Here is a 57,671-nt window from a genome sequence, read left to right on the forward strand (position 1 = left end):
TATCCAAGCATCATCAGGAATGTCGTAGCGTGCCATCATTTTATTCCAGTATTAAAATCAACTGGATGATAATACTACTAATTTATATTAAGGGACACAGCCTAGTACCTATTCCCCCCCTCAATATCCAAACGGAAATCGTCCGCATTTTGGACACCTTTACCGAGCTCACAGCTGAGCTCACAGCTGAGCTTACCGCACGCAAAAAACAATACAACTACTATCGAGACCAGTTGTTGAGTTTTGAAGAAAGTGAAGTGGAGTGGAAGACTTTAGGAGACGTATCCCTTAAATCATACTCTGGTGGAACCCCCACAGCGGGCAATTCAGAATATTACGATGGTGGCACAATTCCTTGGTTAAGAACACAGGAGGTTAAATTTTCTGACATTGAAGGAACAGAAGTTAAGATAACTCCAGCTGCATTAAAAAATTCAGCAGCCAAGTGGATTCCTGAAAATTGCGTTATTGTTGCAATTTCAGGCGCGACCGCAGGACGGTCTGCCATCAATAAAATACCCCTAACGACTAATCAGCACTGTTGTTGCCTAGAAGTTGATCTCGAAAAGGCGTTATACCGATATGTTTTTCATTGGGTAAGTTTTAGCTACGAAAACCTCAAAGGACTTGGACAAGGTGCCAGAGGTGATCTCAACTCAGGAATCATAAAAGGATTCAAAATCCCTATTCCGTATGCTAACAACCCTGAAAAGTCGCTTGCAAAACAAGAGCATATCGTCTCAATCCTAGACAAATTCGACGCTCTAACCAACTCCATCAGTGAAGGTTTGCCCCGTGAAATTGAACTACGTCAAAAGCAATATGAATATTATCGCGATCTGCTATTGAGTTTCCCCAAACCAGTGGTAGAGGTGTGATATGGGCAAAACGCTAACGGAAATAGCACAGCAGCTAAAAGAGGCTAACAAGAAAGTACAGCTGATTTATGCCTTTAATGGCACGGGTAAAACCCGGCTTTCGCGGGAATTTAAACAGCTGATTACGCCAAAAATTGATAATGATGAAAGTACCAACAATAAAGAACTATCATTAACGCGTACTAATTTTTTGTATTACAACGCCTTTACCGAAGACTTGTTCTACTGGGATAACGACTTATCTGAGGATGCCGAGCCTAAACTCAAAATCCAGCCAAATTCATTTACAGATTGGGTACTGAAAGACCAAGGGCAAGACAGGAACATCATTGCTAATTTTCAACGCTATATGGATGAAAAACTTACCCCGCATTTTAGCGAAAGTGGTTCGGAGGTCACGTTTTCTTTCGAACGTGGCCATGAAGCGCGAACTGAAAATGTCAAAATATCAAAAGGCGAAGAAAGCAATTTTATCTGGAGCGTGTTTTACACACTGATTGAGCAAGTCATCAGCGTGCTGAATGTTGCTGAGCCTGATGAGCGGGAAACCGCTCAGTTTAATCAATTGCAATACATATTTATTGATGACCCGGTAAGTTCGTTAGATGAAAACCATCTGATTGAATTGGCAGTCCATCTTGCTCAACTGATTAAATCTAACGAGTCTGGCGTTAAATTTATCATCACGACGCATAATCCTCTTTTCTATAACGTGCTACATAATGAACTAAATAGCGATGATAAAAGCTATAAAAAGAAAGGATTTGAGAAATACAGGCTGACAAAACATGAAGATGGTACGTATCAGCTGGCAATCCAACCGAATGATTCACCATTTTCATATCATCTTTATTTAAAGTCAGAACTTGAAAAAGCCATCGAAAGTGATCAAGTAAACAAGTACCATTTCAACTTCTTAAGAAATATTCTTGAAAAAACCTCGACATTCCTTGGTTATAAGAAATGGGGCGATCTGTTGCCAAAAACTAATGACGGCAGACCCAACCCGTATGAGACTCGAATTATAAATATTTCTAGTCATTCAAAACATGCAGGTGAAGAAGTAGCCGCGCTCACGGATGAGGATAAACGTGTATTACATTATCTGGTTAATGAAATTAACACGATGTACCGCTTCCAACAGGCAGAAGATTCGCGTGAATCGAATTTATAGGTGAAAGTATGCACGAATACAAAACGATTGCTGAATCAAATAATTTTATCGTACTTGATAGATACACTAAGGTATTGCAGCTAAATGAAACCTACCAAAGCGAAGATAATTTAGAACGTGAATTGATCGACGATTTAATCAACCAAGGTTATGAATATGTAACCGGCTTAAATACGCCCCAAAACATGCTGGTTAATGCGCGGAAGCAATTGCAGGCACTGAACAATGTAGAATTTCTGGATAGTGAGTGGCAACGCTTTGTTGAGCAGTACTTAGATAAGCCCAACGATAGCAGCATAGATAAAACGCGTAAAATTCATAACGATTATATCCACGACTTTGTTTTTGATGATGGGCATATTGAGAACATCTATCTGCTCGATAAGAAAAACATTCCCCGTAATAAACTACAAGTCATTAAGCAATTCGAGCAAGCAGGGTCGCAGGCAAACCGATACGATGTGACCATTTTGGTTAATGGTCTGCCATTGGTACAAATTGAGCTTAAAAAGCGCGGAGTTGCTATTCGTGAAGCCTTTAACCAAGTGCATCGTTATAGCAAAGAGAGTTTTAATACAGAAAACTCACTGTTTAAATACTTACAGCTTTTTGTGATTTCAAACGGTACAGATACCCGCTATTTTGCCAATACCACCAAGCGTGATAAAAACAGTTTTGATTTCACCATGAATTGGGCGAAGTCTGATAATAAATTAATTAAAGACTTGAAAGATTTCACGGCGACATTTTTACAGAACAATACCTTGCTGAATGTGTTAATTCATTATTCCGTTTTTGATATTAGCAATACTTTATTAGTGATGCGCCCCTATCAAATAGCGGCAACTGAACGTATTTTGTGGAAAATTAAAAGTGCGTATCAGGCTAAAAATTGGAGTAATACGGAAAGTGGTGGTTTTATTTGGCATACCACAGGTTCGGGAAAGACCTTAACCAGTTTCAAAGCGGCACGTTTAGCGACTGAACTGGATTTTATCGAGAAAGTGTTTTTTGTGGTCGATCGTAAAGATTTGGATTACCAGACCATGAAAGAATATCAACGCTTTTCACCTGATAGTGTTAATGGCTCGGAGAGTACCGCAGGGCTAAAACGGAATATTGAAAAAGATGACAATAAAATTATTGTTACGACCATTCAAAAACTGAATAACTTGATAAAAAGTGAAAACGATTTACCTATTTACACTAAGCAAGTGGTATTTATTTTTGATGAGGCACACCGCAGTCAGTTTGGTGAAGCACAAAAAAACCTAAAGAAAAAATTTAAAAAATATTACCAGTTTGGTTTTACCGGCACGCCCATTTTTCCAGAAAACGCATTGGGAGCTGATACCACCAGTAGTGTGTTTGGGCACCAATTACATTCGTATGTAATTACTGATGCTATTCGTGATGAAAAAGTATTGAAGTTTAAAGTTGATTATAACGATGTCAGACCACAGTTTAAGTCCATTGAAACAGAGTTAGACGAGAAAAAGCTAACCGCGGCAGAAAACAAGCATGCTTTTTTACATCCCGTTCGTATTCGTGAAATTTCCCAGTATATTTTAAATAACTTCAGGCAAAAAACGCATCGTCTTCAGGTCGGTGGCAAAGGTTTTAATGCGATGTTTGCGGTCAGTAGCGTGGATGCTGCCAAAGCTTATTATGAAGCGTTTAAGAACTTGCAAAAAGAGACTGACGAAAATAAAACAAGCAGAAGACCGCTTAATATTGCTACCATCTTCTCTTTCGCCGCCAATGAAGAGCAAGATGCTAAAGGTGAGATTATTGATGAAAGTTTTGAGCTCACCGCGATGGACAGCAGCGCCAAAGAATTTTTAAGCGCAGCCATTGATGATTATAATGCCGCGTTCAAAATGAATTTTGGTGTGGATAGTCAAGGTTTCCAAAATTATTATAAAGACCTCGCTCAGCGAGTCAAAAATCAAGAAGTCGATTTACTGATTGTTGTTGGTATGTTTTTGACGGGATTTGATGCGCCGACACTGAATACGTTATTTGTCGATAAAAATCTGCGTTTCCACGGCTTAATGCAAGCTTTTTCACGCACTAATCGTATTTATGATGCCACAAAAACCTTTGGTAATATCGTCACCTTCCGTGATTTAGAACAGTCTACAGTTGAGGCTATCACTTTATTTGGTGATAGCAATACCAGAAATATTGTGCTGGAGAAAAGTTATCAAGAATACATGGAAGGCTTTACTGATTTAGTCACCGGAGAAGCACGCCGTGGATTTTTAGATGTAGTGACAGAGTTACAAAGACGCTTTCCTAATCCTGATGATATTGTTAAAGAGCAAGATAAAAAGGATTTTGCCAAGCTATTTGGCGAATATTTGCGTGTAGAGAATGTACTGCAAAACTACGATGAATTTGCAGGATTAAAGGCTCTACAGCATATAGATATGGATAATCTGGAAGCTGTTGAAGCATTTAAAGCTAAATACTACCTAGACGATGAAGATATCGCTGCTATGCAAGCGATTGAGATGCCGACTGAGCGTGCTATTCAAGATTATCGCTCGACCTATAATGATACGCGTGATTGGTTACGCCGTGAAAAATCATCTAATGAGAAAGACAAATCGACTATTGACTGGGATGATGTCGTTTTTGAAATAGATTTGCTCAAATCACAGGAAATTAATCTGGATTACATTCTTGAGTTGATTTTTGAAAACAATAAAAAGAATAAGAATAAGGCGGAATTAATTGATGAAGTTCGCCGTTTAATTCGTTCCAGCCTTGGTAATCGAGCAAAAGAAAGTCTACTTGTTGATTTCATTAATCAAACTAATTTGGACGAAATTATCGACAAAGCTAGTATCATTGATGAATTCTTCAAATTTGCTCAAGCTGAACAAAAACGTGAAGCAGAGGAGTTAATCAATTCTGAGAACTTAAATGAAGATGCGGCTAAACGCTATATCACAGCATCATTAAGACGAGAATACGCAAGTGAAAACGGCACAGAACTCAATTCAACTCTACCAAAGTTAAGTCCGCTTAACCCGGAATACAGAACGAAAAAGCAAACTGTTTTCCAGAAAATTGCTGCATTTGTTGAAAAGTTTAAGGGGGTAGGCGGGCAAATATAGGCATAAGCCATACACAACCCCCGATCTGCTATTAACTATCATAAACCACTTATCAGCCATTTAAACGACTTGGTGTTTAGATGGCTGTTATGCTATTTCTCCCTCTTCCATTTGCATCATTATCTCACCTTTCCTCGGTTCACAAATTGATGTGTTTCAATAGCTTTAAGCACCACAACAGATTGTAATTATTGTGCATTTTTATGAGGCTATTTTTAACATCAAACAATAGTTGGCCCTGACAAATCTAATCGATAAGGTATTAACCTATTATTACAAAGATCCATCGCCTGTCAGGATCGCCTTCGGGTGGCGAAACAAAACTCTCGTAGCCTGAAAGAGAGAGCAAGAATTGCGGTACATCTGCCCACCTTTGGAAGCAGATATTGTCAAGACACCTAAACCCTCGTCTGGCAATGAAGGTCTCTTAAACTATAAACTAATAGATAACCCAAAAGGATATCTTTATCTTGTTACTGAAGTGTATTGAACGTAGTTCATACACTGGCGTTTCAAATCAACATAAGTCCTATTTATCTTCAATGAACAACAGCATAGCTTTTGTGCATCCGTTCATACTTTTTCTATCTCTGTTTGAATTATTCAACAGACAATTTTTCTACAGCTAATCCATTCAAATGACTACCGTTTGACATTTAACCTTACGGCGTTTTGCTGTGCCTGTTGGCATTTCAACGTTCGCGCACCTTTTGTTGACCGTTCGCGGAACTCAAGGTGTCACTTTTTGCGGATTTATCGCTGAAAGTGACGCCGCAGCCACAGCATCACTCAACCCTGATAGGCTCTAGCCTGATTAACCACCCAGTGGATCTGACACTGCATTTTTAGATTGAAAAAGGAGAATTTGACGATATCGAGGCTGGCTTTTAGCCGGTGGGGATGACTTGTTAATACAGACGGCAGTACTGAGTACTCAACCGATACCCCGCAATACCTCAACTTGCGTTCACTCTGGCGCACAGATATTCGTCATGGGTAAAGCAGATATTTTCTGTTTTGTCCGAACTGTCGCGCGCCAGAGATTGCATGTTGTCAGGTATTAAATAGAGAAAGCCAATGAGTTGATTGAAGAATTAAAGTTTTCTGCCCGACAGATTGGCGGTAGCCATAAAACCTACCATGACCGTATTCGGAACATTGGCCGTTATGTCGACTGGGTCTATAGTCGTTAAACTTAGTCGTCCAGTTATTCATTCATATAAAACAATAAGTTAAATTTCACTCTCGCCATTAGCAAAATCTAGTGGCCAGGGTTTAGCAGCCTTGAATTAACGTCCACACTGGTAGGAAATTTCTACCAGTGTGCTTGCTATCACCCTTTCAATAGTGGTTCAGGCAGGGAGGGGAGGCTTTGGCCTCGCCGGTTGGACGTTACCGGTACTGTTAACCCTGTCGTGGATTACCACCATCAATATTAGTTAATGGAAGGGATAGCAGGAATGAATAACAACGTTAAAAATGACTGGCATCAAGCCGACATTATTGCAGCATTGCGTAAACGTGGTACAACCTTAGATGAGAGTGGGCTTTGGCTATTTGATAGAAATGATTATTTCCCAATGATTTAATAAACACTATTAAAAAACCACCATCAAATAAATAATATAAATAAATATTTTATCAGTTTTCAATAAAAATTGATATTTGCTAATATTAATATCATAAGTATTTGTTTTTGATATTGATTATATAAGAAAATTCTGTAGAGTCTCAAACCTGTAAAAAACAACAACCAATTATATTTATTTTTCATATTATTAATAGCTATAATTATCACTTTTGAATTTATAAACAAGTGGAAAATCATATGGAAGAGCTAATTGCCATAGCTAAATACCCTATTGGCCTGGACCCGGAAAAGCTTTTTGCCATGCCTAAACTTAACTATGCATTTATACGCATAAATAATATTTGTAATGCACGTTGCGAATTTTGCGATGTATGGCAAACCGCTCAGATTGATGCACACAAACAAATAGACATGATTAGACTCTGGCAAGAGTTAGAGGCTCTCTCACCACAGGAAGTAAATATTCATGGAGGAGAAGCTTTTTTATCAAAAGATTTTCTGGCTATTTTGGATTGTAATAGAAATACACCGATCTCTATTACAACCAATGGAACTGCTTTATCAAAAAAGATTTTCAATCGTGTACAAAACAAGAGCCATCTTGTCAGAAAATTTTATATCTCAATTGACCATGTAGAGCCTGAAAAAAATGGCGAGTCACGAGGCATTCGTTGGTTAACAAATAATCTTTATGCTGCCATGGAATATATTAAGCAGGAAATACCCGGCTCTATTATTATCGTCAATCATGTCGTTACTTCATTAAATTACGATACTATCGATAAGTTTCTGCTTAAAATGGCCGAACTGAGCGTTGATGGTGTTAACCTTATTCCGATTAAAGATTATCCTTTACTGTTTTTAAATAGTGCTCAAATTAAGTTATTTATGCAGAAAATAAATACTCTATTGGAAAGCAAACAGATTTCACGCCATTTATTTATGGATGCCAATTATGAAATTTTCGGCCGCAATGAGGAGGATTATTGCCGTGCTGAAATGGGACATTATAACGCGTCTGGCAAAAAAGCATGTGCCATTCCATTGACAACACTATTTATCGATGCTGTAACAGGAAATGTCTATCCTTGCGATACCACGATGTATCGACCAAACCCTGAGCAATATATTATGGGGAATGTCTTGGAAAGTTCATTACACGATATTTGGCATGGTGATAAATTCTCACTCTTCCGTAAAAAAATGTATCCCGTAATCACTTGTAACTGTATTAAAGGCTGTGATCCTGCCAATAGATTAAGGTAAAACTATGTCTTTAGAAATACATATCAATAATCAGGCTAGTTTTCATCGCGGGAAGCCGACTATTTTCTGTATGCCAGATATCAAAGATAGTGAGCGTTTTGTTCAACTCTGCTATCAATATAATTTAAATCTTATTCTATTGATTAAGAAAAAATGGCTGGATTCAACGGATTGCTCTTTAGCATTGGCATATTTGGTGGTTGATGATCCGCTAGCTAACCACGCCTGTAAAAAAATAATAACAGCACTGAAACAGGTCAAAGGCACACTATCAATTATCACAGCCCCAATTCATATCAATTACTTTATAGCTTTTTCTGAGCTTCATGTTGAATTGATGGCCTCCATCGCAACTCATATTAACCAAGATACCCACGTCATTGATGTAGCCCAATCATTTAGAGATAAATGGATAATGCGCAAGACTGCCAATGAACATGGGCTGTTTTGTCCCAAATTCACTCTGGCATCAGAGATGTTAATCTCACCTGAACATTTCGAGCGCTTTACTGAATCCGTTGAGAATTCTGCCAAACACAAAGGCAACCAGGTTGGTTTTATTATAAAGCCCCGTTCATTTTGGGGATCGATGGGGGTGACCGAGCATTCAGACCGCACTTCCTTATTTTATACATTACAGGAACTTGATACACCTGAAGAGTATCTAGTGGAAGAAAAAATCCAGGGCAGGTTACTGCATGTTGATGCAGCAGTATTCCAGCATAAGATTATCTATCAAAGCATTGGAGCTTATGCCTGTTCATTACTCCCTTCCGATCAAACCAAACCTAGCCATTTTATGTGGCATACCATGTTGCCAGACTCCCCCAATAGCCATAGGCTGTTTGAATTTAATCGACGGGTATTGCAGGCATTCAACCTCGAATACGGTTTCACTCATACTGAAATTTTCATCGAAGAAAATACCGGCAATCTCATACTTTGCGAAACCGCATCACGTCCACCAGGACTCAGGCTATTCGAGCTCCATGCGAAGGCCTATGGTAAGCATGCTTTTGATGTCTTTATTAATGCATTAATTTCCCCTGCTTCGGCTTGCAAAGAGCCTTCTTTTTCCATAAAGAACGATGAGCTTAATTGCATTGGTATGATCATTTTTAACCCACCGATTGGAGAAGTAAAATCCATAACTCCTATAGAAGAAATTATTGATGAGCATGTGATTGAATGGGAGCAAAATGCCAAGATTGGCAGTTATTTTTCCAGCACCCATTACACTGAAAAAATGGGATATGTTATTTGCTCTGCCAAAAATGAACATGAATGCGTGAAATATTTAAACAATTATAATAATAAATTCAATTATACAACCATAAAACAAGATTAATACAATGATAAGATATCTGTTTCTTTTTTCTTTATTTATTAATGGCGTTGGCTCAAGTATTCTTGCCGTCGGATATCCCTATATCTTATTATCTGAGAATACGCCAATGACATACTATTATGCCAATATGGGAGTCATATTCTTATTTACATCCATTGGTGCTTTGTTATGGGGATATAAAATTGACTATTCATCAGATATCTGGAAATTTCGTATTGTTATATTATTGATTGAAATTTTTAGTACATTGTTATTATTAATATTATTACTAAGTGAAATAGCATTTTCCCCTGTTATGTTGCTTTTATTTATTTCATTACTGGAGTTTCTTTTTGCCTATGAAATTCCATGGTCACGTGTTGCCTGGCATGAACTTAATGACTGGATAGAGCAACAAGGTGGTAAACATTTGAATGTCTCGCTCTATATTGTTATTGCAACATCGCTTATTTCAGCTCTTGGCCCTGGATTTGGTGCTCTACTGGGAATTACTCAAGGAATAGATACGATTGTGACTATCAAATTATTCTCTCTGTTACCTTATTTTTATATCTGCTATCTTATGATAAAAATGCAAATAAAACGAACAGCAGAGCATAAATCTCAGTTGTCCGTTGGGTTACGTTCTGTATTTCAACAGAGCTATTATAAGACATTTGCCATTACTATTGTCTTTACAATTCTTGCCAATGCGTTTTTGATGGTGGCACTCCCTGTTGTTGTTATGGAAAGTTTAGCAAATGAAAGTTATGGATTGGTCACCCTGTTCTATTTACTCAGTGCCCTGATACCCATTTTCTGTACAACATTACTCAATAAAACCAGCGTTGATAACCGTATCCAACGTTATCCCATTTCAATATTTATTGGTATGTTTATATTTGGTATTCTGTTTTTTCAGCTAAACATGTTTTATGCAAAATCCTTTTTCTATTTACTCTATAACATTGCAATAATTTATTTCAATGTCTTAATTACCAAGACCATTTATCAAAAGGGATTAGAAATGCAACAAGGTCGTCTGTTTTCTTTATTTCAGATCACAATGAATTTTTCATTCCCAATCGCTGCCATCATCGTATCCATTGCTCCTGACTCCACACAATCTTTTTTACCTGTGGCCGGTTTCTCTATACTTTTACTGGTTGCAATAGCTGTTTATTTAATAATTCAAATGAATAAAGTATCTGCTCCGGTTCATCATTGGCACAGGTGATATTAATAAAAATATTGATTATTAGGATTATAATATGTCATATCTTAGACCTTACCTCGGTAATACCAAGATTGCTGATAATATACAATTCCGTTTGCAAACTGTTCTTGATAATAAAGCGGTGTTTAGATATGCCACAGAGAGCCAATATTGCCGTCAGGCAGAAAGGTTGTTACAAAATATTCTGCATACCCAATTTGCTATTCTACTGACAAATGGTACTGTCGCGCTCAAAGCTGCTTTGCTTGGACTCAGGCCCAAAATAGGGCAATGGGTTCTTATTCCTTCCATCTCATTTATTGCTACTGCCAATGCCGCGCTTAGTTGTGGATTAATTCCTGTTCTCGTTGATGTCGATGACAATGGCATGATGTGTCCAGAGGCATTAAACAAGACGTTAAATCAAATGGATACCAAACCTCTGGCAGTCATTGCCGTTCACCTGGAAGGTACTGCTGCTTCAATTGCTGAAATCGCCCAAATTTGCCAACAACATAATGTGTATCTGATTGAAGACTGTGCACAAGCTATGGGGGTGAAATATCAAAATCAGCCCGTGGGTACATTTGGCGAATATGGCGGTTTCAGTTTTCAGGCCAATAAATTAATCAGTAGCGGTGAAGGGGGGTTATTGATTGCCAAAAATAATTCTTTGTTTATCAATGCCTGCATGATGACTGACCACGGTGCTGAGCGTACAGCAGAGGGTTATCCAGATTGGAGTAATAGTATTGGTTTTGGTGATAATAATAAATTCAATGAAATACAAGCTGCATTGCTGATTAACCAACTGGAAAATATCGAACTGTTCCGCACCTTATTAATAGAGCGTTATCAAGAAATCCTGAAACATTTACCCACAGATTGGATCACTCCACGCCCGAAGGGGACGATACCCGTTTCTGTCTGGTTAAAACGCAGCAAATTGCCCAAAGATCGCTTCAATTCAACACTGCTATATGATTGGCAAGCCTGGGATCTGGCTAACCACCCGATTATAAAAAATCAGCTTTCTCCCTACTCCGACCGTTTCCCTTGGTCTCTGCAAGAAAGTCCACTCTCTGTATCAGCATTAGAGAAACACAAAGTCGTCGTAAGTGACCGTATTTGCCTGCCTGTACCTATTGATGATGCGATTTACGAAAATGTCTTACAGTGGGCTATGGAAGGAAACTTGTCATGATGTTAGACAATAACTTTTTCACTCAGATCAACGGAAATAACCAGCCTGTCCAATATGTGTTGGGAGGCTCTTGCATCTGCTACGCAAAAGGTGTGCCTGCCCGGCTTTCACTACAAGATTTGATCGATTCTGTGCTGCCAACAATTATCGCTTCACAGCACAATGCCTCTGTTTATCTCTATTTTCAATCTCATGAAGCAATCATGATGGCCGACTTGTTACATTTTGATCCGCAACAAGCTAACCACAAAACAATGAGAGAGTGGTTAGAAGCCGGCATTGTTTATACTTTGCAGCAGCTTGACATTCCTTTACCCCCAATCTATTGGGTGGATACCTGCGAAGATAAGATCCGACAGCATATTGATCTGTTGGTTCCCGATATCAAAACGGTGTTACCAACTTCAATGCTATATGGTCTCTACGCCAAAAAACCGGATGCTACTTATCCGCAGGGAACAGATGAAGAACAGATGATGTTGGATGTGTATTACCGCAATATTACCCTCTATACACCCGAATTCCTCAGCACAGTGCTTGAAATTCCTCCAGAACAAGCACTATTTGTGGAAAATACCACGCAACAAAAAGCAATCCAGATTTACTATCATGCGACTGGGCAGAATTGCAATATATTGCTTTATACCCCGGCACCAAATACACAAGGTAAGGAAATGTGTTTGGGCAATAGCAATCATAAAATCGAATTACGCCTCACCGCAAAACAGATTATGCATCGTGCCGCTAAAATTGGTCATGACGATTACTATCAAACCGTCTTTAACCTGCATTCTATTGTAGATATCATGCGAGGCTGGCAATTAAAGGTATTAGGCAATGAAGCATAAAACTGTTGTTGTCATTAGGGGAACACCGGCGAGTGGTAAATCCACAGCGTGCAACTGTCTGAAAGATGCCATGCTGGCGCAGGGGCTAACCGTCTCCTATTTACCCTGGGATACTTTTCATCATTTTGTTGAACCAAGAACATACCTTACGCAAAAAATCATCATGGAAGACACTTTGCGGTTGTTAAAGGTTGCTGATGATTGTCTCGATGCAGGTAGTGACTTGATCATTCTGGATGGCGTATTTATTTATCCTGAAGAAATTGACGCTATCCATTCCCTATTGGCGCGAAAAGGTGCTCGAATTCTGTATTATCGGCTCGTTGCGCAGGAACCAACGCTGATTACCCGTAATCAGGAGCGAGCTATAGAAGATCGTTTACCCGATTCCCGTATCAGAGAAGTCGCCCAGGATAGTTTATGGGATAACCATATCCCTCATGAAACGTTGCTTGATAGCGCGAAATATTCTCCAGCCAATATTGTAGCTCTGATAAGCCAGGCAATTATGCAACAATCTGCACCAGTTGCCCTTTTTAACAATCCAACCACATCTCATTTATGGCGTTTAGGTACAGCATTGCGTTACTCTGAATTCAGACGTTTTGAACATGTTGATCTGGTTTGGCAAGAAGGCCAGCAACAGTGGCAAAGCAATACTTTCTTCGATTTCACTTTTACGGCTCAAGAAGAAAAAGAATTGCTCTCTTTTTTAAAGCAGCAACCTGTTTTATTTAAGTATTTGAACGAAAAATCCCGCGTCTATTCCTGCCTGCGTGATTTAGCGCAACAACACGGCTTACGATGTTATGCAGAAAGCAAATGGTCAGCTCCCATTGTCAACATACCTCCTAAGACAAGAGTGGCTGATTTTTTGATCCAGCACTCAACACGATTAAAACGTAGCCTTAAGAAGGCACACTCTTACCATACCATCACACGTTACAGTACTTCGGCTCAAACTGAACAATTGTGGCAAGATGCTCTGTATGTAGACGCGAAAGGCTGGAAAATCATTCAACAAAGTGATATGCGCAGCCTGAATCGTGAAGATCTCCAATATCTTCCTGGACTGTTATCCAAAAGTAATCAATATCATCTGGCAGTTACTTATGACGATAACGATACGCCTGGAGCTTGGTCTTTGATGATAAACAACGGTGCAGGTCAATGGTATGCCGCTAAATGGGGTTGTAGTTATCAGGGCAGAGAAAAATTAATGGGAATCAATTGCCTGATTAGTCATCTGGAAACGCTCTATTGCCCTTATACTGGCCTTCAACTTGATCTATGGGGCAGAGAAAATGAATTCTATGACCAGTTAGCCAATGAATATATTGAGCGTCTTCATCTCAGGATAACACCATGATATCTCACCATAAGCTACTATCTTTGCAAGGTATACAATCTCAGCAAGATATCATGTCTTTGGACAATATCATGAGCTATGGCTGTTCAGTACGAGGCTTTTTCCGCGCAGATCTACAATCCGTGGCGGCTCAAGGTTATTGCCTGATGCCAGAGTGGATATGTCAAAGCATGGTTGAATCCGTTTACGCAGCCAATTGGCAGCCACTCTTCTATCCTGTTTTACCGCCAAAGCAAGCCAGCATGATTTTGCAAGCGGATTTCCACGCTGTGATGGAAATGCTAAGCCCTCTTCCACAACCATGCGCCATTCTTCTCGCCCATCCTTTAGGTTATATCGATCCAGGATGTATGGAATTTTTGCGAGAAATTCAAAACAACCACGATATCCATGTATTTCTAGATCTTTCTCAGGGATATGGAAGAAAGGATTGTTTACAGGAGCTCCTGCATGTTCATGCCGCTTATTATTCTTTTAACGGCAATAAACTTATCTGTATTGGTGGAGCATTGCGCCTTCGCCTAACAAACAGAGAGCATATTCCCTCTTCTGTCAGAAATATTTTTACTACCTTTTATACCGCAGCCGAAGAAAAATTCGTGGCATTGAGAGAGCATCTACAATCTCACTTTATTGAAGATGAGATTCACAATGTCTCACTGTATGCTTCTTACCAATCAAGCCCCTATCGTACTGTATTAAATTGGGAGAAATGTTCTCCCTCCCTGCAAACATTACTTAAACATCAGGGACTAGTTCAGCCGTTACTTGCTAATCCTCGACAAGAAAAAGGGCATTGCAGCTTAAATTATCATCAATGGTGTGAGAAAGTTATGTTGATGTTTAGTTTACCGAGAGTTGAATGGAGTCAGTAAAATGTTAGAACTCAAACAAGTTACCCCTCAATCTCCCTTGTGGAATTCATTTCTTCATCTTTATGGAGAATATTTTCAACGCCATTGGCCAGAAGTTTTTGGGGATCAGTCAGAAGAGGCTATTGCAAAGGAAAACCATACTATCCTTGAACAACGCATCCTACAAGGTGACAGAGGGCTGTTTTTGTTGCTAAAGGCCGGGCAATTGGCGGGATTAGCCAATGTATATCTTGAACGGGAAGAAAAAGTGACCCTGAATATTGCTGAGTTTTATATCAGGGATGAATACCAACGCCAGAAACTGGGTTATGGATTATGGCATGCCATGTTGCAATGGGGACGTCGCCACGGTGCTACACATGTCCATCTGGAGACAGATGCAGGCAAAAATGCCAACTTTTTTTGGCAATCTCATGGGCTTGCAAGCCATCAAGTAGATGAACGCATACACTACAATGGCCCTATAATCCCCCTAAAGATACTATGGATCAGACACGGGCAAATTATCCCGCTTGATCATTTAGATTACTGCCCTGAAGATCATTTGATCGCCCTTGATGTCACTTCAATCAAACAGGCTGAAGAAATTGGCAGACGAATATTGGGGAAATTTCCTTGGCAAAATATTTATACCTCACCTCAACGTCGGGCACTTGAAACAGCCAAAGCACTCAGCTCAGCATATCAATCTTGTTCAATACAAGAAACTGATGCACTTTGTGAATTTTTTCCAGAAGAGCTTATTGGCATGAAACTGGCAGATATTCCGCATCGCTATGGTGAAGATTATGCTTATCGGTTACTACATACCCCCCTCAATTCACCTTTCAAAGATTCAGAACAGGTAATGGATGCGGCTGATAGAATCTATCGTTTTATTACGCAAATTGGCGATGAACTCTCAATGTCTTCTATGCGGATTATTATCTCCCATCAAAATTTGCACAATATTTTCTTAGCCCATTTAATGACAAATGATCTCAATCTTTCTGGACGATTGCATCTTAACAATCTCCATGGCAGTACTTTTTTATATTGTCCTTATACAAAACAATTTGATATAGAAAATGTAAATATTCCTTTGTGAGATAGCAATATGTTTAAAAAAACTCCATATATTATTTTTGACGCAGAACCATTCTGTTTTGGCCCAATATCCACCACATTAAATGTGGTGGAGAAATTAAAGCGTCGAAATAAATTAATACCGGACATCCAATTTATTTTATTAGGCACACTTACCTCTTCTCAATTAGGTGAAAAGTCTGGTCTTTTTGATGCAATTTATGAATGTGATACCACTTCGGTTACAGAGCTTTCAAGCTATTCTGAACTTATTTCAGGTGCAAGTTTGTATATCATTAACACCAACATTAACTCGATTGATTTTATCTCAAAGTTTAATATACCAATTATCTATATCGACACACTATTTTGGATGTGGAATAATCTTCATGTCGATCTGCACAAAACTGAAAAAACATTTATTCAGGATTTTCATGGAATAGAACACAACATTGAACGATTTCATGATAAGCTTGGTAATTATCAAGTTATTCCACCAATTCTTCACAGTTCTCTGCAACAATGCATGGTGGATGACCATCCTCCAGAAGGTATATTAATTACTCTTGGTGGCATTGATACAGTCTATGCCGACACAACAAATTTTTATTATCATTTTCTCGAAGAGTTATTATCTATTCCCTATATGCAAAATGAAACTAATATTACTATTGCAGGCGGGGGAAAGACCATCACAAATCTGGCAGAAATGTTTGCCAAAACGCATCCCCATATTCATATTGGCTGTTTTGCCAGGCATGATTTTTTGCAAAAATTACACCGTGCTCGTAAGGTATTAGCCAATCCGGGGTTAACAACATTTTATGAATGTATCTCTCTCAATAAAGATGTTTTTTTCTTACCGCCACAAAACTATAGTCAACAATTACAATTAGATGTGTATCTGCAAAACTATTATAGTGATGAGTATGGTTTCTTATGGCAACCGGAATATGGTTATCCTGATATTCCCCCATACCTACCAGAGAAAGATGGATTAGCATTAATTAAAAAATGTAATAACTTATTTATCAATAACCCTACAGAAAGAAAACGTGCCATGAATAAGATAAATCAATTTCTTGAAAAAGAGAAAAGCAACACTCATTCTTATCATAATATTTTCCAAAACGATTCAGATGATATCATTGCCGATTATATTGAAAATAGGATGTCTAATAAAAATCGGCAATAAAACTATAATTTAAATATAATACAGTAATGGAAAATATAATTTATTCAAAACATAATTATTTGATATCTGTATAAAGAAATAATTTATTATCATCTATGCATAAATATTAAAGCTTATTTCGGTAAGAGGCGACCCTATGTCTATGATATTTTCTGATGTTAAAGTATTTGTTGGTGGTCCTATTCAACACGCATTGAAATTAAGGGTGTTAGACAATAATTTACAAGTTCACATTAAATCCGCTATTCACCATCTGGAATCATTAGGTGCAGAAGTTTTTTCAGCTCATCGTACAGAGCAATTTGGCGGAACAACACACTTATTTACTCCAGAGGAAGTTTCTCAGCGGGATCGCCAATGGATGGAACAATGCGACATTTTTGTTGCCATTTTACCTGTCTGCCCACAACAGAAACAACTAATAAGAACAGATGGTACTCATATTGAGTTGGGTTGGGCTTCCGCCTTAAAACGTCCTATCATATTAGTTACCGAAAAACCCTTTGATAACTCTGCCAGCCATCTACTAAAAGGCCTGTCTGCTATTGCTCAAGTTTATCATGTCCCTCTGAATGATTTTGAACATGAACCGGCTATATTAAGCCATACTATTCAGTCTATAGTAGAAAAGAAAGTTACCCCAAAAACCTCAGCCGTCGCATGAAATTAGGAGATAGTAGGGAAGATGGGCACTGATGGATTGGTAAAGCAATAAAAAAGATTATTTTTGTTAATACCGTATTAATATATTGTTATTGATGGGTGGCTTATATGATAAACCCGCAGAAAGCTGCGGGTTAAGTATTGAGATTATTTATTTCCTTTCTTCGAGAGGAGAATAACGTGACTCTATTTTAACGTTGACATAAAAGTCACCGGAGTTATCTTCATAATGGGTATCAAAAAATAAAAGAATTAATTCACCATCTGTGGGAACTGTCCTGTGGAGTACACCATTGCCAATTTCATAGGTCTTATCGCCAATTTTTGCAATTAAAGCACCACCTGGACGATTAGGAGGACTCCCTTGAGGTGCAGACCACGGATTCGGACGGTTGTCATTGGCAAATTTCACTCATCCTGAAGCAATGATAGATATTACATCTCCTTTTTGGAGTACAAGCCCTGTCGGTTGACCTTGCGCCAGTTTGCCGGGAACCGTTCCAGACCAATCGTACATAGTATTACCTCCAAATTATATTTTGAAATTGATTATTTTGTAGAGTTCTAAAAAAATTATAGTGACAAAGTTTCGAGTGATGGCATGTTAAAATGATTTTTGTCTATCAATACCCCACAGCAATATAGGTTGCAGCAGGTTTCCATGTTGGCATATATAGAGTATGAATTAGTAACGATGCTCCTTCTCTCTTTGGATGTATTACCTGTGCAATAGCAACCCATTGTTTTTCTGTTCCTCCATCGATTAAAGAACAAGCTAAAGAGACACATTTATTGGGAAACTGAATGGGAAATTCAATGCCACTTGATGATTGTACCCAGCCATCATGTGCATACTGCGGTATATCCCCATATGCTGTCCCCCACTGAATAATTAGCCCACTAGGGAGTTTCTGATAGCCAGATTCATCAAGTTTTGATTCAAAATTGTTCATATCCGGTATTTGATTAGGTTCATGTCCTATAGTCCGATAAACCAGTTCTGATAAACCAAGATTCCTCACAAATTCTGCTTTATCAGGAATATCTGCCCCATTCCGCTTTTTTTCCAAACAGAGATTGGAGTTATTGTTGAGGGCATTTTGGTTGGCTGTATTAGCGAGGTCATATGCTTTTTTAACAGCTTTAGAGGTTGCGACTGTTATCTCACTGCCACTATCCGTCTTATTACTTAGTGTAACAAATCCCGGTTCTACCTGAGTTGCATATGGGTGATTACGGCTTGCAGCGTGTTCTTCAATTGCTCTTTTGACATCTTCCATTGTTGGAACTACTACGGGGCTATTACTGTCTTGAGTACTCATATTTATTCCCTCATTTAATCAACAATATACATTGCCAAATAACATGAAGGCGGTGGGAGACTTCTCCGCCTGTGAACATCAGTAAGCTGGTTCATCAATACTGGAGAGTGTTTCTTGGATTAGGGTGACACAGAATGGCTGATAGGACATCAACAAAATCCATTCCTATTGGTGATAAAATTTGGCAAAGATGCTTCCTTTTCATCTTTTAACTTATTGATTTATTTTACTCAATTGTCCATTTTTACTCACTAAATTTTTATGTGTATACCAATCTAACTTCAAGATACGTGTGATTTCTCCCCGCTTCGCGGGGAGAAATCAGGTTTCATATAGTGTTGTAAATTGCAACTTGAAGTTTAATGCGTATATAGCTTTATTTTTATAATTAATATTTTATTTTAAAATCAATATAATAATTGCATAGTTCGATTCTCAGTTGCAAATTCAGTTTATGAGTAATTATTTGTGATGGTTCAATGTATGCTTGGGTGGATAAGCGGAAATAAGGCACTACTATAATCCAAATAATAATGAAATAAACTCAATTCCCTCTTATTTTATTCAATTCTCTGGCTTAAATAAAAAATATCAATCGAAGATGAAAAACTCATCTTTATCCTTTATCACACCAAGCTTTATCAGTCATCATATAAATTCTATTGATTTCCTATTTATTATTTTATGCCATCCTGCCGTCAAAACATGCAACTCACAAAATATTAATCAATGGAATTTAGTCAAGTAGTACTTTCCAGTATTAATGAATCAATTTTATTGATGTTCACAGGTGGGGAAGTCTCCCACTGCCCCATATTGCCAAAGGTATTTGTAATAAACTTCTTTGGCTTAATCAGTAGCCTACGTTGTTAATAAATGAGGAAATAAATATGAGTACTCCAGATAAAAATCCTGAAATAAAAACATTAGAAAATAATTTCGTAATTGTGCCGACTCGCGAATATGTGCAAAACGCAATCGAAGAACACGCCCGGAGCCGTAATCACCCTTACGCAACATTGAAAGACAGAGGGTTTGTCATTCTAAGTAATGAGGTCGATAGCGATAGTGAAATGACCGCGGCAACATCAAAGGCAGTGAAAGCGGCATATGATTTAGCCAATACCGCCAATCAAAATGCTCTCAACAATAATTCCAATCTCTGTTTGGAAAAAAAGCGGAATGGGGCAGATATTCCTGATAAAGCAGAATTTGTGAGGAATCTTGGTTTATCAGAATTGGTTTATAGAACTGTAGGAAATAATCCAAACCAGATACCGGATATGAACAGTTTTGAATCAAAACTTGATGAATCTGGCTATCAGAAGCTCCCTGGTGGACTAATTATTCAATGGGGAGTGGTAAGAGGTGGAATAAATTCAACGGACCTGCGAAGATTTCCAATTCCATTTAAAAACAAGTGCTTTGTTGTAACAGGTAGTTATGTTAAAGATGCGTGGGGTCAAGGTATCTCTGTTGAAATTAGATCAAAAGAAGAGTTTTTAATTGTTGTCCACGACTCGGCTGGACACTGGTCATATGCACCAGCACAATATATAGCTATCGGATATTAATCCTGATTCATAGTCAATAATGGTTTGAAATTGATAAGAAAGATTAGATTACCAATGTTTTGCCAAAGCACCAGCAGGGAAATAGTGGACTGCGGGAGAGAGTAGGTGTCTATAATAGATTTAAGGATAATCCCCCGGATCACGGGGGATTATCTTGTTAAAACTGACAAACAAGGGCTGTATCAAGGCAATTTCGTTGATAATCATCCCAAAAACCTGGGGGATAATTATCAATATCGCTTTTTGACAACATAGGTTTTTGCCATATAAATTGTTTGAACCCCGCCTTTTGGATCGCGGTTTGATATTGTTCACGACTCCAACGATATGCCGTACAAGGGCTAGGTGGTGTGGTAAGAAATTCACATCTCAGTAGAGTTGTATCTTTCACGGGCTCTTCACTCAGAATTTTTATACAATAATTTTCATAATTCCCTTTTTCTAATCGATAATCGGGTTCAACGGTATAAGCAATCAATTTACCGGAAGGCTTGAGATGAGTGGCAACAACACGGAACATCGTTTCAAGGTCTTCAATAGATTCTGCATGGCAAAATAACCAGGCTGCATTAACTATGTCAAATTTACCAAATGATTCCATCTTGCAGACATCTCTTATATGAAACTCGATATTGTCACCGTATTGTTGTGATTTGCTTTTCGCAATTGCTATCATGTTATCTGATATATCGACCCCAATGACTTTTGAAGCACCACGATTCTTGTATTCTCGACTAAATAGACCATATCCACAGGCTAAATCTAACACTGATTTCCCTTGTATATCTCCTGCCAGATTAAAAATGGTTCTGATTTTTACTTTGATATGGGCAGCAGAATTTGAAAAACTTTCGTAAAGATGGGCAATAGGGTCATATAAAATGTCATCTTTCATGTTTTTTATCCTTAGCTAAAAGCAAAAGTATTTATTTGTTAGAGAGATATATTATTTAGTATAAATTTAATAATCATTGAAAGTATTTTTGCTATTATATATTAATATATCAGTGATGAGTTAGATATGATTTTTTATGTTGTTTACACCTGTGAGAAAAGGGGCCTCCATCACGTTACTATATTCACTCTTAGTTTTCCTACATTTTTTGATAAACCAGCTATATTTATTAATGTACTATCTCAAGTATATGTTCACTTTATGTTTTGATTGAGCTTTATTCAGGCTCAAGATAGCAAATAGAACAATCTGAAGAGATAGGGGCTAAGTTTGGTTAATTTAAAATAAGGTAGTAATATGAAATATCGTCATTTCTTTTTTTTTGTCGTGTTGCTATTTCCATCTTTACCAGTTATGGCTAATGAAAAATATTGGTATTATGGGTGTCCTAAGTATTCAGAAAAAGGAATAGAAGAGATAATGCAAAAAATAAAAAATACCCCTTTTAGAATAATTAGTGAATTGCAAGGGTATAGCAAGGGTGAAGCTGAAATGTATATAAAAAAAACAAAATGTGATTTGCGGAATTTGGATGAGTACGCTCAGGAATTAAAAAAACGAATAAAAGAAGGTAAAAAATCTATAGATCGTTGAAAGACATTTTTGACAGCGTGTTTTACAGTTTTGTGTAATTGCCATTTTATTAAATGTGACCGTTTAGGCGGTCACTTAAAGAATTATAAAGCAAATCTTAATTTTCAGATTTTAAACGATTTTTTAAGTGGACTAAAACCTCTATAACCTGATTTTCTACATTTTTTTCACCATCAACAATCAGGTCCGCATGTTTTTTTAATTCATCATCAAAGAACAGACTACGAGAATCCGACAGATAGAAACACATTTCTTCCATTAACTCTTCTTTAGTTGTTTCTTTGTTCTGGAAATCACGAAGTAATCGACGACAAAGAGCGATGTCCATTGGTGTGTTGAGATGAATAGCTATATCTATAAATTGTCCTGTTTGCATATGAAGCCTGCCTAAAGGAGCATCAAAGATAATGAATTCAGTAGGATAAATAATCTGGTGATTTGTAGCGTGTTGAGTGATTTTATTAGATTTTAGGGCGTTTAAATTTTTTGCTAAGTCTGGATAATCCCACTGGGAGTAGTCTTTCCCTGCTTTTTCCCATAAAACATAATCATCAGGATATTTTGATATAGGGTCGAAGTCATCCCAAGATAGTATGGCAGCATTTAGCAGAGTTGATAGCTGTTTTGATAAAGTTGTTTTGCCTGAACCTGATATGCCTGTAATGGCAATGATTTTGTTCATATCTACCTATATCCTTCGTTTTTCAAGTTGCTTCTTTGTTGGCTGTGTTCGCTCACTCCGGTCACGTAGTCTCTATTAAAATTTTATTTATCAATCTATTGGATATTTGTAGCTTATTATAAATTATCCAGCCAGCCCCTAAGAAATATCATAAAAGGTGTAGCAGATTCGCTGGCTGGTGGTTTTTTATGGCAACTGAGCTACTTTGGCCTCTACAACGACACCCAGAATATGAATTTTATCACTGAGCGGTATCATATTATATTGGGAATTCAGTGGCTTAAGATAAGCATCATACCCTTCCGTAATCAATTGTTTGAAGGTCAGCTCCTTTTCTCCTTCGAGCTTTGCAACAACCAAATTATTGGTGATGGGTTTTATCTCTGGATCGACCAAAATAATCATTCCTTGCGGTATGCTCAAGCCATTCGGTGAATTCATTGAATCATCTTTTACTTCCAGCCAAAAAGCACGGTATGAACATTCAACAGAAGTGTCGTACTGTTTAATATTGTTTCTATGGTATGGCGATGTAGGTTCTTCACACCAATTTCCAGCATCAGCCCAGTTGAGTAACGGGTATTGTCTGTAACAGGTTACATTGTCAATCAAGGTCATATTATCGCCATAGACTGCGGTCAGCAGTTTCCTTGCTTGTTTGTCTAGTGATGGACTGAAATCATTAATGGTAACCCCTAATCTGTTGGCAAAATCGGCAGCTATCTCCAAATTAAGGGCATTTGTGCCATTAAGATAGTGTGAAATAGCCCCCTGACTTTTGCCAAGTTCGTCCGCGAATTTTTCCTGAGAGATGCCTAATTGTTTTTTCTTTGACTCATATATGTCTTTCAAACGCTTGGCATCTGCGAGTTGTTCTGTTGTAAGTTTCTTTTTCATGCACGCATTTTAATACCAATGCTATTGAATTGATAAATACTAAAAGTATTGAAATATTTAATACTTTGGATATTATTTGGGAAATACAGGAGGAAATTATGGAAAAAATACCATTATCAGAATATGTGAAACAGAATGGACAAGCTAAAACAGCAAGTTTAGTTGGTGTTCATCAAACAGCTATCAGTAAGGCATTACGGGCTGGTCGTAAAATATTTTTGATTCGTCAGGAGGATGGTAGTTATAAAGCGGAAGAGTGTCGGCCATTTCCCAGTCAGAAACAGATTGTATAGCGAAGAGAAAGAACATTAGGGGAATTAGGCAGCATTAATTACTGATTAACTTTAATTATTTCATTGATTTTATTCTTATACATTTTGTGTATATTGTCTCGGAGAAAATATGGAGTATCACTTTCGTCATTATATTAGTGCAATGGGGAGTATTTTAGATATTATGCCCGCAAATGATTACCAAAGAGTTTTGGACAATGAACAAGATTTAAAAAATCAAATTGGTTCTGATTGTTTGGGGCCTCTTCCTCCTCCTGATGTTTTGAAGGACTATGAGTCGATTCTTTCTGGTAGTACAGAGAGAATATTATCGTTCAGAGAAAAAGAGCAAAAATTTCAGTATGATAATCAAAAGCTGGCACTGGATGGCATGATAAAAAAGGAGAAAAGAGGGCAGTGGATGGGTTTTTCTATTGCAATGTTTATTTTGATTATCGCTACGTTTTTTGCACTCAGAGGTGAAATGGTGTTTGCAGGAACACTAATTACAATTGATTTAATTGGATTAGCGGCAGTATTTGTTATAGGAAGGAAGTTAGGTGCTAAGTGATTTTGTCATGTCAGTAATGAATAGAACATTTAAAAGTGAGTTTTTTACTTAGTGTTTTTATGACTTGTTATTTTTAGTATTATTGTCCCATATTAAGATATTGCGTAATTTATATCGATAAATATAAAAAGGTTTTGTATTATATTTATTGGCTATAAATGTAATTTATTAATGTACTATGGATAACTAATATGGATATAAAAACTTTATGTAAGCTTTATCAGTCAGAAAAAAATATTAAATATCTTTTTTTCTGGGGGCATAAAACTAAAAATTCTGATTTTGTCACAAAATCCATCATCTCTTCCAATGATGAAATTGTTTCTCCTCAATCATCCTACGCCCTTGCCAATTCGTTACAAACTGAAATCATTAATATTGAAAATGCAGGCCATTTTCTTGATAGAGACGGTTTTACCCGTTTGCTTCCTGTTTATGATGTACTGAAAACTATCGTATCAGGATAAATACTAAGAACTCAATCTTGGTCATGTTTTTAGCATAGTGGGCGATATTCGCTCACTATATCTCTCTTTAGCTCATTATCCCTTTACTGTCTCACCTGAATTATCAGCAAATAAAACAAATGTTTTGTGAAACAAGTTTATGTATTTTTAAGCTTCTTATTGCGTTGTTTGATGTATTAGTCATGGGCAATATGATTAACCAGAACAATACTATTGCCGTCCACTCCATTTTGGGTAGAGGTACAGACATGATTATTTCCGCTTCAACTGATTATCGGGCTGCTGCACAGGCTAAATTACCCCCTTTCCTGTTCCACTATATTGACGGGGGAGCTTATGCAGAGCATACCCTTAAACGCAATACCGAAGATTTATCTCACATTGAACTGCGTCAGCGTGTACTAAAAGACATGTCTGAATTGAATCTGGAAACCCGTTTATTTGGGGAAAAAATGACAATGCCAGTGGCATTAGCTCCCGTTGGATTAAGTGGGATGTACGCTCGTCGGGGGGAAGTACAGGCTGCACGGGCTGCTGCTAAAAAAGGTATTCCATTTACATTATCGACGGTGTCAATATGTCCGATTGAAGAAGTTGCTTCTGCAATTGAACGTCCAATATGGTTTCAGCTTTATGTACTGAAAGATCGTGGTTTTATGCGTAATGTTCTGGAAAGAGCAGAGGCGGCCGGCGTTAAAAATCTGGTATTTACTGTTGATATGCCTGTACCTGGTGCTCGTTATCGTGATGCACATTCAGGTATGAGTGGCCCGAATGCTTCTTTACGGCGTTTTTTGCAGGCGATAACGCATCCACAGTGGGCATGGAGTGTTGGCTTGATGGGTAAGCCCCATGATCTCGGTAACATATCTAAATATCGTGGTGTACCCACCAAATTGGGGGATTATATTGGTTGGTTGGGAAGCAATTTTGATCCATCCATATCGTGGAAAGATTTAGAGTGGATCCGCGATTGCTGGAAAGGGCCAATGATTATTAAAGGTATTCTCGATCCTGACGATGCTAAGGATGCTGTCCGTTTTGGTGCGGATGGTATTGTGGTTTCTAATCACGGAGGGCGCCAGTTGGATGGTGTTCTTTCAACCGTCAGAGCTTTACCAGCTATTGCCGATGCTGTCAAAAATGACCTCACTATTCTGACTGACTCCGGTATTCGTACCGGGTTGGATGTAGTACGAATGATCGCATTGGGGGCTGATAGTGTTTTATTGGGGCGTGCTTTTGCTTATGCATTGGCAGCAGCCGGAGAAGCAGGAGTTTCTAATTTATTGGATCTGATTGAAAAAGAAATACGGGTTGCAATGACATTGACGGGAGCAAAGTCCATTGCAGAAATTAATTCAGATTTGCTGGTCGATAATTGAACGTAAAATTAGCGACTTCAGGCAATTGTATGTTCTGATTGATAGTCAGCAGAAACTGAATTGTTTTGCTGACTATTTTTCATCAGATCCCGATAGGGCGGTATCCTTGCCATTCTGGTTTATCTGGCTGACCGTGAGGGTTTTCAGTCAGATGAACATGGTAGTCGCTGATTTGTCCCAAAAGCAGGCAGTCATCAACGTCTTTTAGGTTGTCTTTATGTAGCTGATCATAACCAGTGAGCAAATATTTTTTAGCTTTTTCTTTTGCATCTTCTACGCTATGAGCAACGAAAAATCCAAATTCGTGTGCTTCTGCCAGAGAGTCATTTTGGTAACCTCCCATGTTTACGAAATAGAGGTTCATCTCCCCGTGGTATTCGTTATCGCTGAGGGAAATATCATAACCGTCGGCCCATGTGACAGGCATATAACCATCCAGATGAAGTTTATCTTTATCACCAAACCAGACATCACGTAATACAGGGTATGCTTCTTCAATCTTATTCACTGCAACAAACTGGACATCATGAACTTCGATATTGGATTTTCCAGCGTTTCCACCAAGATAAAACATATATAGTTGAATCATATCTTTCCTTAGTACTTGAATACTTTTGAGCTGCTACTTTTCAAAGCAAGAAATTTATTGATTTAATACACTATTTTCCCATAAGAAAATAATTTTGCTTTTCCTGTCAGATAAACACGTTTTCCTTGTATTTCGCATAATATATCGCCACCCCTCTCTGATAACTGACGGGCACGAAGTACCGACTTATTGAGCCTTGTTCCCCAGAAAGGTGCCAGAACACAATGAGCTGAACCTGTGACAGGGTCTTCATTAATGCCTTTTGCTGGAGCAAAATAGCGCGAAACAAAGTCGGTAGATGAATCGCCAGAAGCAGTAATGGCAAGCCCCGGCAGCGGAAGGGCGGCTATTTTATCAAAGTGTGGTCGGGCATGAAGAACCTTATCGGCAGAATCCAGTACACAGATATAACGATCATGGGAAGCCAATACCTCGTTGATCTCTTGCCCTACAGCCTCTTGCATGATGGGAAGAAGTGTTTTCTCTTCTTGGTAACCAGCGGCAGGAAAGTCTAATGTAAAAACGCCATCCTGATGGGTGACACTAAGTTCTCCAGAACGGGTTTTGAATGTAATTGGATTATTTTGATAAGAATGTTGTTCAACGAGAACAAAAGCTGTCGCCAGTGTTGCATGCCCACATAAATTGACTTCCACTCTGGGAGTAAACCAGCGTAGGTGATCACCAACTAAAAAAGCAGTTTCTGAGAGGTTGATCTCAGCAGCAATGGCGGTCAATGTTTCATCTGATAACCATTCGTCCAGTAAGACAACAGCAGCGGGATTACCGGAGAAGTTTTTTTCTGTAAAAGCATCGACATGATAAATAGGGTATGAACGCATCAGAAACTCACTTTGTTTTTAAAAAAATGTGACCTAGCATGTTGAAATTACTATTGTTTGTAAAGGGGTATTTGTTTTGATTTTGGAACTACCCATTACTGGTAGTTGATCTAAGGTGGTAATGATTATTAAATAATAATACTTGTAATAGTTACATTAGGGGATTTATGAAAATAAAAGGAATACATAGTCTGTTTTTTCTTACGGTAATTGGCTGTTCTCAGGCAGCAGCGTACGATTTCAGCTATAAAAGTGATATACCCGCTGATAACAAACCTTCAGGAGAATATCTGAAAAAAAGGGAAGAACTGGACACCAATTATTGGAACATTAATAAGTTAGCACAAGACAATGCCCTGGCTGAAAAACGAGAAGAAGAGTTGAAGGAATACACCAAAAGACACGATTCGAAAACGTATACCGGGCTTCCTTCCGACTGGAATTATGCCAAAGAAAGGTATTTTATGAACGGATTGCCCCCCCCATACAACGAGTCTGTTGGATTCAAAAAACTGGGATTTTCTTATCAAATAAGGGAAAGGAATTTTTTCAACGAAATGACCCATCGTTCAGTTCGACGCAAATGTTATCGTGAAACCAGACAGAAATTGGAGAAAGAACGAGGGAATCTCTATTCCGAGATGGAGATCTCCGATGCTTGTGGGAGATAGTGATGGTTATTTTATGATTTAATCGATAACTTTCGTTTGCCAGAACTCAGGCAGCCACGTAAAAAATGGCTGCCTTAGCGTTTTCTAATGATGACTGGCTAATGAATATTATCACTATATAAAGATGGCATATCTTTAGGACGTGTTTTAAAACGGCGGTGTAACCACATGTATTGCTCCGGAGCTTGCATAATTTCCTGCTCGATCACTTTATTCATAAAGGTTGCTGCTTCGACTTCATCTTTTTCAGGGAAATTTTCTACAGCAGGTTGAATAATCAGCTCATAACCTTTTCCATCAGGTAATCTGCGTGGTGTAAAAGGTAATAAAGCGGGATTGGATAATCTAACCAGAATTGAAGTTCCGGTTGTTGTTGCGGCATGTTCAACAGCAAATAACGGGGCGAATACGCTTTTACGTGGACCATAATCATGATCTGGTGCGTACCAAACGATTTCACCATTTTTCAGGCAACGGATCATGCCTTTAACATCTTTTCTGTCCAACATGTATTTGTTGGAACGTAAACGCCCCCAGGTTTGTAACCAATCGATAACCGGATTATCGTTCGGGCGATAAACCCCGATGCCCGGATTGAGCATACCAAAAATACGGGCTCCCAGCTCCAGTGTCAGAAAATGGATCCCAATTACGATGATCCCCTGACCTGTGGCTTGCACCTTTTGGATATTCTCTCGTCCTGTAATTTTGAACCAGCGTTTAACTCTCCAGTCAGGCCAGAACCAAGCCATACCGGTTTCAAATAACCCCATACCAACAGATTCAAAGTTTTTGACCAGCCATTTATTCCGTTCCTCCGGTGGCATATTAGGGAAACAGAGAGCCAGATTGCGTTCAGCGATTTTGGCCCGTTTTTTTAAAAAACGTTGTGATAACCGACCAAGCCGGGTTCCTAGCCAGTAAATTACAGGGTAAGGAAGTAAGACCAGCAGATAGAGTATGCCGATACCTAGCCACGTCAGCCAGTAGCGGGGATGTAAAAGTGAACAACGAAAAGAGGGTGCTTGTATCATGTGTTTTCAGTGTATTAAAGATAATAATCTAACTATAAAAAAAACTATATTATAAGGTCTTAAGAGTAATACAGGGGGTATTGTGACACTTTTTAGTAGAATATCGAAATACCGGGGCACTAAATGACTCATCAACTAATAACAACTAGAAGCTTCCCCTATGCCCTGGCCGTGCTGTGTTAGGATACGATTATGATATTCCTCAGTATCATATTCAAATAATTGTTTTATTCCGGTAGAAATTGCTCAAAGTAATACTGTGATAAGTAAGCTAGTTCGGGGATTAAGCTGATTCAGGACAGGGATTGATAGATCTGGGTCACAGAAAAAAGTAATATTGCAGGGAATAAAAACCTCAAGTGTAGCGTGTGGGGTTTCTGGTTAAAATTGTCGATAATGATCTAGTGTAGACACGCTGTGAACACAGACGGACATAAATGTATAAATATCAACAAACTATAAGGGTATTTTGAACACCATGCCAGTGTTACATAACCGTATTTCTAATAAAGAGTTGAAAGAGCGCATGTTGGCTGAAGTAGAGCCACGCACAACTATTTCTTTTTATAAGTATTTTACTATTTCTGAACCACAAGTCTTTCGTGATAGTTTATATCAAAAATTTACTGAATTATCAGTCTTTGGGCGGGTTTATATCGCCAAAGAGGGTATCAATGCGCAAATCAGCATACCTTCCAAAAATGTTGATGCTCTGAAAGTATTATTGGATGCAACTGATCCTGCTTTGTATAACCTGCGACTCAATATTGCGCTGGAAGATGATGGCAAGTCATTTTGGGTATTACGTATGAAAGTGCGTGAACGCATTGTTGCTGATGGTATTGATGATGAAACTTTTAATCCGTCAAAAACGGGTGAGTACCTGAAAGCCGCTCAGGTCAACCAAATGCTGGATGATCCTAATACTGTGTTTGTCGATATGCGTAACCATTATGAATATGAAGTTGGGCATTTTGAAAACGCAATTGAGATCCCATCAGATACATTTCGTGAACAATTGCCGATGGCAGTAGAAATGTTGAAAGATGATAAAGATAAAAATATCGTTATGTATTGTACTGGCGGGATCCGTTGTGAAAAAGCGAGTGCCTACATGCTCCACAATGGTTTTAACAACGTTTACCATGTAGAAGGTGGCATTATTGAGTATGCCCGCAAAGTAAAAGAGCAAGGTTTACCTGTTCGCTTTATTGGTAAAAATTTTGTTTTTGATGAGCGTATGGGAGAGCGTATTTCTGAGGACGTTATCGCTCATTGTCATCAGTGTGGTGAAATTTGTGATAGCCACACTAACTGTAAAAATGATGGATGCCATTTGCTATTTATTCAATGTCCAGCCTGTGCTGAGCAGTTTGAGGGATGTTGTAGCGATGTTTGTCGGGAGGAAATGTCACTCCCTGAAGATGAGCAACGTGCTCGCAGGGCAGGAAGAGAAAATGGGGCTAAGATTTTTAATAAATCTCGTTATCGGTTGAGTGACGGTCTAAATATTACCTCATTACAATCCAATAAGTAATAAATTTATCTTAAGTATCTTCTCTCAGGCAGATACAAAAATTGGCGTAATAATTTAAGTATTATTACGCCAATTTAGTTATTTTTGTAGTGTTAGCAGAGATATTTAAAAATATTATAAACGAAAAGTAGCTCTATTTTGTTGGTTACTCCTATTTTTTCTATGATATGCCGTTTATGTGAATAAACTGTACTGCTACTTATATTTAGTAATTTGGCAATTTTATAGGTATCTAATTCCAGCATCCAATAATAGATGATCCTGTTTTCTTGTTGACTAAAAATAGAACTTTTTATGTTGAAGTTGGCAAAATAACGTTGAATATCATGTGATGCCATCTCTTTTAGCCGTGCTAACAACAAGGACAGATTCCTTTTTGGTAAAATAAAATCCTTATTAGTCAATTGGATATGATTTTCTATCCATGGGTATGGTTTATCAAGATAGATATATATACGGGTATCACGAACTAATGAAATCAATAACTTCATTTGTTCACAATATGAACTGTGATGACCATAATGTGTCAGGTTCATCAAAACAATATCAGGCGAAAATATTGACAGAATATTTATCGCTCCCGGAATTGAATGAGCTTCTGTTGGAAAGATATCTGTATTTTCTTTTAGAAATTCAATGATCCCAAGACGTGTATAATGACACTCATCAATGATTAATAATTTCATTAATTGAACATCCTTGTTCTATAGCGGTTATTATTAAATGAATTAGGTTGCTTGATATTTTAGAATCAAGCGAACGGACATAGTTGTATGATACAGTATTGTACAGAATAATAAACTATATAAATGATTTTATCGGCTGAAATTTGTTTTGATACTCATGCTGGACACTCAGTGTATTGAGTGTCCAGTTGTGTTTGAATTTTCAAGTTTGTTGTTAATGTTTCGTATAGTCAAGTTGAGTGTATTCCGATGATTCAAGCTTCTCGATTCCAGCCTGCAAGATTAGGATCAGTTGTTTTGCAACCCCTGTCGTCAACCACAATGTTTTGTCAATACTAACATTATCTGTGGCTTGATCTTGGGAGGATAAGTAATGAAGACGAATCATCATGGCGTCGTAAGTATCCACGATACTGATGTCCCAACCTACAACTGGGTGGGTTTGGATTATTTCATTTTTTTGTCCCATATAACCTCCTAATCAGACTACAGCATCTTGATTGATATAATTGACTAAGAGCAGTGGAACTCATCTAAGGATGAGCAGTTGCAGTATAAACCTTTTTATCAATCTAATACTACAACCAGTTGTAGAAACCAGATATTGGTCATTTTATCTGATAATAAGAAACTAAAACTTTTGTGATTTAAACTTGCTTAAGAATGAACTACTGTTACTTCCCATCCTGAATCTTCTCCAGCCAGGAATGGAATCAGTTTTTCACCAGCATATTCGATATATTCGGTAACTGGTGTAGGCTTGCGTATAAGTTCAATAAATCCTTCATTAACGGGTAAATCATAAAATTTCGGGCCATTTAGAGAGCAGAATGCTTCAAAGTGATCCATTGCATCCATTTCTTCAAAAACAGTGGCGTAGGCAGCCAAGGCAGTAGGCGCATTGAAAACACCCGCACAACCACAGGAAGATTCTTTGCGGTGCAACAAATGAGGGGCGGAGTCTGTTCCTAAGAAGAAACGGTCACAACCACTGGCGATGGCTGAACGTAACGCTTCTTGATGAATATTACGTTTTAATACAGGCAGGCAATAAAGATGAGGACGGATACCCCCGACCAACATATGATTACGGTTAAACATCAAGTGTTGTGGTGTTAGTGTCGCTCCTAATTTATCGTTGCCTTCAAGAACGTACTCGGCAGCTTCTTTAGTCGTAATATGCTCAAAAACAACTTTCAGATCAGGGAACTGCTTACGTAAGGGTTCCATCACTTGTTCGATGAAGCGGGCTTCCCTATCAAAAATATCAATATGAGCTGCGGTAACTTCACCATGAATTAATAGAGGCATGCCCAAGTTTTCCATTGTTTCCAATAAAGGATATATCTTTTGTACGTCAGAAACACCATGGCTGGAATTAGTTGTTGCATTTGCGGGGTAGAGTTTACAGGCCGTGAAAGTGCCCTCTTTATAACCGATTTCAATTTGTGAGCTGTCTGTTGAATCCGTGAGATAGCATGTCATCAGTGGTTCGAATGAATGTTCTGACGGAATGGCTGCCATGATCCTCTCTTTATAGGCTCTGGCGCTGGAAATATCTACTACGGGAGGAACAAGGTTGGGCATGACAATAGCTCGGCCAAAAAAGCGGCTGGTATGGGGGACAATGGTTTTCAATATATCACCATCGCGAAAATGAACATGCCAGTCGTCAGGGCGGCGGATTTTAATAGTATAAGATTCAGTAGTCATGGAACCGGCTCCAGAATATAGATGAAAAATGACGGATGCTGATTCAGCATTCCTTAAGCCGGAGGAAGATGATAAAGAGAAAATAGTTAAATAGCTATTATTAAATGATGAAATTCTACATTTTTGCAGAATCAAGTCTTTAATTTCATGTAAGTTAGGGTATTCAGAGGAAATTAATCGTATCAAAAAAGGAAAAATAGAAGTAACAAAACGAGGGTGAATTGAAGCTGGCTCCTCCAACTGGACTCGAACCAGTGACATACGGATTAACAGTCCGCCGTTCTACCGACTGAACTATGGAGGAACTCCTTCAAGACGGGGCGAATATTAACGGCTCTCTTTCTATTTGTCAAAGAAGAAAATCATAATAATGGTTTGTTTGTTGTTAATATGTACTTTATGCGCTTTTTTTCAGCTTTTTCTTGTTTTTTCAGGAAGATAATCAAAATTTTACAGAAAAAATTGATAAACAGGGCATAAGTGGTGAACATGATCATCGGAAAGCAAAAAGCCCGACTAGCAGAGCTAAAATCGGGCTTTTTAAAATTTGGCTCCTCCAACTGGACTCGAACCAGTGACATACGGATTAACAGTCCGCCGTTCTACCGACTGAACTATGGAGGAATTGCCGTGTTCCTGAGAACGAGGCGAATAATAGGGGAATGGAGAAGGGTTGTAAAGCAGAAATAATGAAAAATAAGTTCAAGTGGTTGATGGTTATTCAAGGTGATGATGTTTTATCATTTTTTATGACGAAATATCACCAATACTATAATTTTTTATATCTTGTATATGAAATTAAGATCTCATTGTATTCTCTGAAATGAGATCGCAGAGAAAATTACAGGTAGAACTAATTACATAGAACTAACAGGAAAGATAGTAGCGAAAAACATCGCCAATTTTTTATCTGTATAATAGGAATATAAGTAATGATTAGAGAGTTGGGGGGAAATGTGATTGGGCCAGGTAGATGTGGTTATTAGCATTATTACCAGTGATAAAAAGTAAAAAGCCCGACTAGCAAAGCTAAAATCGGGCTTTTTAGAATTTGGCTCCTCCAACTGGACTCGAACCAGTGACATACGGATTAACAGTCCGCCGTTCTACCGACTGAACTATGGAGGAATTGCTGCGTTCCTGAGAACGAGGCGAATAATAGGGGAATACAGAAGAGTTGTAAAGAGAAAAAATAAAAAATAAATTCAATTGGTTAAGTAGTGTTCAGTGTGGCGATAGAAAACGTATCTGAGCAAGATAGAAAATTGTTCGTTAGAGTCAGAGATAACCCACAAAGGGATAGATAGCAAAAAACCCGACCAGCAGAGCTAAAATCGGGCTTTTTAGAATTTGGCTCCTCCAACTGGACTCGAACCAGTGACATACGGATTAACAGTCCGCCGTTCTACCGACTGAACTATGGAGGAATTGTTGTGTTCCTGAGAATGAGGCGAATAGTAACGATGAACTCAGAGAGTGTCAACGCAAAAATTCTATTTTTCTATTGGTTGCTCATCATATGAGCGCATTGTGCTATGAATATACTACTTTGCTGAAATTACATATTTTTGTTCAACCTTAGAAGATTGAAAATAAGGCGATTGTTCTGAACAGGCAATCATAAATACATCATAAAAACAAATTCCGTCTTTTCGCCTGATGATTCGTTTGATTTCATTCTTTATTTCGTTAGATACATTTGGATGAGCAAGTATTGTGTTGACAGCATCCTGAGATACTTTTTCATCAACGAACCACTCACCGTTGTAGCAGACGCGTAAATCTAGTACATCAATGTCTTCAAAATGATAAACCGGTTTGATATCAAACAGCAGAACGGCAGCCATGGCGAAAAAAAGCATGGTAAATAGGATAAGTGACCAAACGCCAAAATAGGGGGCATACCACATCAGTACAGCGAGGAAAACATAAGCAACGATCATCGCCAAAAACAGGTATGGATGCTGGTGAATAAAGATGCTATTAAAATGCACCTTACCATCTCGATGCTCTGCGAGATTGATCCGCTCAAGATCCTGAATCAATATCTGTTTGATGATATCCATAATACTAGCCCGATTATTGTAGAAATCTGTTATCGAATTAAAAGTGTTAACATTTTTAAGGTTATCATGCCCAGAGCATCCACCTGTATAGCAATTACTTTTTTTTATTTGCAAAACTGTTATTGTCTGGAAAGAACACGAGGATTTTTTATTAAGATAAAATTTGAATAAATCAAATAAAATCATAAATTCATCTATTTATTCGGTTAATCTGTTCTAATATTGAGCGTATAAATTTTTTTTAGATCGATAATACATAAAAAGGTTGCTATTCCTGTGCGGTCATGCGTTAATGCGTCTGGCCTGATAAACAGACCTACTTTATGTACGACATCTTGAGTTAATGCGTTATGTGTAAAAGTGCTATCCTAAGTAGCCTTTGTAGACCGTTTCCTTCTTAGTGCCTCCATAAGTAATAGCTGATACTGGCCAACACATGCCCGAGGTGGCGAGTTTTTTTTGATATATAGGAAAGTCACATGAAAATGACAGGTCAAGTGAAGTGGTTCAACGAGTCCAAAGGTTTTGGTTTCATTACTCCAACCGATGGTAGCAAAGACGTATTCGTTCACTTCTCTGCCATTCAAGGTAACGGTTTCAAAACTCTGGCTGAAGGCCAGAACGTAGAGTTCACCATTGAAGATGGTGCCAAAGGCCCAGCAGCAGCAAACGTAACTGCTATCTAATTTAGCCTTCATGCCTTATTAAGCTCGCCATGCTAAAATGCCTTGGCGGGCTTTTTGTTTATAGAATATTTTTTAATAAAAAATAACATTTATATATTATAAACTGCGGTAATTTTTTATTGAACAGAGGCTAAAGATAGTATTTTTTTAGTTCATTTATTAATTAGAGTCTTTACTTATCCATTTTACCTGATTATACTCCCGGCAAAATTCTATCGGAGTGCTGATAATTGAACAGTCAAAGTTTTAGGTTTAATAAAAAATGATTCGGTAAGCTGTTCATTTACATTCAATTTACTGCTTACCTGAAATGGTGTGCAGTACTACTTAATTTCCACAAGTTGTACTCTCCCGAAAAATCACGCAATGCTGTAGAGCTGCTATTTTAAATCTTTTAAATATAGTATCAACAGATATGTCGGGGTATCTATAATGCAACTTTATACTCATTCCTTGTTCCCTCCGGGGACATATCAATAACCAGATCGAATTTCTATATTCGGTCCTGTTCCTATTGTACAAAATAAAGAAATTATTTCTTTAGGCTACCCGTTGAACCTTAGCTCAATTCAAAAAAATGAATAGCGATTAGAGATAGTACCTGCAAAGCGTAAGATCATTTTAATTGCAGGCTTGAGATTATCTGAAAACTCTAAGCCAATTAAGTACTCAGCTATAAAAATCCTGAATCAAGCCTGGATACTATACCTAATAGATTTTGGATTGCAGCGTAGGGACTGTAAATGAACGGTTGGCAAATGAGCTAAGCCAATGAATAAGTAACCTGGCAGATAAAAGGAATATATTTATCCATTTTAATATTATTGGGAGAGTGTTATGTTTCTAACCTCTATTGCTATTCATTTACTATCAGCTATGTGTTTCGGGGCATTAATTGGTGCAGAACGTCAGTGGCGTCAACGTATGGCAGGATTGAGAACCAATGCCTTAGTTGCCACTGGCGCTGCGGTTTTTATTCTTTGTTCAATATCAACTTCGACTGATAGCCCTGGACGTATTGCTGCGCAGATTGTATCTGGTATTGGTTTTCTAGGTGCTGGTGTGATCATGAGAGAAGGAATGAATATTCGTGGCTTAAATACAGCGGCAACTTTATGGTGTTCGGCAGGTATTGGGGTTTTGTGTGGGTTAGGGCAATATTGGTCAGCGAGTATTGCGACTGCAATAATTCTATCCGCAAATATTTTATTGAGAGAAGCGGCTCAGAGAATTAATGCTCATCCTCAACAACTAGCTTTAGATTTAGAGCAGCGTTATAAGATCCAAATTATCTGTGATATCAGTGATGAAATATTAATCAGGACGCTGATCCTGCAAGCAATTAATGGATTAAACATTCGGCTACAATCATTAAGTAGTACTGATACCCTACAACCAAATAGACTTGAGGTGTGTGCAGAAATATTGGCAACACCTGCGAAGCAAAAAGAGATCGAATCGATTGTTTGTCGAGTGAGTTTAGAAAAAAGTGTTAGTTCAGTTAACTGGAAAATTGCTGCTGAGTTACCCGATTAGAATGATTTTATATAAGTAATCTAATTATTTTATAAGGAGCTTGTGTGGACGATCCTCCTTCATTTCTTAGTATAAATAAGGTGTTGCCCATGAAATAGCGTCATTACATTGATAACATAGAATGTTATTGATTATAAATACTTTCATTAATGATAATGAACATTATTCTCAGTTAGGCAGCACCAAAAACTTTATTATCAGATATGGAAGTCAAAGAAAGTGGAGATTCGTTTTCTTCACGGCTACAGAAAAATTGATGAGTTACCTTTTAGTTGTGTTAGTTGGAAGTTATCAATTTTTGTGTAGGAATCACAGAAAAACTACCAATTGATTCTTAAAGGCATAGCAGAAAGGATGTGATCTGTTTACTGCCATGTGTAGAAAAAGGAGTCGCTATTCCTCTCACTGAAGAAAGTCGTAACAATATCATGTAATTGGTTAGCTGCCATAACGAACAAGGTTTCAGGGTGTTAATCTTAGCAATACGTGAATTAAATCTTGATGAAGTGAAACATCTACTTTCTGTTAATAACGAAAAAGAGTGAGTATTTCGATTAAGGTGTTTGCCGAAGATAATTCTGTCATTATCGTTAAAATTTTTCATGATATGGAGTTAGATATTGAGAATATTCTTAGTTGCCTTGATATTGAATGTATGAGTGATGAAAACCTTTCAAAAGAAGTGGAATTAAGATCTGTTTTTTTAACTTAATCCTTCGGAAAAAATCATGCACTTTAAAGACACTACAAAATAATAAGCCTGCAATAGATCTTTCTGATGATGGAATAAATGATGTACTGATATTGCAGTATGTTGAAGTAGTTATGTGGATATTGAGATGGATATCACAAAAGAATTTGCAGGGGTCATTTTGCTTGGTAAAAATCAGATGGTATTAGAAGAAGGCGTCAAAAGATAAGGAAAACGTTTGGTAATATTATGTGGTATTTAAATATGATGGTCAGATAGAATTTTGGAAAGTATTTTCTGTACTGTTACCAGTGCATTTATTCTATTTTTACCTGTGTTAACCATTTATTAACTTGTACAAAACCTAATGTACGATATTTCACATTAAGTCTTTGTGGGGGGATTAAAATGGATAAAAGGTTCTTGAGAAAATCTCTCAAATAGGATGTGAAAAATATCGGGTATTTTATGCTCTGACACCTTTTGTTTTCTATATTACAACATATTTTATGTGGTATTTATCTGAACTAATAGTGTATAACATTAAGCCGTATTCCAATCTGGAGAGTAGTGAAAGAGGTGTTATCACAAAAATCAGATGTACATATGTTGCGCAAAAAACTGATTGTATAAAGTACCATCGTTTTACCTGTATTATTGATGATATTAATAACAATGCCATTAGGTAGTTACATATCATGATCATCATTTACTACTTTCATAAGAGTTAAACTTGTTACCTGGGGAATATTTTCCTTGAGTAATTGAGGAAGCTTATAATCTACTGTATTGTCATTCATGTGATAAAACGATTTTATATTCATAGTATTGGTGAATGATTGTGAGTAATTCCCATTAATTAATATCTTATTCTATCTTGATTAAGAAAATAGCCATCGCAATTTTCGTATCAATAACTCTGGCTATTAATGATTTTTAGCAGATATTTTGAATAGGTATTGATGTTATTCTTTAACTACGAACCCGCTATCATAATAATTATGAATTTAACGGAGTAATAGAATTATTTTTGTATACTATTTTTTTTATTTGAATTGTTTTATTACATGTCTTGTTATTATTTATATTTCAAATTAAGAAAAATAAGATACTATTTGTTTTTATTCTATCTATTGTTTTTCTGCATTCTACTTAAACTGTAAATTACTTTTTAAATTTAGTTTTGCGGTGTATAATAATTTGCTGGTTAATTTGCCTTTTGGAATTATTTTGTTTCTGAATTTATCCTATTTTAGGAAATTAATATTAGGACAATAGGTTATTTTGTACTTTATATGTCAGTTTATAAACTGATCAGATGAGTGACATAACCATCGATTATTCTTAACATTTATGAGGCTGTGAAGGATACATATTATAATTTTTTCTTATGATTTTGGCTTGTGGAGTGCTCTTTGGCTGTGAATAACCGCCAATGCGGTTTTTGTTAAAATAATGTCAAAGGCTGTCATTCTGCGTGTCAATTTTAATAAATAAAATTTATCAATTGTGATGGTTTGGTAAAGTGGAACTGGCATTGCTATGTGGTGGTATTTGTTGGGGTATCGGAGATGTGTTGATTACTATTGCTTTGGGGTAAAGATGCAGATGTTTTTTTATTTCAACATCATACTGTATTTTATCTTATTTTTGTGATCTGTGCGATACTTGTACTCTAAGTGAGGTCGATATTGCCTCAGTCATTGTGTGAAAATGGTACAATCGTAAATTAAAAATGATCAGAGTGGTATCTTTTTAATAACTAGTATTCACATATGATTAATAAATTTGGCATAACTATGATCTAAAACAACTAATAGTGGAAGATGAGTACCTACCCACATTATCAGGAAACAATTTTTAATAATATTTTGATAATTTAGCTAAAGAAAGGATTTTTTATCGTTATTTTAAATTTATAAGTTTAATAGATCGTATAAAACAAAAAATGGTATCTAATATTTTTATTTAAATAATTTAACTTATTAATTATAGACTATTTTTGTTTTCTTTTGCTTGAATAGTTAATGAGCTAGAATCATAATAAAAAAAGGTAGTTTTGTGATGTATGTCACATAGTATTTAAAATGACATATATTCTCCGTTGTATAAATTGATGATTCAGGAGTAAAGTTAATTAGTATTAAGAATATTCTTAATCAATTGTGGCAAGTTCATTATCCAGATGACGCAATAATACTTTTACAATCCATTACCGAAATATTTTAGAAATTGGGCGATCCCAAGAGTAATACAAAGGACAGTTACTGCTCTGGCTAAAGATGTATATTTCAGTTATGTCGGAGATTATTGAATCTCATGCTACTGGTAATTTTGTCGTGAGTGATTCTTTGATCACTTAATTGATTTTTTCATGTAATCGGACGGGATATATAGAAATGAGTACGGTTGAATTGCTCAAACATATTTATGACATAAATTTATCGTATTTGCTTTTAGCACAACGGCTAATTAACCATGAGAAAGCGTCTGCGATGTTCCGTTTAGGTATTAGTGAATCTATGGCTGATACGTTGGCCGAGCTGACATTGCCTCAGTTAGTAAAATTAGCTGAAACAAACCAACTGATTTGCCATTTTCGGTTTGAAGATCACGAAACTGTACAGCAGTTGACGAAGGAATCACGGGTGGATGATTTGCAACAAATCCATACAGGGATCTTGCTATCTACCCATCTTTTTCAACAGTTATCCACGCAGGATGACGCTTCAATCAAGAAAAGAGCATAAAGATGGTTGAGAAAAGTATTGTCCAGGAAGCTAAAGATATTCAGTTGGCAATGGAGCTCATCACTTTAGGCGCACGGTTGCAGATGCTTGAAAGTGAAACGCAATTAAGCCGGGGAAGGTTGATCAAACTGTATAAAGAATTGCGGGGAAGCCCTCCGCCTAAAGGGATGCTCCCCTTTTCGACGGATTGGTTTATGACTTGGGAACAGAATATTCATTCTTCTATGTTCTACAATGCTTACCGTTTCCTGTTGAAAAGTGGACATTGTGCTGGTGTTGAAGCTGTAGTAAAGGCTTATAGGTTATATCTTGAGCAATGCCCTCCGGCGAGTGAAGATGGGCCAGTTTTGGCTCTAACCAGAGCCTGGACTCTCATTCGTTTTGTCGATAGTGGGATGTTACAGCCAACCGAGTGTCGATGCTGTGGTGGAACTTTTATCACACACGCTCACCAACCGGTAAATAGTTTTGTTTGTAGTCTTTGCCAGCCGCCTTCAAGAGCAGTAAAAAAACGTAAACTTTCCACGCAACCTGCCGATACTAATTCACAACTGCTGGATGGATTTGCTCAGCAAGCTATGTGAATTTAAATGGGAAAGTGAAAACTAGATTACAGGTTTTGGTTACTCTGGCCTGTAATCTACAACTATCCTCTTCCTCATTGACTAAATTGCCCTGTTCAAATCCCATCTGCTCACCAACTTAGCTAAAGGATATCGCGTGTTAGTACTTTTAGGATATATCATGGTTTTTGGTGCGGTAATTGGTGGCTATCTGCTTGTCGGTGGTCACATGGGCGCACTTTATCAGCCAGCGGAATTTTTGATTATTACAGGTGCGGGCATTGGTGCTTTTATCGTGGGCAACAATGGCAAGGCGATAAAGGCTACATTGCGTGTTTTACCAAAAGTATTGCGTAGATCAAAATACAATAAAGCGATGTACATGGATCTGATGGCTTTACAGTTCCGTCTGCTATCTAAATCCCGCCAACATGGGCTTTTGGCTCTGGAGCGTGATATTGAGAATCCGCAACAGAGTGATATCTTCACACAATATCCCCGCTTACTGAAAGATCCTTATCTGATGAACTTCATCACGGATTATATGCGTTTGATCATCAGCGGTAATATGAATCCACATGAAATCGAAGCCCTGATGGATGAAGAAATTGAGACTTATGAGCAGGAAAGTGAAGTTCCTGCAACCAGTCTGACAATGGTGGGAGATTCATTACCCGCATTTGGGATTGTTGCGGCCGTGATGGGCGTAGTTCATGCGTTAGGTTCGGCAGATCGGCCAGCAGGAGAACTCGGAGTATTGATTGCTCACGCAATGGTAGGAACATTTCTGGGGATCTTACTGGCTTACGGTTTTGTTTCTCCTTTAGCGACTTTGTTGCGTCAGCGCAGTAGTGAGCAGGTAAAAATGATGCAATGTATTAAAGTTACTCTGCTTTCCAGCATGAATGGTTATGCCCCACAAATTGCGGTTGAATTTGGTCGTAAAACATTATTTCTCACAGATCGTCCTTCATTTACAGAACTTGAAGAGCATGTTCGTAGGGTTAAGGTCCCCGTACAACAAGAAGCTGAAGACTAATTATGAGAGCGAATAATGTTTCTGTTATCAGAATAAAAAAGCGAAAAAAACATGGTCATAGTCATAGTGGCGGCTCATGGAAAATTGCATATGCCGACTTCATGACTGCAATGATGGCTTTTTTTCTGGTTATGTGGCTGGTATCTATCGCCAGTCCACAGGAATTGACCAGTATTGCAGAATATTTCCGTACCCCTTTGCAGGTTGCAATCAATAAGGGGAAACAGAGTAGTGATAATACAAACCCGATCCCTGGAGGGGGGGATGACGTTTTCCAGCAGGATGGAGAAGTTTTCCGTCAGAACAAGCAAGTTGAAACTAGTGAGGAGACTCGTCGTTTGGATCGGTTGCGTCAACAACTTGATCAACTGATCATCACTGATCCTCTTCTCAAAGAATTGCGTCCGCACTTATTGATTGACATGATGGATGAAGGCTTACGCATTCAAATCATCGACAGGGAAAATCGTCCGATGTTTATGATTGGTAGTGCAAAAGTTGAAAACTATATGAGCAATATCTTGCGGGCAATTGCACCAATCCTGAATACCATTCCAAATAAGATCAGCCTGTCTGGGCACACTGATAATTTGCAATATATCAATGGACAACGCGGTTACAGTAACTGGGAGCTCTCTTCAGACCGTGCAAATGCATCAAGACGAGAGTTGTTAATTGGTGGCTTGGATGAATCCAAAGTCCTGCGGGTTGTTGGCATGGCATCCACCGTCAGTATGCAGAAAGATATTGCTCCCGATGCTCCGGTTAATCGCCGTATCAGCATTATTGTTTTGAATAAGGAAGCAGAAAAACGGATTGAGCAGGAAAACAGCGGCGGTAACGCCATGACTGCTAGCAGTAGTATGGACATACAAGACGTCATCAGAATGGATTCGAATGAGGGAACGCCTTCTCAGCAGCCCACCAGACAATCCAATGAAATCACAACGCCCGGACAGCCAAAAGTAGAATCGGCAAGTGATACTAATAAGGTGACAGAGTAAGTAACGATGGATATTACCGCGTTTTATCAGACTTTTTTTGATGAAGCAGATGAACTATTGGCGGATATGGAGCAACATTTATTGTTGCTCAATGCCGATGAACCTGATCATGAACAGCTAAATGCCATTTTTCGCAGTGCCCACTCCATTAAGGGGGGCGCTGCGACATTTGGTTTTACCAAGCTACAACAAACTACACATGTATTGGAGAATCTGCTGGATAGTGCCAGACGTGACGAAATACGCCTGACAACTGACATTATCAACCTGTTTTTAGAAGCGAAAGATATTATGCAGCAACAATTGGATGCCTATAAAAGTTCTCAGGAGCCAGATGAAGATACATTCAATTATATCTGCGAGACATTGCGTCAGCTTGCATTAGAGTTACAAGAAGATAAGCAGCAGGAAGAGCAGCAAAATATGGAAGTTTTTACTGCAATATCTGAAGCTGAGCCTGTAATGGAAGAGACTATCCAACATGAGACAGAAAGTCAGGAAGAGAAGGGAGTACAAGCAGTAACAACAGATCAACCTGGCCAATCAGAAGAAAAAAGCGCTCCGGCTGTGGCAATAGATCAGGGCAGGATCCGTGTTCATTTGTCTGGGTTGAAAGAGCGTGAAGTTGCTTTGATGAAAGATGAACTCGGACATCTTGGCGAAGTTTATGACGTTGAACAAACCACAGATAGCCTTGAGGCCTCATTAATCACATCTGCAACAGAAGATGATATTACTGCGGTATTGTGTTTTGTGGTTGAACCTGAGCAGATAACTTTTTTGTCTGTATCGGATCCCCAACCGGCAGAATCAAAAACTGAAGAAAATACGACATCATCCGATACTACAACGCCAAATACTGTCATAAATAATGTGGCCTCTGCCACTGTAGATATACCACAGTCTGTTAATGCGAATAATGTAAATAGTACAAATAGCGCGAAGAAAAAAGCAGATTTACATGAAGTTGGTCGTCCGGCACCGCCTCCGGTAGCAGGATCACCGCGTCAACGTGTGGAATCTTCCAGCATTCGTGTGGCTGTTGAGAAAGTGGATCAACTCATCAATCTGGTAGGTGAGCTGGTGATCACTCAATCTATGCTGGCGCAGCATTGTGATGCTTTAGAGCCGACAAAACACAGTGAATTGTTGAGTTGTATGGCTCAATTGCAGCGCAATTCTCGTGACTTACAAGAGTCTGTCATGTCGATCCGCATGATGCCGATGGAATATGTTTTTAGCCGTTATCCACGTTTAGTGCGGGATTTGGCAGGAAAATTGAATAAAAAAGTAGAACTGACATTGATCGGCAGCTCAACAGAGTTGGATAAGAGTTTGATTGAGCGAATTATCGATCCGCTTACGCACTTAGTTCGCAATAGTCTTGACCACGGTATCGAAATCCCGGAAAAACGTCTTGCAGCAGGTAAACCGGAAACGGGTAATTTAACTCTTGCTGCGGAGCATCAGGGCGGCAATATCTGTATTGAAGTGATTGATGATGGTGCAGGGCTGAATCGAGAGAAGATCTTAGCAAAAGCTCAGTCTCAGGGGCTGACGGTGAGTGAAAACATGAGCAATGAAGAAGTGGCTATGTTGATTTTTGCTCCCGGATTTTCTACCGCGGAAGTGGTCACAGATGTTTCCGGCCGTGGAGTGGGGATGGATGTGGTTAAACGTAACATCCAGGATATGGGAGGACAGATCCAGATCAACTTCCAAGAAGGGAAGGGGACAGTCATTCGTATTTTATTGCCGCTGACATTGGCAATATTGGATGGTATGTCTGTCAAAGTTAACGATGAAGTCTTCATTTTACCGTTGAGTGCTGTTGTCAGCTCTTTACAACCACAAGAAGCAGATATTTATCCATTGGCGGGAGAGGAAAAACTGTTGCAGGTACGTGGTGAATATCTGCCATTGCTTGAACTGTACCGGATATTCGACATTCCAAATACAGAAACCGATCCAACGAAAGGTATTGCTGTGATCGTACAAAGTGCGGGACGTCGTTATGCACTGTTGGTAGATAAACTGGTAGGGCAGCATCAGGTTGTTGTTAAAAATATTGAAAGCAACTACCGCAAAGTACCGGGCATTTCGGCTGCCACTATTATGGGGGATGGCAGTGTTGCCTTAATTATTGATATTCCTGCTTTGCAGAAACTTAATCATGAGCAGTTGGCCGAGCGTAAGGCTGAACTTGCGAACAAAAATAATCAGTTAAGTTAGACCCAATTTCAAGTCATAGTAAAAGGTAACATCATGCCAGCCATAGACGAATTTAGTAAATTATCAGGGGAAACAGCCGGAAAGGAATATCTGGTTTTCACCTTGGGTGACGAAGAGTATGGAATTGAAATCCTGAAGGTACAAGAAATACGTGGTTATGATCAGGTTACCCGGATTGCCAACACTCCAGCTTTTATAAAAGGTATAACTAACCTGCGTGGAGTGATTGTTCCCATTATTGACCTGCGGATCAAATTTTCACAAGAAGATGTCACTTACAACGATAACACCGTGGTCATCATTTTGAATCTGCTTAATCGCATAGTGGGGATTGTGGTTGATGGTGTATCTGATGTGTTGTCTCTAAAAGAAGAGCAAATTTGTCCTGCACCAGAATTTGCCGTCACTTTGTCAACTGAATATCTGACCGGGCTTGGTTCCATTGAAGAGCGTATGCTGATTCTGGTAGACATTGAAAAATTGCTCAACAGTGAGGAAATGGCATTGGTAGATTCTGTCGCCAGAGATTGATATTCCAGGGCTGCCATAATTCTCGCTCTTTTTGCCAAGAGGTTGGTGCAAAGCAGAAATAGGCAAAAGGCAGCCCGGTTTGTTTTAGATCAAAAAAACACAGTAAAAACTCAATTTTTTGTATTACGCGTAAAGTTCCCTTTAAGGATGCCGATAACACAGGCATAGCAATTTATTACACAAGGGAAGTCATGTTTAACCGAATGAAAATAGTGACGGGACTTATCTCGGTCATCATATTATTTGGTGCTCTGCAATTTGTCTCAGGAGGATTGTTCTTTAAGGCATTAAAGAATGATACCAAAGCCTTTGATACATTAGATGAAATGCGGCAGCGTCAGAAATTATTGGATGAAAGTTGGATCAACCTGCTACAAGCGCGTAATAACCTGAATCGTATTGGCATCATCTACATCCTGAAAGAGCATGGTGGAGAGAGCGAATACAAAATTGAGGATGTTTTAGCAGAAGCTAAGGTTAACTTAGCGCGTGCAGAGCGTCGTTTCCAGCAATTTGAACAATTGCCAAGCCTAGTTATACGCGAGCCAGAGCGTATGCAGAGCTTAAGACAAACCCACCAAGACTATCTCAATGCACTGAAAGAACTAGATGTGTTGCTGGTAAAAAAACAGTTTAAAGAATTTTTTGCCCAACCAACCACGACATATCAAAACGCATTTGATGCTGAATACACTTTTTACTTGGATCAAAATGAAAAACTGTATCAGCAGTTGTCAGATGAAGCTGATGCCGCCTACCACAATATTATCATTAGCCTGATTTTTGTGTTTGTATTGCTGATTGCCGTTATGGCAGCAAGTTGGGTTGGTTTGCGTAAGTCATTGATCGATCCGCTGCACAAACTGTTGGATGCCATTAAAGCTTTCTCGAAAGGTGATTTGACTAAGACTGTTGATGTCTCTGGCAACAATGAAATGGGAATGTTGGCGGTTGGTCTGAAAAATATGCAAGACGAGCTGATCCATACCGTCAGAAGTGTGCATCACAGTACTGAAACCATTTATACCGGCACCAGCGAAATCGCTGCGGGTAACAATGATCTCTCTACCCGTACTGAGCAGCAAGTGGCTTCATTGGAGGAAACTGCGGCCAGTATGGAACAGTTGACGGCAACGGTAAAACAAAATGCCGACAACGCTCGCCAAGCCAGTAATCTGGCGGATAACGCCTCAGATATCGCCCGTCAGGGGGGCAAAGTGGTAGCAAATGTAGTGCAAACTATGCACGAAATTGCTGATAGTTCACGCAAAATTTCAGATATCACGGGTGTTATTGATGCCATCGCTTTCCAGACAAATATCCTGGCTCTTAATGCTGCGGTAGAAGCGGCTCGTGCAGGTGAACACGGTCGTGGTTTTGCTGTCGTTGCCGGTGAAGTCCGCAATCTGGCACAGCGCAGTGCAGAAGCAGCGAAAGAGATTAAATCACTGATTGAAGACTCCGTCAGCCGTACTGACACAGGCTCTGTGTTGGTGGAAAGTGCTGGTGAAACAATGAACCAAATTGTCGATTCTGTTACCCGTGTGACTGATATCATGGGAGAAATAGCATCAGCTTCTGATGAACAAAGTCGGGGAATTACACAAGTTGGTGTTGCTATCTCTGAAATGGATAGGGTTACACAACAGAATGCATCATTGGTTGAACAGTCTGCGGCCGCAGCAGCAGCGTTGGAAGAGCAGGCCATGATCTTGACCAAAGCAGTATCATTATTTCAGTTACCGGAGCAGGCAGAAAGGAAGCAGCCTGAGAAAAGAAAACATGAAGTTTTAACGACGATAAAATCGCCGACTCCTCCAGCTAATAAAACAAATCCTCCCGTGCTGAAAAAAAGCAGCGATGTGGAAGACCCATCTAATTGGGAAACATTCTAAAAAAATAATAGCGATAACTACGGCTGCATTATGCAGCCGTTAAACGAGGTGATTACATGTTAGGCAGGTTTCGCATATCAACCAGTTTGTATCTATTACTGATGATGTTTTGTGTTATGCAGATTATTTCCAGTGGCTTATCTTTGGGGATAATTCATACAGACCAGTCATATATAGAAAGAATTGATTTGGGAACTCAACGGAGAGATACCCTTGGGTTGAGTTGGGCGGCGTTGCTGCAAACGCGTAACACCTTGAATAAGATCGCGATTGCTCATAAAGTCGGGCAACCGAGAGAGCAAGTAGATGAAATGGAAGCATTACTCAAAAGTTCACTGAATGAAGCGGAAAGGAGTTTCGCACATTTTAGTGCATTACCTCTGATAGAGCAGAGTGATAATGGCGCCGAATTATTGTCGGCTGTTGAGCATTCATATCAAGAATACATTAATGCATTGAAGGAATTGAAAACCTTCCTTTACGAAGGGCACTTTCAGGAATTCCTCGATCAACCAACAGAGAGTTACCAGAGTAAATTAGAGGTTGCATACAATAACTATATGCATTATCTCGGTGCTCATATCAGTAAAGCCGTTTCTGATGGCGCATTTTATTATAAAGTCTCCATTGCCATGTTCTTTGGCGCTATCCTGATGGTGTTTGTTGTTTCCCTGTCAGCTCACTGGTGGCTGAAACGTAACCTTCTCAAACCTTTTGCCAATATGAGAGCTTGTTTTCAGGATGTGGCTGAAGGGCGGCTAAATAAAGAAGTGGCAGTCACCACCGATGACGAAATTGGTAATATATTCAGAAAACTGCGTGATATGCAGAATTCACTGATCAAATCCATTTCTTCGGTGCGGGATAATACCAACCAGATGTATGCCGGTATCCAGGAAATCACGCAAGGTAATACTGATTTATCCTCACGTACTGAGGAACAGGCGGCATCACTGGAAGAAACTGCGGCCAGTATGGAGCAGTTAACGGTTACTGTTAAGCAAAACGCAGAACATGCTCGTCAGGCCAGCGCACTTGCGGTAGCCGCTTCTCAAACAGCAATGAAAGGCGGCGAACAGACCAGCAGTGTTGTTGCGACGATGGACGAAATTGCCAATAGTTCGAAGAAAATCAGCGCGATTATCAGCGTGATTGATGGTATCGCCTTCCAGACCAACATCCTGGCCTTGAATGCAGCGGTTGAAGCTGCTCGTGCTGGTGAGCAGGGCCGAGGATTTTCTGTCGTTGCCGGAGAAGTTCGTGATCTGGCGCAACGCAGTGCTGATGCTGCAAAAGAAATCAAAATGTTGATCGATGAGTCCGTCCATCGTGTTAACCAGGGCTCTGATTTGGTAAATAATGCCGGAAGAACAATGGATGAATTGGTCAAATCAGTAAACCAGGTCACTGATCTTATGTCTGAAATTGCTGCGGCTTCTGATGAACAAAGCCGTGGTATTCATCAGATAGCCCAAGCTGTCAGTCAGATGGATCAAGTCACACAGCAAAATGCGGCATTGGTGGAACAGTCCGCCGCCGCCGCTGCCGCGCTTGAAGATAAGGCAGATATATTGGTGAAAACGGTTGCTCAATTTGAATTACCGACAGGTTTGGAACATGAGCATGATCATGACTATCAGGGATATCCTGCGTCAAAAATGACCGATGAGTATGTTGTAAATCAAGTACGCTGAGGTCAGATGAAATCCAATTTAACAGCTTCAGATGCTGAAGCTACTGCACCGCTGAACTTTATGTTTCAGCGGCATACGTTGTCGGATGCGCAATTTCAGCGCATCTGCCAGTTTATTTACCAACGAGCTGGCATTGTCTTGGCAAAAAATAAACGCGAGATGGTCTATAACCGCCTGGTCAGGCGCTTGCGTGCTTTGGGGCTCAATGATTTTGGTCAATATCTGTCGATTCTGGAGCAGGATAGTTATAGCAAAGAGTGGGAACTATTTATCAATGCATTAACGACCAATCTCACCGCATTTTTTAGGGAAGCCCATCATTTTCCTATTCTGGCAGCCCATGCCGGCAGAAAAAACGGGGGAACTTACCGTGTCTGGAGTGCGGCCGCCTCAACGGGAGAAGAGCCGTATTCCATTGCGATGACACTGTATGACACTTTATGTGGTAATGATGTATTGGGACACCGTTCAAACCGGATAAAAATCATTGGCAGTGATATTGATACTCAGGTGTTGGAAAAAGCTCGCCAGGGTGTTTATCGATTGGATGAATTACAACATCTGAGTGAAAGCCAAAAGAAAAAATATTTTTTCAAAGGCGTTGGTTACTTTGAAGGGTATGCCAGAGTTCGACCGGTGCTTACTGAGCTGGTTAGCTTTCAGCACCTGAATTTACTTGATTCTGAGTGGGCACTGGAAGGTAAATTTGATGCGATTTTTTGTCGTAATGTCATGATTTATTTTGATAAAAAAACGCAGGAAAGAATTTTGCGTCGCTTTGTCAATTTCTTAAAACCAGATGGTCTGCTCTTTGCGGGGCATTCCGAAAACGTCACTCAAATTAGCCGAGAGTTCTACTTGCAAGGACAAACCGTTTACGGTGTAGGCCGGGCAGGGAGGGGTCATGAATAAAATAACCGTTCTTTGTGTGGATGATTCGGCGCTGATGCGTCAAATCATGCGGGAAATCATCAATAGCCACCCAGACATGGAAGTGGTGGATTGTGCGCCTGATCCATATGTTGCCCGCGATTTAATCAAAAAATATAACCCGCAGGTATTGACATTGGATGTTGAGATGCCACGGATGGATGGTATTGATTTTCTTGAAAAATTAATGCGTTTACGACCTATGCCTGTTGTGATGGTTTCGTCTCTGACGGCAAAAGGTTCAGAAATTACATTGAAAGCACTGGAATTGGGCGCTGTAGACTTTGTAACCAAGCCACAATTAGGTATTCGTGAAGGTATGCTGGCTTATAGTGAGCTGATTGCGGAGAAAATTCGTGCGGCGGCACAGGCAAAAATCAGCACAGTAAGACCAACACAAGAAATTGCGGCTCCGCTGAATTTTAAGCCACTTTTATCCAGTGAAAAATTGATCGCGGTTGGGGCTTCAACCGGAGGAACTGAGGCAATCAAGAATCTGTTACAACCTTTACCTGTTACCAGCCCGGCGTTACTTATTACACAACACATGCCAGCCGGCTTTACCCGCTCATTTGCAGAACGACTAAATAAATTGAGCCAGATTACTGTCAAAGAAGCAGAAGATGGTGAGCGTGTCTTACCGGGACATGCCTATATCGCACCGGGAGATCGCCATATGGAACTGTGCCGTAGCGGAGCTAACTACCAACTTATGACCAGCAGTGCTCCACCGGTTAATCGTCACCGTCCTTCTGTCGATGTTCTGTTTCGTTCTGTTGCTAAATATGCAGGGCGTAACGCGGTAGGCGTCATATTAACGGGTATGGGTAGTGATGGTGCGGCGGGTTTATTGGAAATGAAACAAGCGGGAGCCTACACATTGGCACAAAGTGAAGCAAGTTGTGTGGTCTTTGGTATGCCGCGAGCCGCGATCCAGTTGGGTGCTGTCGATGAAGTGATGGATCTGCAAAAGCTGAGTAAAACTATGCTGGCTAAAATCAGTACCGGGCAATCGATTCGGATTTAGTCGTTGTTATACCCGATATATTTCAAGTTGCAGCACAGTCAGCAAAGCCGCACCTTGAAAGATAAAGGGAATATTGTGGTTAACTTTTACAGCACGATGCTGCTGGATGAATAAAATTTCAAGGAGTTTTTATGGCAAGTAAGGATCTAAAATTTCTGGTGGTTGATGACTTTTCAACCATGCGTCGAATAGTGCGTAATTTGCTGAAAGAACTGGGTTTTAACAATGTTGATGAAGCACTGGATGGAGCAGAAGCGTTGGCAAAACTTCGTGCAGCCGAATTTGATTTTGTTATTTCTGACTGGAACATGCCTAACATTGATGGTCTCGAATTGTTAAAAACAATTCGCAGTGACGAAAAATTGGCTGCTTTGCCAGTTCTGATGGTGACGGCAGAGGCAAAAAAAGAAAACATCATTGCCGCAGCACAGGCTGGAGCCAGTGGTTATGTTGTGAAACCATTTACTGCGGCAATTTTGGAAGAAAAGCTCAATAAGATATTTGAAAAATTGGGGCTTTAAGGAGACAAAATGAGTGAAAATCCAGTCATGCCGAGAGATGAGGCGGTTACAACCAGTGAAATAATCAGTCGAATCGGGCAGTTAACAAGAATGCTGCGCGATAGTCTGCGTGAACTGGGATTGGATCGAACCATTGCTCAGGCGGCTGAGGCGATCCCTGATGCGAGGGAGCGATTGAATTACGTTGTCCAGATGACAGCACAGGCGGCTGAAAGAGTGCTGAACTGCGTTGAAGTAGCTCAACCTCGCCAGAATGAATTGGAAACCTCTGCAAAATCCTTAACCCTGCGTTGGGATGAATGGTTTGCGAACCCAACTAATTTAGAGCTGGCTGATGCTCGCTCTTTGGTAACGGATACGAGAGATTATCTCAAACTCGTGCCAGAACATGCTGCCTTCACCAATGCTCAATTGCTTGAGATCATGATGGCTCAAGATTTTCAGGATCTCACCGGGCAGGTCATTAAACGGATGATGGAAGTCATTCAGGAACTGGAAAAACAACTGGTCATGGTATTAATGGAAAATATGCCTGCTGATCAGGTGGCCAAAACTAAAAAAGAGAACGAAAGTCTTCTTAATGGCCCTCAGGTTAACCAGAATGGGGTTGGCGTCATTGCCAACCAGGAACAGGTTGATGATTTACTGGATAGTTTAGGTTTTTGATAACGAGTGATAATACTTTAACGAACAACATTTATTCTTAAATATATTTGATGTTTGGGCGAGTCAGGCGGCTGCCCAAACGTTATTTTCAAAGTTTCCAATTATGCAAAATTGCTGGATTTTCGGTTAGAGCACAGTGTTACTGGTTGATTTGATGTATAAAACAACTTCATCATTCAGATCCTATAAAAGGAAAACACAGTGCAGTCGATTGAAAAAGTCATCTATTTGGCAGATTCATTTGTTTCTTACCGTAAAGATTTTAATGAAAATCACCAAAATCCGGTGATGTTTCTCCATGGTACGAATAGCAATGGCAATAGTAGCTTTGGAGGGATAAGAACGGCATTTAATGGTGACCGGACAGTTATTATTCCTGATTATGCCGGGTGTGGGAATTCTGGGTTGCCATCAGAGATATTGACTGTCGAGTACCTTGTGGAACAGGTAGCAGCAGCTATTAATGACAGCAGTGATACCCCTGTTGATTTAGTGGGTATATCTTTAGGCGCGGTTGTTGCCTCAGTGGTTGCAGCGACTTATCCTCAGTTGGTGAATAGACTGGTATTAACGGCGCCGTGGGCTACAAATGATGATCCTTATTTCCAGTTGATGTTTACGACCTGGTTAAAATTGGAAAACAGCGATCAAACTTTAGCAACTGCTTTTGGACTTTCCCATGTTCTCAGCCCTGAATTTATTTCATCTTTGGGGAAGGAAACGCTCCATCAAATTTGTACCAGACCGTCAGAAAGAGGGGCAAACAGACGGATAGCTTTAGGATTATCGATAAACATCAAAAATTACCTTTCCCGGATAAATAAAGACACATTAATTATTGGATTAAGTCACGATACACTAATTCCGCCCTATCTGGCACGTGAAGTCCATAAAAGTATAAAAAACAGCTTGTACACGGAAGTGAAGAGTGGTCATGCGGTACAGATGGAAAATCCGGCAGAGTGGGTAAAGGTTATCAAAGATTTTTTGCAAAAATAGATAATTGGGAACAGCATCCTACTCTGAAGAGGCAAGGCTAACGGTTAAATTCGCAGGTAAATATTTATAAATGGTTGACAGCGACACATTATAAATAATTGAAAGTTGTTTTCTGCTGTGGCCTTTACTTAGCAATCTGGCGGCTTGTTGCTGGTCTTCTGCGGTAAATCTGACAGGCCGCCCACCAATTCGTCCCTGTTCCCGTGCTGCGGCTAAACCTGCGTTAGTTCTTTCAACAATCAATTCACGTTCCATTTCCGCCAATGCACTCATTACATGAAAGAAAAACCTTCCCATAGCTGTGCTGGTATCGATACTGTCAGTCAGACTTTGAAAATGAATTCCTCGTTCATGCAATTCTGAAATGAGTGTCACCAGATTTTTTACACTGCGCCCCAAACGATCCAGCTTCCATACAACGAGCGTATCACCAGATTTAAGATGCTTTAACGCACGTTTTAATCCTGGGCGATTGGCGGTTTTCCCACTGATTTTGTCTTCAAAAATCATTTCGCAGTTAATGCTGATCAATGCATTTCTTTGTAAATCACTATTTTGGTCATTTGTTGACACTCGGATATAACCAATTCTTGCCATGGATAATCCTTTAATTACATTAGAAACTATTTGTTAGGGAATAATACCTATTTTTTTGTTATAAAAAACCCAAAATTTGCCAGATTACGCGATAAAAATTTGCTTAATGGTCTTTATTTTTTAGTTTTTTAATTTATGAAGATTTGCTGTAAACAAAACTATTAAGATATTACTAGAGTTAGTGATCATACTCACAGTATTAAGTTTTCTTACCAACAAGTCCTAATTAGTTCTCGCTTATTTCCTCAAAATCATCTTTTATTTAATTGAAACATTTTTGTTACCAGTTTGTTACGTATGATTCCGAGGATATATATGGAACTGATCACACAATGGTTAGGTGCAATGAACGGGGTTGTATGGGGAGTACCAATGCTTATTGGCCTTCTGGGTATAGGTATTTTCATGCAGATCCGCCTGTCTTTCTTGCCGATACGCAAGCTAGGTACAGGGTTCAAATTACTCTTTCAAAAAAATACACAACGTGGTGAAGGGCAAATTTCCCCTTTTAATGCATTAATGACCGCACTGTCCGCAACGATAGGCACAGGAAATATAGCAGGGGTCGCAACGGCGATTGTTATGGGGGGACCGGGTGCATTGTTCTGGATGTGGATGACTGCATTGGTGGGAATGGCAACTAAATATTCCGAAGCTGTGCTGGCAGTACGTTATCGTGAAACAGATAAGAACGGTAACTATGTTGGTGGCCCCATGTACTATATTAAAAATGGATTAGGGAAAAAATGGGTATGGTTGGGAACATTATTTGCTTTCTTCGGCAGTATAGCTGGCTTTGGCATTGGTAATACGGTACAAGCCAACTCAGTTTCTGAAGTACTGCAAAGTAGCTTCGGTGTTGATAAAACCATAACGGCTGCGGCACTGGTTCTTCTGGTTGGTGCGGTATTAATTGGTGGTATCAAACGGATTTCTGATGTTGCAGGTAAACTGGTGCCTGTTATGACTGTAGGTTATCTGGGCGCAGGTATGGTCGTTTTAGGACTCAATGTGAGTGCTATTCCAGATGCGTTTGCCTTGATTATCAAATCTGCTTTCACTCCTGTTGCAGCGCAAGGGGGATTTGCTGGAGCAGCAGTCTGGGCTGCAATTCGTTTTGGTATTGCCAGAGGTGTATTTTCTAACGAAGCAGGGATGGGAAGTGCTCCTATTGCTCACGCCACAGCGAAAACCCAAAATCCGATCCGTCAGGGCTTAATTGCCATGTTGGGGACGTTCATTGACACCATTGTGGTATGTTCTATTACCGGGTTGACCATTGTTATTACTGGCGGTTGGTTAACAGGTCAGACAGGAGCAACATTAACAGCAACGGCTTTCTCGTCAGTTATTCCGGGAGGTCACTACGTTGTTGCAATCGCACTGGCAATCTTTGCTTTTACGACCATCTTAGGCTGGAGCTTCTATGGTGAAAAATGTATTCAGTATTTACTGGGAACAAAAGCCATTATTCCTTTCCGTATTATTTGGATCATTGCGTTACCGATTGGTGCGACCCAATCACTGAACTTTGTCTGGTTACTGGCAGATACACTCAATGCCATGATGGCTATCCCTAACTTAATTGCGATTGCGCTGTTAAGTCCGGTTGTGTATCGCCTGACGAAAGACCATATTCATGATGTTAATGCGGATAGCATTGAGATTAAGGCAAGTCGTGTTGAGATTAATACCGCAATGAAAACAGATTAATAATTATTAAGCCAATATAATTGGGAATAGTTTCCATATCTCAAGCGGGGCGTTATCAGCCTGAACGCACGGATTGTTGGATTACGCGAAGACGGCATTATACCTCCGGTAAAGCATAAATCTCATATACCCGTTGTTTTCACGTTGCGGTATCTTGAAAACCATCGGGTATAATGCCGCAAATATCCCCGCAAATTTTGCCGTGTTCCTGCCATTGAATTTCCTGGCTTTTGTCATGCTTAGCACAATTTTATTTGCTCTTTGCTAAGGCGCTAAGGCTTGTTGAGGGCAAATTTCCTGCATGTAATAACGAATGCTCACCAAGGAAAACCGTGGCTGAAGATAGCGATCTCGAAAAAACCGAAGAACCCACGCCTCATAAACGGGAAAAAGCACGTAAAGAGGGGCAGATAGCACGTTCAAAGGAACTCACTTCTATCCTGATGTTAGCAGGAGGTGTTAGTCTGCTTTGGATGAGCGGACAGTCGATCACGCATGAGCTTTCATTGATGGTATTCGAGGGATTCAACTTTGACCATAACATGGTCAGTAATGATAAGCAGATGGTACAGCAGGTTGGCCGTTTATTAAAACAGGCAGTCTGGGCACTGTTACCTGTGTTTGTTGGCCTGATCCTGATTGCCTTAAGTGCGCCAGCATTGATGGGAGGGCTGATATTCAGCTCAAAATCCATCAAATTTGATCTGACCAAACTGGATCCAGTTGCTGGTCTGAAGAAAATTTTCTCCATGAACGCATTGGCGGAACTGTTCAAGGCTATCTTGAAAGCATCAATGGTAGGAGGGGGAGCCGCCCTGTTTATCTGGGCAAATTGGCCTGCCATGCTGAATCTGACGACCCAAACACCTTTGGTGGCATTAAGTGATGCCATGCTGATGTTGATTTTTGCAGGCTACGTTGTCTTGTTTATGTTAATACCGATG

General features: G+C 39.2%; 53 protein-coding genes, 4 tRNA genes and 1 pseudogene (1 of these 58 running past the window's edge). 41 read left to right on the plus strand and 17 right to left on the minus strand.

The window, feature by feature from the left end; all coding sequences use genetic code 11:
• The 15 genes from ABLA85_RS14150 to ABLA85_RS14220 all read left to right on the plus strand — a co-directional run.
• On the plus strand, nucleotides 1-878 hold an 878-nt coding region (locus tag ABLA85_RS14150), incomplete at its 5' end, for a restriction endonuclease subunit S (RefSeq protein ID WP_367965052.1).
• A gap of 1 nt (nucleotide 879) precedes the next feature.
• On the plus strand, nucleotides 880-2,052 hold the full coding sequence (locus ABLA85_RS14155; protein WP_367965053.1) for an AAA family ATPase: 1,173 nt from the start codon (nucleotides 880-882) through the stop codon (nucleotides 2,050-2,052).
• An 8-nt stretch (nucleotides 2,053-2,060) separates the two neighbouring features.
• Nucleotides 2,061-5,177: a type I restriction endonuclease subunit R gene (locus ABLA85_RS14160; RefSeq protein ID WP_367965054.1), complete on the plus strand. Its 3,117-nt coding sequence runs from the start codon at nucleotides 2,061-2,063 to the stop codon at nucleotides 5,175-5,177.
• Nucleotides 5,178-6,259: 1,082 nt separating this feature from the next.
• The gene (locus ABLA85_RS14165; RefSeq protein WP_367965055.1) at nucleotides 6,260-6,370 is read left to right on the plus strand and encodes a phage integrase N-terminal domain-containing protein; all 111 of its coding nucleotides are present in this window, start codon (nucleotides 6,260-6,262) and stop codon (nucleotides 6,368-6,370) included.
• 267 nt (nucleotides 6,371-6,637) lie between these two features.
• Complete coding sequence (locus tag ABLA85_RS14170; protein ID WP_367965056.1) at nucleotides 6,638-6,766, plus strand: helix-turn-helix domain-containing protein; 129 nt, start codon at nucleotides 6,638-6,640, stop codon at nucleotides 6,764-6,766.
• Between the two features lie 239 nt (nucleotides 6,767-7,005).
• Entirely contained in the window at nucleotides 7,006-8,034 is a 1,029-nt protein-coding gene (locus tag ABLA85_RS14175) for a radical SAM protein (RefSeq protein WP_367965057.1), read from the plus strand.
• Nucleotides 8,035-8,038: 4 nt separating this feature from the next.
• A complete protein-coding gene (locus tag ABLA85_RS14180) occupies nucleotides 8,039-9,382 on the plus strand; it encodes an acetyl-CoA carboxylase biotin carboxylase subunit family protein (RefSeq protein WP_367965058.1) in 1,344 nt (447 codons plus the stop codon).
• A 4-nt stretch (nucleotides 9,383-9,386) separates the two neighbouring features.
• Nucleotides 9,387-10,598 carry a hypothetical protein gene (locus ABLA85_RS14185; protein WP_367965059.1) on the plus strand — a complete coding sequence of 404 codons (1,212 nt, stop codon included), beginning with the start codon at nucleotides 9,387-9,389 and terminating at the stop codon, nucleotides 10,596-10,598.
• 34 nt (nucleotides 10,599-10,632) lie between these two features.
• Nucleotides 10,633-11,781 (plus strand): DegT/DnrJ/EryC1/StrS family aminotransferase, encoded by a 1,149-nt coding sequence (locus ABLA85_RS14190; protein ID WP_367965060.1) that lies wholly within the window; start codon nucleotides 10,633-10,635, stop codon nucleotides 11,779-11,781.
• A complete protein-coding gene (locus ABLA85_RS14195; protein ID WP_367965061.1) occupies nucleotides 11,778-12,629 on the plus strand; it encodes a hypothetical protein in 852 nt (283 codons plus the stop codon). Before ABLA85_RS14190 ends, ABLA85_RS14195 begins: the two co-directional genes overlap by 4 nt.
• Nucleotides 12,619-13,998, plus strand: coding sequence for an AAA family ATPase (locus ABLA85_RS14200; RefSeq protein ID WP_367965062.1), 1,380 nt, complete (start codon nucleotides 12,619-12,621; stop codon nucleotides 13,996-13,998). The genes ABLA85_RS14195 and ABLA85_RS14200 overlap by 11 nt, the downstream gene beginning before the upstream one ends.
• Nucleotides 13,995-14,873, plus strand: a complete 879-nt coding sequence (locus ABLA85_RS14205; RefSeq protein ID WP_367965063.1) for a hypothetical protein — start codon at nucleotides 13,995-13,997, stop codon at nucleotides 14,871-14,873. Before ABLA85_RS14200 ends, ABLA85_RS14205 begins: the two co-directional genes overlap by 4 nt.
• A gap of 1 nt (nucleotide 14,874) precedes the next feature.
• The gene (locus ABLA85_RS14210; RefSeq protein WP_367965064.1) at nucleotides 14,875-15,960 is read left to right on the plus strand and encodes a GNAT family N-acetyltransferase; all 1,086 of its coding nucleotides are present in this window, start codon (nucleotides 14,875-14,877) and stop codon (nucleotides 15,958-15,960) included.
• 9 nt (nucleotides 15,961-15,969) lie between these two features.
• Nucleotides 15,970-17,133, plus strand: a complete 1,164-nt coding sequence (locus ABLA85_RS14215) for a hypothetical protein (protein WP_367965065.1) — start codon at nucleotides 15,970-15,972, stop codon at nucleotides 17,131-17,133.
• 136 nt (nucleotides 17,134-17,269) lie between these two features.
• Entirely contained in the window at nucleotides 17,270-17,797 is a 528-nt protein-coding gene (locus ABLA85_RS14220; protein ID WP_367965066.1) for a nucleoside 2-deoxyribosyltransferase, read from the plus strand.
• Nucleotides 17,798-17,947: 150 nt separating this feature from the next.
• Here the strand turns inward: ABLA85_RS14220 and ABLA85_RS14225 are convergent.
• Together ABLA85_RS14225 and ABLA85_RS14230 are read right to left on the minus strand one after the other, a co-directional pair.
• Nucleotides 17,948-18,313 (minus strand): annotated as a pseudogene (locus ABLA85_RS14225) (LecA/PA-IL family lectin).
• Between the two features lie 106 nt (nucleotides 18,314-18,419).
• Nucleotides 18,420-19,118 (minus strand): tail fiber protein, encoded by a 699-nt coding sequence (locus ABLA85_RS14230; protein ID WP_367965067.1) that lies wholly within the window; start codon nucleotides 19,116-19,118, stop codon nucleotides 18,420-18,422.
• Nucleotides 19,119-20,008: 890 nt separating this feature from the next.
• Between ABLA85_RS14230 and ABLA85_RS14235 the strand changes: the two genes are divergently transcribed.
• Nucleotides 20,009-20,692 (plus strand): tail fiber protein, encoded by a 684-nt coding sequence (locus tag ABLA85_RS14235; RefSeq protein ID WP_367965068.1) that lies wholly within the window; start codon nucleotides 20,009-20,011, stop codon nucleotides 20,690-20,692.
• 157 nt (nucleotides 20,693-20,849) lie between these two features.
• On the opposite strand, the gene ABLA85_RS14240 is transcribed toward ABLA85_RS14235, so the two are convergent.
• Nucleotides 20,850-21,587, minus strand: a complete 738-nt coding sequence (locus ABLA85_RS14240; protein WP_367965069.1) for a class I SAM-dependent methyltransferase — start codon at nucleotides 21,585-21,587, stop codon at nucleotides 20,850-20,852.
• A gap of 357 nt (nucleotides 21,588-21,944) precedes the next feature.
• On the opposite strand from ABLA85_RS14240, the gene ABLA85_RS14245 reads away from it, so the two are divergent.
• The gene (locus ABLA85_RS14245) at nucleotides 21,945-22,241 is read left to right on the plus strand and encodes a hypothetical protein (RefSeq protein WP_367965070.1); all 297 of its coding nucleotides are present in this window, start codon (nucleotides 21,945-21,947) and stop codon (nucleotides 22,239-22,241) included.
• 97 nt (nucleotides 22,242-22,338) lie between these two features.
• Here ABLA85_RS14245 and ABLA85_RS14250 read toward each other — a convergent pair whose 3' ends face one another.
• Nucleotides 22,339-22,923: an AAA family ATPase gene (locus ABLA85_RS14250; protein ID WP_367965071.1), complete on the minus strand. Its 585-nt coding sequence runs from the start codon at nucleotides 22,921-22,923 to the stop codon at nucleotides 22,339-22,341.
• A gap of 186 nt (nucleotides 22,924-23,109) precedes the next feature.
• Nucleotides 23,110-23,820 (minus strand): LexA family protein, encoded by a 711-nt coding sequence (locus ABLA85_RS14255; RefSeq protein WP_367965072.1) that lies wholly within the window; start codon nucleotides 23,818-23,820, stop codon nucleotides 23,110-23,112.
• Between the two features lie 98 nt (nucleotides 23,821-23,918).
• On the opposite strand from ABLA85_RS14255, the gene ABLA85_RS14260 reads away from it, so the two are divergent.
• From ABLA85_RS14260 to lldD, 4 genes are all read left to right on the plus strand, one after another.
• A complete protein-coding gene (locus tag ABLA85_RS14260) occupies nucleotides 23,919-24,113 on the plus strand; it encodes a Cro/CI family transcriptional regulator (RefSeq protein ID WP_038267062.1) in 195 nt (64 codons plus the stop codon).
• Nucleotides 24,114-24,222: 109 nt separating this feature from the next.
• Nucleotides 24,223-24,663 carry a DUF2335 domain-containing protein gene (locus ABLA85_RS14265; RefSeq protein WP_367965073.1) on the plus strand — a complete coding sequence of 147 codons (441 nt, stop codon included), beginning with the start codon at nucleotides 24,223-24,225 and terminating at the stop codon, nucleotides 24,661-24,663.
• Nucleotides 24,664-24,854: 191 nt separating this feature from the next.
• Nucleotides 24,855-25,130: an alpha/beta hydrolase gene (locus ABLA85_RS14270; protein ID WP_367965074.1), complete on the plus strand. Its 276-nt coding sequence runs from the start codon at nucleotides 24,855-24,857 to the stop codon at nucleotides 25,128-25,130.
• A 248-nt stretch (nucleotides 25,131-25,378) separates the two neighbouring features.
• Nucleotides 25,379-26,515 (plus strand): FMN-dependent L-lactate dehydrogenase LldD, encoded by a 1,137-nt coding sequence (gene lldD / locus ABLA85_RS14275; protein ID WP_367965075.1) that lies wholly within the window; start codon nucleotides 25,379-25,381, stop codon nucleotides 26,513-26,515.
• Between the two features lie 82 nt (nucleotides 26,516-26,597).
• Here the strand turns inward: lldD and ABLA85_RS14280 are convergent, their stop codons facing one another.
• Together ABLA85_RS14280 and ABLA85_RS14285 are read right to left on the minus strand one after the other, a co-directional pair.
• Nucleotides 26,598-27,104 (minus strand): DUF1543 domain-containing protein, encoded by a 507-nt coding sequence (locus ABLA85_RS14280; protein ID WP_367965076.1) that lies wholly within the window; start codon nucleotides 27,102-27,104, stop codon nucleotides 26,598-26,600.
• Between the two features lie 62 nt (nucleotides 27,105-27,166).
• A complete protein-coding gene (locus tag ABLA85_RS14285; protein WP_367965077.1) occupies nucleotides 27,167-27,946 on the minus strand; it encodes a PhzF family phenazine biosynthesis protein in 780 nt (259 codons plus the stop codon).
• A 167-nt stretch (nucleotides 27,947-28,113) separates the two neighbouring features.
• Here ABLA85_RS14285 and ABLA85_RS14290 point away from each other — a divergent pair, with 167 nt between their 5' ends.
• The gene (locus ABLA85_RS14290; RefSeq protein ID WP_367965078.1) at nucleotides 28,114-28,617 is read left to right on the plus strand and encodes a hypothetical protein; all 504 of its coding nucleotides are present in this window, start codon (nucleotides 28,114-28,116) and stop codon (nucleotides 28,615-28,617) included.
• A 98-nt stretch (nucleotides 28,618-28,715) separates the two neighbouring features.
• Here ABLA85_RS14290 and ABLA85_RS14295 read toward each other — a convergent pair whose 3' ends face one another.
• Nucleotides 28,716-29,651, minus strand: coding sequence for a Kdo(2)-lipid IV(A) acyltransferase (locus ABLA85_RS14295; RefSeq protein ID WP_367965079.1), 936 nt, complete (start codon nucleotides 29,649-29,651; stop codon nucleotides 28,716-28,718).
• Nucleotides 29,652-30,129: 478 nt separating this feature from the next.
• Between ABLA85_RS14295 and ABLA85_RS14300 the strand changes: the two genes are divergently transcribed.
• On the plus strand, nucleotides 30,130-31,188 hold the full coding sequence (locus tag ABLA85_RS14300; protein ID WP_367965080.1) for a rhodanese-related sulfurtransferase: 1,059 nt from the start codon (nucleotides 30,130-30,132) through the stop codon (nucleotides 31,186-31,188).
• 92 nt (nucleotides 31,189-31,280) lie between these two features.
• On the opposite strand, the gene ABLA85_RS14305 is transcribed toward ABLA85_RS14300, so the two are convergent.
• The 8 genes from ABLA85_RS14305 to ABLA85_RS14340 all read right to left on the minus strand — a co-directional run bounded on the left by ABLA85_RS14305 (nucleotide 31,281) and on the right by ABLA85_RS14340 (nucleotide 35,653).
• The gene (locus ABLA85_RS14305; protein ID WP_367965081.1) at nucleotides 31,281-31,874 is read right to left on the minus strand and encodes a LuxR C-terminal-related transcriptional regulator; all 594 of its coding nucleotides are present in this window, start codon (nucleotides 31,872-31,874) and stop codon (nucleotides 31,281-31,283) included.
• Nucleotides 31,875-32,088: 214 nt separating this feature from the next.
• Nucleotides 32,089-32,343, minus strand: coding sequence for a biofilm formation regulator BssS (gene bssS / locus ABLA85_RS14310; protein ID WP_367965082.1), 255 nt, complete (start codon nucleotides 32,341-32,343; stop codon nucleotides 32,089-32,091).
• 188 nt (nucleotides 32,344-32,531) lie between these two features.
• A complete protein-coding gene (gene pyrC, locus ABLA85_RS14315) occupies nucleotides 32,532-33,587 on the minus strand; it encodes a dihydroorotase (RefSeq protein ID WP_367965083.1) in 1,056 nt (351 codons plus the stop codon).
• A 228-nt stretch (nucleotides 33,588-33,815) separates the two neighbouring features.
• Nucleotides 33,816-33,891, minus strand: a tRNA-Asn gene (locus tag ABLA85_RS14320).
• A 244-nt stretch (nucleotides 33,892-34,135) separates the two neighbouring features.
• Nucleotides 34,136-34,211 (minus strand) — tRNA-Asn (locus ABLA85_RS14325).
• A gap of 428 nt (nucleotides 34,212-34,639) precedes the next feature.
• Nucleotides 34,640-34,715: transfer RNA gene (locus tag ABLA85_RS14330), tRNA-Asn, on the minus strand.
• Between the two features lie 223 nt (nucleotides 34,716-34,938).
• Nucleotides 34,939-35,014 (minus strand) — tRNA-Asn (locus tag ABLA85_RS14335).
• 117 nt (nucleotides 35,015-35,131) lie between these two features.
• Complete coding sequence (locus tag ABLA85_RS14340; RefSeq protein WP_367965084.1) at nucleotides 35,132-35,653, minus strand: YlaC family protein; 522 nt, start codon at nucleotides 35,651-35,653, stop codon at nucleotides 35,132-35,134.
• 479 nt (nucleotides 35,654-36,132) lie between these two features.
• Between ABLA85_RS14340 and cspE the strand changes: the two genes are divergently transcribed.
• The 16 genes from cspE to ABLA85_RS14420 all read left to right on the plus strand — a co-directional run bounded on the left by cspE (nucleotide 36,133) and on the right by ABLA85_RS14420 (nucleotide 54,417).
• Complete coding sequence (cspE, locus tag ABLA85_RS14345) at nucleotides 36,133-36,339, plus strand: transcription antiterminator/RNA stability regulator CspE (protein WP_038265922.1); 207 nt, start codon at nucleotides 36,133-36,135, stop codon at nucleotides 36,337-36,339.
• A gap of 837 nt (nucleotides 36,340-37,176) precedes the next feature.
• A complete protein-coding gene (locus tag ABLA85_RS14350) occupies nucleotides 37,177-37,875 on the plus strand; it encodes an MgtC family protein (protein ID WP_367965085.1) in 699 nt (232 codons plus the stop codon).
• 541 nt (nucleotides 37,876-38,416) lie between these two features.
• Nucleotides 38,417-38,587 (plus strand): hypothetical protein, encoded by a 171-nt coding sequence (locus ABLA85_RS14355; RefSeq protein ID WP_367965086.1) that lies wholly within the window; start codon nucleotides 38,417-38,419, stop codon nucleotides 38,585-38,587.
• A 2,378-nt stretch (nucleotides 38,588-40,965) separates the two neighbouring features.
• On the plus strand, nucleotides 40,966-41,316 hold the full coding sequence (gene flhD / locus ABLA85_RS14360; protein ID WP_047681063.1) for a flagellar transcriptional regulator FlhD: 351 nt from the start codon (nucleotides 40,966-40,968) through the stop codon (nucleotides 41,314-41,316).
• Between the two features lie 2 nt (nucleotides 41,317-41,318).
• Entirely contained in the window at nucleotides 41,319-41,900 is a 582-nt protein-coding gene (gene flhC, locus ABLA85_RS14365) for a flagellar transcriptional regulator FlhC (RefSeq protein WP_047681066.1), read from the plus strand.
• Between the two features lie 136 nt (nucleotides 41,901-42,036).
• A complete protein-coding gene (gene motA / locus ABLA85_RS14370; RefSeq protein ID WP_367965087.1) occupies nucleotides 42,037-42,918 on the plus strand; it encodes a flagellar motor stator protein MotA in 882 nt (293 codons plus the stop codon).
• Nucleotides 42,919-42,920: 2 nt separating this feature from the next.
• Nucleotides 42,921-43,922: a flagellar motor protein MotB gene (gene motB, locus ABLA85_RS14375; protein ID WP_367965088.1), complete on the plus strand. Its 1,002-nt coding sequence runs from the start codon at nucleotides 42,921-42,923 to the stop codon at nucleotides 43,920-43,922.
• A 6-nt stretch (nucleotides 43,923-43,928) separates the two neighbouring features.
• Entirely contained in the window at nucleotides 43,929-46,154 is a 2,226-nt protein-coding gene (cheA, locus tag ABLA85_RS14380) for a chemotaxis protein CheA (RefSeq protein WP_367965089.1), read from the plus strand.
• A gap of 33 nt (nucleotides 46,155-46,187) precedes the next feature.
• Nucleotides 46,188-46,685 carry a chemotaxis protein CheW gene (gene cheW, locus ABLA85_RS14385; protein WP_047681078.1) on the plus strand — a complete coding sequence of 166 codons (498 nt, stop codon included), beginning with the start codon at nucleotides 46,188-46,190 and terminating at the stop codon, nucleotides 46,683-46,685.
• Nucleotides 46,686-46,876: 191 nt separating this feature from the next.
• The gene (locus ABLA85_RS14390) at nucleotides 46,877-48,580 is read left to right on the plus strand and encodes a methyl-accepting chemotaxis protein (protein WP_367965090.1); all 1,704 of its coding nucleotides are present in this window, start codon (nucleotides 46,877-46,879) and stop codon (nucleotides 48,578-48,580) included.
• A gap of 56 nt (nucleotides 48,581-48,636) precedes the next feature.
• Nucleotides 48,637-50,274: a methyl-accepting chemotaxis protein gene (locus ABLA85_RS14395; RefSeq protein WP_367965091.1), complete on the plus strand. Its 1,638-nt coding sequence runs from the start codon at nucleotides 48,637-48,639 to the stop codon at nucleotides 50,272-50,274.
• A 6-nt stretch (nucleotides 50,275-50,280) separates the two neighbouring features.
• Nucleotides 50,281-51,186 (plus strand): protein-glutamate O-methyltransferase CheR, encoded by a 906-nt coding sequence (gene cheR, locus ABLA85_RS14400; protein ID WP_367965092.1) that lies wholly within the window; start codon nucleotides 50,281-50,283, stop codon nucleotides 51,184-51,186.
• The gene (locus tag ABLA85_RS14405; RefSeq protein ID WP_367965093.1) at nucleotides 51,179-52,231 is read left to right on the plus strand and encodes a chemotaxis response regulator protein-glutamate methylesterase; all 1,053 of its coding nucleotides are present in this window, start codon (nucleotides 51,179-51,181) and stop codon (nucleotides 52,229-52,231) included. The genes cheR and ABLA85_RS14405 overlap by 8 nt, the downstream gene beginning before the upstream one ends.
• A 131-nt stretch (nucleotides 52,232-52,362) precedes the next feature.
• On the plus strand, nucleotides 52,363-52,752 hold the full coding sequence (cheY, locus tag ABLA85_RS14410; protein WP_367965094.1) for a chemotaxis response regulator CheY: 390 nt from the start codon (nucleotides 52,363-52,365) through the stop codon (nucleotides 52,750-52,752).
• Nucleotides 52,753-52,761: 9 nt separating this feature from the next.
• Entirely contained in the window at nucleotides 52,762-53,418 is a 657-nt protein-coding gene (cheZ, locus tag ABLA85_RS14415) for a protein phosphatase CheZ (protein ID WP_367965095.1), read from the plus strand.
• 201 nt (nucleotides 53,419-53,619) lie between these two features.
• The gene (locus ABLA85_RS14420; protein WP_367965096.1) at nucleotides 53,620-54,417 is read left to right on the plus strand and encodes an alpha/beta fold hydrolase; all 798 of its coding nucleotides are present in this window, start codon (nucleotides 53,620-53,622) and stop codon (nucleotides 54,415-54,417) included.
• Between the two features lie 18 nt (nucleotides 54,418-54,435).
• Here the strand turns inward: ABLA85_RS14420 and ABLA85_RS14425 are convergent, their stop codons facing one another.
• Nucleotides 54,436-55,014, minus strand: a complete 579-nt coding sequence (locus tag ABLA85_RS14425; protein ID WP_367965097.1) for a recombinase family protein — start codon at nucleotides 55,012-55,014, stop codon at nucleotides 54,436-54,438.
• A gap of 315 nt (nucleotides 55,015-55,329) precedes the next feature.
• Between ABLA85_RS14425 and ABLA85_RS14430 the strand changes: the two genes are divergently transcribed.
• Nucleotides 55,330-56,727, plus strand: a complete 1,398-nt coding sequence (locus ABLA85_RS14430) for an alanine/glycine:cation symporter family protein (RefSeq protein ID WP_367965098.1) — start codon at nucleotides 55,330-55,332, stop codon at nucleotides 56,725-56,727.
• Nucleotides 56,728-57,059: 332 nt separating this feature from the next.
• Nucleotides 57,060-57,671, plus strand: the 5' portion of a protein-coding gene (gene flhB, locus ABLA85_RS14435; RefSeq protein ID WP_367965099.1) for a flagellar biosynthesis protein FlhB. 540 nt of this gene lie beyond the right edge of the window; 612 of the gene's 1,152 nt are visible here — the first part of the coding sequence; the start codon lies at nucleotides 57,060-57,062; its stop codon lies beyond the right edge, outside the window.

Source organism: Xenorhabdus sp. SGI246 (assembly GCF_040838225.1).
GTDB classification, from domain to species: Bacteria; Pseudomonadota; Gammaproteobacteria; order Enterobacterales; family Enterobacteriaceae; genus Xenorhabdus; species Xenorhabdus indica.

What these genes read in the sequence shown, in the direction of transcription:
- ABLA85_RS14155 (WP_367965053.1), top strand. Translation starts at nt 880, where the DNA reads ATGGGCAAAACGCTAACGGAAATAGCACAGCAGCTAAAAGAGGCTAAC.
- ABLA85_RS14160 (WP_367965054.1), top strand. Translation starts at nt 2,061, where the DNA reads ATGCACGAATACAAAACGATTGCTGAATCAAATAATTTTATCGTACTT.
- ABLA85_RS14170 (WP_367965056.1), top strand. Translation starts at nt 6,638, where the DNA reads ATGAATAACAACGTTAAAAATGACTGGCATCAAGCCGACATTATTGCA.
- ABLA85_RS14175 (WP_367965057.1), top strand. Translation starts at nt 7,006, where the DNA reads ATGGAAGAGCTAATTGCCATAGCTAAATACCCTATTGGCCTGGACCCG.
- ABLA85_RS14180 (WP_367965058.1), top strand. Translation starts at nt 8,039, where the DNA reads ATGTCTTTAGAAATACATATCAATAATCAGGCTAGTTTTCATCGCGGG.
- ABLA85_RS14185 (WP_367965059.1), top strand. Translation starts at nt 9,387, where the DNA reads ATGATAAGATATCTGTTTCTTTTTTCTTTATTTATTAATGGCGTTGGC.
- ABLA85_RS14190 (WP_367965060.1), top strand. Translation starts at nt 10,633, where the DNA reads ATGTCATATCTTAGACCTTACCTCGGTAATACCAAGATTGCTGATAAT.
- ABLA85_RS14195 (WP_367965061.1), top strand. Translation starts at nt 11,778, where the DNA reads ATGATGTTAGACAATAACTTTTTCACTCAGATCAACGGAAATAACCAG.
- ABLA85_RS14200 (WP_367965062.1), top strand. Translation starts at nt 12,619, where the DNA reads ATGAAGCATAAAACTGTTGTTGTCATTAGGGGAACACCGGCGAGTGGT.
- ABLA85_RS14205 (WP_367965063.1), top strand. Translation starts at nt 13,995, where the DNA reads ATGATATCTCACCATAAGCTACTATCTTTGCAAGGTATACAATCTCAG.
- ABLA85_RS14210 (WP_367965064.1), top strand. Translation starts at nt 14,875, where the DNA reads ATGTTAGAACTCAAACAAGTTACCCCTCAATCTCCCTTGTGGAATTCA.
- ABLA85_RS14215 (WP_367965065.1), top strand. Translation starts at nt 15,970, where the DNA reads ATGTTTAAAAAAACTCCATATATTATTTTTGACGCAGAACCATTCTGT.
- ABLA85_RS14220 (WP_367965066.1), top strand. Translation starts at nt 17,270, where the DNA reads ATGTCTATGATATTTTCTGATGTTAAAGTATTTGTTGGTGGTCCTATT.
- ABLA85_RS14230 (WP_367965067.1), bottom strand. Translation starts at nt 19,118, where the DNA reads ATGAGTACTCAAGACAGTAATAGCCCCGTAGTAGTTCCAACAATGGAA.
- ABLA85_RS14235 (WP_367965068.1), top strand. Translation starts at nt 20,009, where the DNA reads ATGAGTACTCCAGATAAAAATCCTGAAATAAAAACATTAGAAAATAAT.
- ABLA85_RS14240 (WP_367965069.1), bottom strand. Translation starts at nt 21,587, where the DNA reads ATGAAAGATGACATTTTATATGACCCTATTGCCCATCTTTACGAAAGT.
- ABLA85_RS14245 (WP_367965070.1), top strand. Translation starts at nt 21,945, where the DNA reads ATGAAATATCGTCATTTCTTTTTTTTTGTCGTGTTGCTATTTCCATCT.
- ABLA85_RS14250 (WP_367965071.1), bottom strand. Translation starts at nt 22,923, where the DNA reads ATGAACAAAATCATTGCCATTACAGGCATATCAGGTTCAGGCAAAACA.
- ABLA85_RS14255 (WP_367965072.1), bottom strand. Translation starts at nt 23,820, where the DNA reads ATGAAAAAGAAACTTACAACAGAACAACTCGCAGATGCCAAGCGTTTG.
- ABLA85_RS14260 (WP_038267062.1), top strand. Translation starts at nt 23,919, where the DNA reads ATGGAAAAAATACCATTATCAGAATATGTGAAACAGAATGGACAAGCT.
- ABLA85_RS14265 (WP_367965073.1), top strand. Translation starts at nt 24,223, where the DNA reads ATGGAGTATCACTTTCGTCATTATATTAGTGCAATGGGGAGTATTTTA.
- ABLA85_RS14270 (WP_367965074.1), top strand. Translation starts at nt 24,855, where the DNA reads ATGGATATAAAAACTTTATGTAAGCTTTATCAGTCAGAAAAAAATATT.
- lldD (WP_367965075.1), top strand. Translation starts at nt 25,379, where the DNA reads ATGATTATTTCCGCTTCAACTGATTATCGGGCTGCTGCACAGGCTAAA.
- ABLA85_RS14280 (WP_367965076.1), bottom strand. Translation starts at nt 27,104, where the DNA reads ATGATTCAACTATATATGTTTTATCTTGGTGGAAACGCTGGAAAATCC.
- ABLA85_RS14285 (WP_367965077.1), bottom strand. Translation starts at nt 27,946, where the DNA reads ATGCGTTCATACCCTATTTATCATGTCGATGCTTTTACAGAAAAAAAC.
- ABLA85_RS14290 (WP_367965078.1), top strand. Translation starts at nt 28,114, where the DNA reads ATGAAAATAAAAGGAATACATAGTCTGTTTTTTCTTACGGTAATTGGC.
- ABLA85_RS14295 (WP_367965079.1), bottom strand. Translation starts at nt 29,651, where the DNA reads ATGATACAAGCACCCTCTTTTCGTTGTTCACTTTTACATCCCCGCTAC.
- ABLA85_RS14300 (WP_367965080.1), top strand. Translation starts at nt 30,130, where the DNA reads ATGCCAGTGTTACATAACCGTATTTCTAATAAAGAGTTGAAAGAGCGC.
- ABLA85_RS14305 (WP_367965081.1), bottom strand. Translation starts at nt 31,874, where the DNA reads ATGAAATTATTAATCATTGATGAGTGTCATTATACACGTCTTGGGATC.
- bssS (WP_367965082.1), bottom strand. Translation starts at nt 32,343, where the DNA reads ATGGGACAAAAAAATGAAATAATCCAAACCCACCCAGTTGTAGGTTGG.
- pyrC (WP_367965083.1), bottom strand. Translation starts at nt 33,587, where the DNA reads ATGACTACTGAATCTTATACTATTAAAATCCGCCGCCCTGACGACTGG.
- ABLA85_RS14340 (WP_367965084.1), bottom strand. Translation starts at nt 35,653, where the DNA reads ATGGATATCATCAAACAGATATTGATTCAGGATCTTGAGCGGATCAAT.
- cspE (WP_038265922.1), top strand. Translation starts at nt 36,133, where the DNA reads ATGAAAATGACAGGTCAAGTGAAGTGGTTCAACGAGTCCAAAGGTTTT.
- ABLA85_RS14350 (WP_367965085.1), top strand. Translation starts at nt 37,177, where the DNA reads ATGTTTCTAACCTCTATTGCTATTCATTTACTATCAGCTATGTGTTTC.
- flhD (WP_047681063.1), top strand. Translation starts at nt 40,966, where the DNA reads ATGAGTACGGTTGAATTGCTCAAACATATTTATGACATAAATTTATCG.
- flhC (WP_047681066.1), top strand. Translation starts at nt 41,319, where the DNA reads ATGGTTGAGAAAAGTATTGTCCAGGAAGCTAAAGATATTCAGTTGGCA.
- motB (WP_367965088.1), top strand. Translation starts at nt 42,921, where the DNA reads ATGAGAGCGAATAATGTTTCTGTTATCAGAATAAAAAAGCGAAAAAAA.
- cheA (WP_367965089.1), top strand. Translation starts at nt 43,929, where the DNA reads ATGGATATTACCGCGTTTTATCAGACTTTTTTTGATGAAGCAGATGAA.
- cheW (WP_047681078.1), top strand. Translation starts at nt 46,188, where the DNA reads ATGCCAGCCATAGACGAATTTAGTAAATTATCAGGGGAAACAGCCGGA.
- ABLA85_RS14390 (WP_367965090.1), top strand. Translation starts at nt 46,877, where the DNA reads ATGTTTAACCGAATGAAAATAGTGACGGGACTTATCTCGGTCATCATA.
- ABLA85_RS14395 (WP_367965091.1), top strand. Translation starts at nt 48,637, where the DNA reads ATGTTAGGCAGGTTTCGCATATCAACCAGTTTGTATCTATTACTGATG.
- cheR (WP_367965092.1), top strand. Translation starts at nt 50,281, where the DNA reads ATGAAATCCAATTTAACAGCTTCAGATGCTGAAGCTACTGCACCGCTG.
- ABLA85_RS14405 (WP_367965093.1), top strand. Translation starts at nt 51,179, where the DNA reads ATGAATAAAATAACCGTTCTTTGTGTGGATGATTCGGCGCTGATGCGT.
- cheY (WP_367965094.1), top strand. Translation starts at nt 52,363, where the DNA reads ATGGCAAGTAAGGATCTAAAATTTCTGGTGGTTGATGACTTTTCAACC.
- cheZ (WP_367965095.1), top strand. Translation starts at nt 52,762, where the DNA reads ATGAGTGAAAATCCAGTCATGCCGAGAGATGAGGCGGTTACAACCAGT.
- ABLA85_RS14425 (WP_367965097.1), bottom strand. Translation starts at nt 55,014, where the DNA reads ATGGCAAGAATTGGTTATATCCGAGTGTCAACAAATGACCAAAATAGT.
- ABLA85_RS14430 (WP_367965098.1), top strand. Translation starts at nt 55,330, where the DNA reads ATGGAACTGATCACACAATGGTTAGGTGCAATGAACGGGGTTGTATGG.